Annotated in this window: 41 protein-coding genes, 1 other RNA gene, 3 pseudogenes and 2 other annotated features; of the genes and pseudogenes, 13 read left to right on the forward strand and 32 right to left on the reverse strand. The window is 39.4% G+C overall.

Translation table 11 applies throughout. The annotated features are described in order from the left end of the window. From F9U64_RS17870 to F9U64_RS17910, 9 genes are all read right to left on the reverse strand, one after another. Positions 1-804, reverse strand: an 804-nt coding sequence (locus F9U64_RS17870) for a helix-turn-helix transcriptional regulator (RefSeq protein WP_194287432.1), incomplete at its 3' end; no start/stop codon positions are given. 573 nt (positions 805-1,377) lie between these two features. After that, positions 1,378-2,133, reverse strand: a complete 756-nt coding sequence (locus tag F9U64_RS17875; protein ID WP_153406272.1) for a class I SAM-dependent DNA methyltransferase — start codon at positions 2,131-2,133, stop codon at positions 1,378-1,380. Further along, positions 2,134-2,478 carry a ribosome silencing factor gene (rsfS, locus tag F9U64_RS17880; RefSeq protein ID WP_153406273.1) on the reverse strand — a complete coding sequence of 115 codons (345 nt, stop codon included), beginning with the start codon at positions 2,476-2,478 and terminating at the stop codon, positions 2,134-2,136. A 12-nt stretch (positions 2,479-2,490) separates the two neighbouring features. Beyond that, positions 2,491-3,054 carry a bis(5'-nucleosyl)-tetraphosphatase (symmetrical) YqeK gene (yqeK, locus tag F9U64_RS17885; protein ID WP_153406274.1) on the reverse strand — a complete coding sequence of 188 codons (564 nt, stop codon included), beginning with the start codon at positions 3,052-3,054 and terminating at the stop codon, positions 2,491-2,493. A 52-nt stretch (positions 3,055-3,106) separates the two neighbouring features. After that, entirely contained in the window at positions 3,107-3,679 is a 573-nt protein-coding gene (locus F9U64_RS17890; RefSeq protein WP_153406275.1) for a nicotinate-nucleotide adenylyltransferase, read from the reverse strand. Between the two features lie 15 nt (positions 3,680-3,694). Beyond that, the gene (gene yhbY / locus F9U64_RS17895; protein WP_153406276.1) at positions 3,695-3,988 is read right to left on the reverse strand and encodes a ribosome assembly RNA-binding protein YhbY; all 294 of its coding nucleotides are present in this window, start codon (positions 3,986-3,988) and stop codon (positions 3,695-3,697) included. Positions 3,989-3,990: 2 nt separating this feature from the next. Next, on the reverse strand, positions 3,991-4,830 hold the full coding sequence (gene aroE / locus F9U64_RS17900) for a shikimate dehydrogenase (protein ID WP_153406277.1): 840 nt from the start codon (positions 4,828-4,830) through the stop codon (positions 3,991-3,993). Positions 4,831-4,857: 27 nt separating this feature from the next. Next, positions 4,858-5,958 carry a ribosome biogenesis GTPase YqeH gene (gene yqeH / locus F9U64_RS17905; RefSeq protein ID WP_153406278.1) on the reverse strand — a complete coding sequence of 367 codons (1,101 nt, stop codon included), beginning with the start codon at positions 5,956-5,958 and terminating at the stop codon, positions 4,858-4,860. 2 nt (positions 5,959-5,960) lie between these two features. After that, positions 5,961-6,476 carry a YqeG family HAD IIIA-type phosphatase gene (locus tag F9U64_RS17910; protein WP_153406279.1) on the reverse strand — a complete coding sequence of 172 codons (516 nt, stop codon included), beginning with the start codon at positions 6,474-6,476 and terminating at the stop codon, positions 5,961-5,963. Between the two features lie 605 nt (positions 6,477-7,081). On the opposite strand from F9U64_RS17910, the gene sda reads away from it, so the two are divergent. From sda to sigK, 8 genes are all read left to right on the forward strand, one after another. Next, a complete protein-coding gene (gene sda / locus F9U64_RS17915) occupies positions 7,082-7,222 on the forward strand; it encodes a sporulation histidine kinase inhibitor Sda (protein ID WP_153406280.1) in 141 nt (46 codons plus the stop codon). Between the two features lie 371 nt (positions 7,223-7,593). Beyond that, complete coding sequence (locus tag F9U64_RS17920) at positions 7,594-9,927, forward strand: Na+/H+ antiporter subunit A (protein ID WP_153406281.1); 2,334 nt, start codon at positions 7,594-7,596, stop codon at positions 9,925-9,927. Continuing rightward, entirely contained in the window at positions 9,928-10,266 is a 339-nt protein-coding gene (locus tag F9U64_RS17925; RefSeq protein WP_153406282.1) for a Na(+)/H(+) antiporter subunit C, read from the forward strand. Next, on the forward strand, positions 10,262-11,740 hold the full coding sequence (locus F9U64_RS17930) for a Na+/H+ antiporter subunit D (RefSeq protein ID WP_153406311.1): 1,479 nt from the start codon (positions 10,262-10,264) through the stop codon (positions 11,738-11,740). The genes F9U64_RS17925 and F9U64_RS17930 overlap by 5 nt, the downstream gene beginning before the upstream one ends. A 6-nt stretch (positions 11,741-11,746) precedes the next feature. Continuing rightward, complete coding sequence (locus tag F9U64_RS17935; protein ID WP_153406283.1) at positions 11,747-12,223, forward strand: Na+/H+ antiporter subunit E; 477 nt, start codon at positions 11,747-11,749, stop codon at positions 12,221-12,223. Then, on the forward strand, positions 12,220-12,531 hold the full coding sequence (locus F9U64_RS17940) for a Na(+)/H(+) antiporter subunit F1 (RefSeq protein WP_153406284.1): 312 nt from the start codon (positions 12,220-12,222) through the stop codon (positions 12,529-12,531). The genes F9U64_RS17935 and F9U64_RS17940 overlap by 4 nt, the downstream gene beginning before the upstream one ends. Beyond that, on the forward strand, positions 12,512-12,883 hold the full coding sequence (gene mnhG / locus F9U64_RS17945) for a monovalent cation/H(+) antiporter subunit G (RefSeq protein ID WP_153406285.1): 372 nt from the start codon (positions 12,512-12,514) through the stop codon (positions 12,881-12,883). The genes F9U64_RS17940 and mnhG overlap by 20 nt, the downstream gene beginning before the upstream one ends. A gap of 236 nt (positions 12,884-13,119) precedes the next feature. Continuing rightward, on the forward strand, positions 13,120-13,821 hold the full coding sequence (gene sigK, locus F9U64_RS17950) for an RNA polymerase sporulation sigma factor SigK (RefSeq protein WP_153406286.1): 702 nt from the start codon (positions 13,120-13,122) through the stop codon (positions 13,819-13,821). A gap of 433 nt (positions 13,822-14,254) precedes the next feature. Here the strand turns inward: sigK and mtnN are convergent, their stop codons facing one another. Both mtnN and F9U64_RS17960 read right to left on the reverse strand, forming a co-directional pair. Further along, complete coding sequence (mtnN, locus tag F9U64_RS17955; protein WP_153406287.1) at positions 14,255-14,944, reverse strand: 5'-methylthioadenosine/S-adenosylhomocysteine nucleosidase; 690 nt, start codon at positions 14,942-14,944, stop codon at positions 14,255-14,257. Positions 14,945-14,955: 11 nt separating this feature from the next. Continuing rightward, positions 14,956-15,708 (reverse strand): YrrS family protein, encoded by a 753-nt coding sequence (locus tag F9U64_RS17960; RefSeq protein ID WP_153406288.1) that lies wholly within the window; start codon positions 15,706-15,708, stop codon positions 14,956-14,958. Between the two features lie 338 nt (positions 15,709-16,046). On the opposite strand from F9U64_RS17960, the gene F9U64_RS17965 reads away from it, so the two are divergent. After that, positions 16,047-16,280: a KTSC domain-containing protein gene (locus F9U64_RS17965; RefSeq protein ID WP_153406289.1), complete on the forward strand. Its 234-nt coding sequence runs from the start codon at positions 16,047-16,049 to the stop codon at positions 16,278-16,280. Between the two features lie 67 nt (positions 16,281-16,347). Here F9U64_RS17965 and greA read toward each other — a convergent pair whose 3' ends face one another. The 15 genes and pseudogenes from greA to cymR all read right to left on the reverse strand — a co-directional run bounded on the left by greA (position 16,348) and on the right by cymR (position 31,686). Beyond that, entirely contained in the window at positions 16,348-16,824 is a 477-nt protein-coding gene (greA, locus tag F9U64_RS17970) for a transcription elongation factor GreA (RefSeq protein WP_153406290.1), read from the reverse strand. 222 nt (positions 16,825-17,046) lie between these two features. Beyond that, positions 17,047-17,691, reverse strand: a complete 645-nt coding sequence (udk, locus tag F9U64_RS17975; RefSeq protein ID WP_153406291.1) for a uridine kinase — start codon at positions 17,689-17,691, stop codon at positions 17,047-17,049. Between the two features lies 1 nt (position 17,692). Beyond that, positions 17,693-18,352 (reverse strand): O-methyltransferase, encoded by a 660-nt coding sequence (locus F9U64_RS17980; RefSeq protein ID WP_228275786.1) that lies wholly within the window; start codon positions 18,350-18,352, stop codon positions 17,693-17,695. An 86-nt stretch (positions 18,353-18,438) separates the two neighbouring features. After that, positions 18,439-19,593 (reverse strand): endolytic transglycosylase MltG, encoded by a 1,155-nt coding sequence (mltG, locus tag F9U64_RS17985; RefSeq protein WP_153406293.1) that lies wholly within the window; start codon positions 19,591-19,593, stop codon positions 18,439-18,441. A gap of 522 nt (positions 19,594-20,115) precedes the next feature. Beyond that, the gene (locus tag F9U64_RS17990; protein WP_153406294.1) at positions 20,116-20,403 is read right to left on the reverse strand and encodes a DUF1292 domain-containing protein; all 288 of its coding nucleotides are present in this window, start codon (positions 20,401-20,403) and stop codon (positions 20,116-20,118) included. 173 nt (positions 20,404-20,576) lie between these two features. Next, positions 20,577-20,993, reverse strand: a complete 417-nt coding sequence (gene ruvX, locus F9U64_RS17995; protein ID WP_153406295.1) for a Holliday junction resolvase RuvX — start codon at positions 20,991-20,993, stop codon at positions 20,577-20,579. Continuing rightward, positions 20,986-21,255 (reverse strand): IreB family regulatory phosphoprotein, encoded by a 270-nt coding sequence (locus F9U64_RS18000; RefSeq protein ID WP_153406312.1) that lies wholly within the window; start codon positions 21,253-21,255, stop codon positions 20,986-20,988. Before F9U64_RS18000 ends, ruvX begins: the two co-directional genes overlap by 8 nt. Before the next feature lie 133 nt (positions 21,256-21,388). Then, positions 21,389-24,022: pseudogene (gene alaS, locus F9U64_RS18005) on the reverse strand (alanine--tRNA ligase). A 126-nt stretch (positions 24,023-24,148) separates the two neighbouring features. Then, positions 24,149-24,357, reverse strand: a binding site (T-box leader). A 67-nt stretch (positions 24,358-24,424) separates the two neighbouring features. Beyond that, positions 24,425-25,498: an AI-2E family transporter gene (locus F9U64_RS18010; protein ID WP_153406296.1), complete on the reverse strand. Its 1,074-nt coding sequence runs from the start codon at positions 25,496-25,498 to the stop codon at positions 24,425-24,427. Positions 25,499-25,500: 2 nt separating this feature from the next. Then, on the reverse strand, positions 25,501-25,698 hold the full coding sequence (locus tag F9U64_RS18015; protein WP_153406313.1) for a hypothetical protein: 198 nt from the start codon (positions 25,696-25,698) through the stop codon (positions 25,501-25,503). A 111-nt stretch (positions 25,699-25,809) separates the two neighbouring features. After that, positions 25,810-28,185 (reverse strand): SF1B family DNA helicase RecD2, encoded by a 2,376-nt coding sequence (recD2, locus tag F9U64_RS18020; protein ID WP_153406297.1) that lies wholly within the window; start codon positions 28,183-28,185, stop codon positions 25,810-25,812. A gap of 19 nt (positions 28,186-28,204) precedes the next feature. Further along, on the reverse strand, positions 28,205-28,870 hold the full coding sequence (locus F9U64_RS18025; protein WP_153406298.1) for a tetratricopeptide repeat protein: 666 nt from the start codon (positions 28,868-28,870) through the stop codon (positions 28,205-28,207). Positions 28,871-28,981: 111 nt separating this feature from the next. Then, positions 28,982-30,091 (reverse strand): tRNA 2-thiouridine(34) synthase MnmA, encoded by a 1,110-nt coding sequence (mnmA, locus tag F9U64_RS18030; protein ID WP_153406299.1) that lies wholly within the window; start codon positions 30,089-30,091, stop codon positions 28,982-28,984. A gap of 14 nt (positions 30,092-30,105) precedes the next feature. Continuing rightward, complete coding sequence (locus F9U64_RS18035) at positions 30,106-31,248, reverse strand: cysteine desulfurase family protein (protein ID WP_153406300.1); 1,143 nt, start codon at positions 31,246-31,248, stop codon at positions 30,106-30,108. Between the two features lie 18 nt (positions 31,249-31,266). Then, on the reverse strand, positions 31,267-31,686 hold the full coding sequence (gene cymR, locus F9U64_RS18040; RefSeq protein ID WP_153406301.1) for a cysteine metabolism transcriptional regulator CymR: 420 nt from the start codon (positions 31,684-31,686) through the stop codon (positions 31,267-31,269). A gap of 279 nt (positions 31,687-31,965) precedes the next feature. Here cymR and F9U64_RS18045 point away from each other — a divergent pair, with 279 nt between their 5' ends. Further along, positions 31,966-33,231 carry a replication-associated recombination protein A gene (locus F9U64_RS18045; RefSeq protein WP_153406302.1) on the forward strand — a complete coding sequence of 422 codons (1,266 nt, stop codon included), beginning with the start codon at positions 31,966-31,968 and terminating at the stop codon, positions 33,229-33,231. Positions 33,232-33,341: 110 nt separating this feature from the next. Continuing rightward, positions 33,342-34,043 carry an RsfA family transcriptional regulator gene (locus tag F9U64_RS18050; protein WP_153406303.1) on the forward strand — a complete coding sequence of 234 codons (702 nt, stop codon included), beginning with the start codon at positions 33,342-33,344 and terminating at the stop codon, positions 34,041-34,043. Positions 34,044-34,317: 274 nt separating this feature from the next. On the opposite strand, the gene ssrS is transcribed toward F9U64_RS18050, so the two are convergent. From ssrS to F9U64_RS18070, 4 genes are all read right to left on the reverse strand, one after another. After that, a non-coding RNA gene (gene ssrS / locus F9U64_RS18055) (6S RNA) lies at positions 34,318-34,514 on the reverse strand. 82 nt (positions 34,515-34,596) lie between these two features. After that, positions 34,597-36,354 carry an aspartate--tRNA ligase gene (aspS, locus tag F9U64_RS18060; RefSeq protein ID WP_153406304.1) on the reverse strand — a complete coding sequence of 586 codons (1,758 nt, stop codon included), beginning with the start codon at positions 36,352-36,354 and terminating at the stop codon, positions 34,597-34,599. Between the two features lie 12 nt (positions 36,355-36,366). Further along, positions 36,367-37,629, reverse strand: coding sequence for a histidine--tRNA ligase (hisS, locus tag F9U64_RS18065; protein WP_153406305.1), 1,263 nt, complete (start codon positions 37,627-37,629; stop codon positions 36,367-36,369). Between the two features lie 88 nt (positions 37,630-37,717). Continuing rightward, positions 37,718-37,936 (reverse strand) — a binding site (T-box leader). Between the two features lie 49 nt (positions 37,937-37,985). Beyond that, positions 37,986-38,159: a hypothetical protein gene (locus tag F9U64_RS18070; protein ID WP_153406306.1), complete on the reverse strand. Its 174-nt coding sequence runs from the start codon at positions 38,157-38,159 to the stop codon at positions 37,986-37,988. A 124-nt stretch (positions 38,160-38,283) separates the two neighbouring features. Here F9U64_RS18070 and F9U64_RS18075 point away from each other — a divergent pair, with 124 nt between their 5' ends. Continuing rightward, entirely contained in the window at positions 38,284-39,159 is an 876-nt protein-coding gene (locus F9U64_RS18075; protein ID WP_153406307.1) for an N-acetylmuramoyl-L-alanine amidase family protein, read from the forward strand. 938 nt (positions 39,160-40,097) lie between these two features. Beyond that, positions 40,098-40,441 (forward strand): annotated as a pseudogene (locus F9U64_RS23165) (transposase); the annotation flags it as partial. 445 nt (positions 40,442-40,886) lie between these two features. Here the strand turns inward: F9U64_RS23165 and dtd are convergent. Together dtd and F9U64_RS18090 are read right to left on the reverse strand one after the other, a co-directional pair. Next, positions 40,887-41,333, reverse strand: coding sequence for a D-aminoacyl-tRNA deacylase (dtd, locus tag F9U64_RS18085; protein ID WP_153406309.1), 447 nt, complete (start codon positions 41,331-41,333; stop codon positions 40,887-40,889). A gap of 15 nt (positions 41,334-41,348) precedes the next feature. Continuing rightward, positions 41,349-43,553 (reverse strand): annotated as a pseudogene (locus F9U64_RS18090) (RelA/SpoT family protein). Positions 43,554-43,913: the final 360 nt, after the last annotated feature.

Genomic DNA, 43,913 nt, shown 5'->3' on the forward strand with positions numbered 1-43,913 from the left:
AAATCGTATGGCATTGTTTGGCAATTCTTCAATCACCTGATCATTGCTGTAGATTGATTCCTTCACTTGGTTGGAATATGGTGTTTCAATGATCAGGTCTACCTTGATCGGATCCTTAATAAAACCAAGTTGGGGAAATTGTTTGCGAATATCAAAAGCATCTGGCATCTCATAGTGATCAAATGTTTCTTTCACTTCATGTATGCGGATCAGTTTAAATGTACGCAAAGCTTTTTTCTTTTCACAATAAGCAACAGAATAAAGATTCTCATCATATACAACAAAGGCGTAAGGCTGAATCGTCCTTGTCGATACTTCATTTGTAGAAGCAGCGCCATATGTAAGTACAACTTTTTTCCTTTGATTAAATGCTTTATACAGCTTCTGGTAATGCTCCGACTGGTCACCAACTTCATTATTAATTAAGTAATCATTGGCGAAATAAAAATGCTTGCTGCTTAATTGTTCATCTCTTTGCGCTGCCTTGATTTTCTCCAGGGCATTTCTTAATGTCACATCATGTTCCGGCTGTTTCGACAAATAGGCCTGGATCGCAATTTGCAGTTGACGGATTTCTTCAGAATGGAAATTTCGAATCGGAAAGATCGATTTTTTATCCAAATAATATCCGCCATTTGCTCCACGTTCGCTTTCAATATAGATCCCCGCTAACTCCAGCTCTTGTTTATACTGGCGGATCATACGCGGTTTCACTTCCAATTCTTCCGCTAATTCATCAATTTTCATTTTGTTGCGGGCCATTAATAATTGTACCATTGCAAAACAATTGCTAAGTTTACTCATCAGAATCGTCCTTTGATTGTTATTGGTAGTCCTTTAATCACTGTGTAAATATACCTATTATTATAACAAAAGAAGACGCTTGAGACATCCATTTTTTGCATTTTTTAGTTTTGCTTTTTTTTTTAACAGGAAATCGTAGTGTGATTTCCTACGTTTTCCGGTTTATCTTCCTTTTAACAGGAAAACCCTGCTGGCTCGCTCTTTGTTTTCCCGTTTATCTTCCTTTTAACAGGAAAACCCTGCTATCTCGTACTTTGTTTTCCGCTTTATCTTCCTTTTAACGGGAAAACCATGCTGGCTCTTACTTTGTTTTCCTGTTTATCTTCTTTTTAACAGGAAAACCCTGCTGGCTCTTACTTTGTTTTCCGGTTTTTCTTCCCTTTAACAGGAAAACCATGCTGGCTCGCTCTTTGTTTTCCTGTTTATCTTCCTTTTAACGGGAAAACCATGCTGGGACTCTCTTTGTTTTCCGCTTTGTCCGCAAATAAACAAAGATTTCCGCTCGCTCTATCCATAAACAACCACTAAATCTATACAAAACCATAAAAAAAACGCCCCTCCCAAGAGGTGCGTCTATTTTTGACAAACAAAAAATATGCGGTTGCCTGCTTCTGCTTCCGGATCTTTGCTTGGAATGATGGAAAAATCGGCATAAATATCTAATACATTCAAACCTGATTGTTCGAGGAACTGGCGGTATGCAGCGACAGAAAATGTTCGCTGATGATGGGTTTCATCAAACCGCTCATAAAGCGCCCCTTCCTCATTCTGGATGAAGAAAGTTAAATCATGAAACAGTTCCCCGTCACGATCCCCTTCTTCACAGAACCAGACATAGGAAATATCGTCATAAATCTCTGCAAATGTCTGGTTGACCATATTTTTCTCAAAATGATTCAAACTGTGAACATCAAAGATAAAAATACCGCCAGGGTTCAGTGCATTGGAAACATTTTGAAAAACTTTCTGTAAATCAACCGTATCTGTCACATAATTGATTACATCACATAAACTGATGATTAGGTCGAAACCAGCCAGCCCGTCTAGTTTCCGGATGTCCTGCTTGATATAATCAATCTGGACACCTGCTTCTTTCATTGCAGACTGGGCATAGGAAAGCATATCTTCAGAAAAGTCAACACCTGTTACGTCCATACCATTTTTCGCCAGTCTTATGCTCATTTCGCCTGTTCCGCAACCAAGATCAAGTAGGCGAACAGCATGAGGACAGTGCTTCCTCATGATTTCATAGACAAATGCCTGCCAGTCATCATATGGGGCATCTTCCATTAGTACATCATATACATAGGCCAGCTTGGAATAGGCCATTTATAATCTCACTTCAAGCTGAGGAGCATCTCCCCATAGTTTTTCCAGATTATAGTAGATCCGTTCATCACGGTGGAAGACATGGCAGACGACATCACCTAAGTCGACAAGCACCCATCTTGCCTGCTCAAATCCTTCCAGTCGCTTTACATTTACTTCCTGTTCTTCCGCGACCTCTTTTACTTCACGGGCAATTGCCTGTACTTGACGTTCATTTGATGCATCGCAAATAAGGAAATAATCTGCCATTAAAGAGACTTCCTTCATATCCAGAATTGCGATATTCTCCGCTCGCTTGTCATCACAAGCTTTTGCTACAAGATCCACTAATTGTTTACTATCCATTAAGTTTCCTCCCTATTTTTTTAACATTAATCTTTCGTTATATAACTGAAATGTGTCAGGATATACTGGTTGTTCATGTTCCATTAAGAATAGTACCGTATGTTGTGCAGCCATCCAGCAGGCTTGGTCGATGTCATCATAGACGATTGCCCGAATATCTTCCACTCCGGGAGTTTTTCGCCCTGGCTCAATATAGTCGGCAATATAGATGATTTTATCCAGTAAAGACATATGCCGTTTCCCTGTTGTGTGATAATAAACAGCACTCTGAATTTCTGCGTCTTTTATTCCTACTTCCCGCTCGATCATGAAGGAGCCTACCGGGCCATGTAACAGTTCATCACCATATTCCAATAAATCCTGCGGCAGATTTTCACTTATCACCCAGCGGCGCATTTCCTCAACATCCCGGTATTTGGCATAATCGTGAAAAATGGCTGCCTGTTCTGCTTTTTTGACATCTGCTCCGTAGTGCTCTGCTAACTTTATAGCAGTCTCCATGACTCTGACAGTATGCTCATAACGTTTTTTCTTTAATTGTTTTTCTACAATTGCTAGTGCTTTTTCTCGTTCCAATTCGTTTCTTCCCTCACTTTATCTGTTCAAGACATGTTACTTTATCCTATGATCAAGCTTGCGTCTGATATAACTTCGATTTCTCGATGATTTCTCTTACAGCGTCTGTCGTGAAGTATCGAATGGACTGGCCTTTTGCTGCACGTTCTCTGATCATTGTTGAAGAGATATCGATTAAAGGCATTGCTACTTCTTCTACATTATATTCCGTTTTAATCGAATAGCCTGGCCGATTCACACCTGCAAACTGCACCATTTTATTTAATTGGTCAATCTTATGCCAATGGGGTAAATATTCGACCATATCCCCGCCAATGATAAAGTAAAACTGAACAGCTGGGTATTGTTTTTGCAAATCGTGTATTGTATCGATCGTATAGGACTTTCCTCTCCGGGTTAGCTCCATGTCATTTACCCGAAAGGCTGGATGGTCCTTGATCGCTGCTTTTGTCATCTCTAATCTTATCTTCCCGTCAGACTTTGCCTCATCCTTGTGTGGCGGCTGATAGGTTGGAATAAACCAGACCTCATCAAGCTGGAGCGTCTGATAAGCTGCTTCTGCCATGATTAAGTGTCCGAGATGTGGTGGATCGAATGTACCGCCAAATAAGCCGATTTTCTGCATGATTCCCACCTTCTTCTATGGCAAAGTTATCTCCTTGTTTTCGGTTGATTCTTTATATAAAACAATGGTGTTACCGATAATTTGCACTACATATGCATCTGTTCCTTCTGCTAATGCTTCTGCCACGTCCTCTTTTTCTTCCAGGCAGTTCTGCAAAATCGATACTTTGATTAATTCACGTTTTTCCAATGCCTCTGCTACTTGTTTTACCATATTCTCATTGACCCCGTCTTTTCCTACTTGGAATATGGGATTCAAATGATGTGCTTTTGAACGTAAAAAACGTTTCTGTTTACCTGTTAATTGCAAATTTATTCACCTCTTAGTTTCTGTTCCAGCTCGTCAACCAGATGGCTGACTTCCAAATTCTTCCCAGTCCATTTCTCGAATGCTAATTGACCTTGATATAAAAGCATGCTGTGCCCATGATGAATCTTGGCACCACGGTCTTTCGCATCCTTAAGTAGTCTGGTTGTAATCGGCTGGTAGACAATGTCACTTACAACCGTGCTTTCAAGGAGATTATCCAATCTGATAATTTGTTCCTCTATATTAGGCTTCATCCCAACTGATGTAGTTTGAATGATAAGATCATACTCATGTAGATGCTGTTCCGCTTCTAGAAAAGACATCACTCTTGAGGACGAGGAACCATCATTTAATGGCAAAAGTGCTTCCGCTTTATCTAATGAGCGGTTGGCAATATCGACAGTTTTTACCCCTTTTTGAACGATCGCACGATAGATCCCTCTTGCTGCTCCGCCAGCACCTAATAATAACACAGATGTGCCTGGATGCAAAAGATCCGGATATGGCTCGACTAAGGAACGGACATAACCTTCTCCGTCTGTTGAATAGCCTTTCCATTTCCCGTTTTCATTTACGACCGTGTTTACTGCACCAAGAATTTCAGCATCTTTGTCCAGTTCATCTAAATAGTCTACAATTACTTGCTTGTAAGGGACCGTAATATTAAATCCGTCAATACTCGCATTTTTTAAATGCTGAATAACGGAAGGCAGTTTTTCATGGTCTCCTTCATATAACTTATATTCCCCATTTAGGCCAGCTAAATCAATAAATTTTGCATGAATCCATGGTGATAATGAATGGCCGATCGGATGACCGATTAAGCCAAGCTTTAACGACATTTCCCTTCCCCCTGACAATATCTGTTTTTAAATCAGCGCATTGCGAATTGAAATCTGGATGCCTTTCGGTACATGAATCGTGACCGTAATGCCGCCTTCAGGAACAGTAATCCAGCCAAGTCCCGGAATAACAATATCGGTTTTTTCATGTGCTATTTTGAATGTCTGTCTCGTTAATGGTGGTAATTTTTCTAATGTCTCCTTACTTGGCGGCTGCAGCAGTTCTCCGACATGTTTTTCATAAAACTGGTCTGCCTGTTCAAGCTTTGTACGGTGAATCATCAATGAATTGGCAAAATAACAGACAAAAGACTGCTTCATCCCTTTTTCAAAATCGAACCGGGCAAAGCCTCCGAAAAATAATGTCTGCTGATCCTGGAGCTGATACACTTTTGGCTTGATCTCTTTTTTCGGTGTAATCAGCTTCAGATCCTGATCTGTTACATAGTGCACCATCTGGGAACGATTGACAACACCTGGTGTGTCAAACAATGATGACTGCTCATCTAATGGGATCTGGATAAAACCTAATGTAGTCCCAGGAAAATATGATGTCGTGATCGCGTCATTCACTCCGCTGGAACGGTTGATCAGCTGGTTAATAAATGTTGACTTCCCAACATTCGTACAGCCGACAACATACACATCCTTATCCTCTCTCATTTCTTCGATTGCCTGTTCCACCTCTTCAAAACCGTAGCCTTTCGCAGCGGAAATCAAGAAAACATCCTGAACTTTCAGACCATAATCACTGGCTGTTTTCTTCATCCAGTGTATTAATTTATTCCGGTTCGTCGATTTTGGCAACAAATCAACTTTATTTCCAACTAATATAATAGGATTATTGCCTGTCAGTCTTTGCAAACCTGTAATAAAACTGCCATTAAAATCAAAAATGTCAACAATTTTCACAACAAGACTGCTTGTATCACTGATCTGATGAATCATGCGCAAATAATCATCATCCGTATATTCCACATCCTGCACTTCATTATAATGCTTTAATCGGAAACAGCGCTGGCAAATGACATGTTCATTATCCCATGCACTTTTCGGCAAAAATCCTGCCTTTGTTTTATCTTCTGACTGCAGTTCTACCCCGCAGCCTTCACAGTGTACTACTTCCATGTCTAGTCCTCCCATTTGATCATCCCTTTTTTCCGCATCCAATGCAGAATCCGCCGTTCCATCATGCGATTGATTTTAGTTATTTTCCCGTCCGTTTTGACAATTGGGACAACAAGGATCGTATGAAACCCGGCAAAATTGCCACCAAGGACATCTGTCATTAATTGATCACCAATTACGACAACTTCTTCCTTTTTCAGGTTCATTTTCTTTGCTGCACGTTTAAATGCATGGATCAACGGTTTTCTTGCACTGAATACATATGGTGTTTCCAAGGGTTCAGAAAAAATACTGACACGCTCTTGATCATTATTTGAAATAATCATTACATTTATCTCATATCTTTTCATTTCTTCAAACCACTCGATAATTTCCGGTGTGGCATCCCTGACGTTCCATGCCACTAATGTATTATCAAGATCTGTAATTACACCTTTTATCCCCATGTTTTTCAACTTGGCTGGAGTAATGTCTAATACAGACTTCACGTGTTCATTTGGTAAAAAATTTTTTAACAATGATTAGCCACCTCTATTAGTAATTTTCCGTAAGTACTTGACCTTTTCCTATGATAAACAATTTTCAGCAATTCTTCCACTAATAATAAGTGAAAGATGTCAATTTCACACTATTACCAGATAACGGAAGGAATAAACAGGTTTTAACGTGCATTTCAATCGAACGTATGTTAGTATATAACAGGAAAGTTATGTTAGTCACTGATATAGTACGATAAGGAACAATGTAGGGAGACAGAAAAAATACCAGGACAAGCAAGAAGAGAAAAATGGATAAACATACTAAAATATGTACGATTCCTCTCATTATTGCATGTCCAAAGTAAGAATCGTTCGACAAATTACAACAAACTGTTTCCTGTGGATAACTTTATGCACATTTTCCACACTAAATAGAGCATAGTTGGCGATGTTTATCACCAGCTTATCCACAAATTACGAACAACTCTTTGTAGATAACTTATCACTTGTTCGTTCAACTGTTTCATGCTAAAGTTACGTTAATGAAAGAATTGGTCAGAACATTTTAAGGAAATTTTTATTAACTGCTGGTTAGAGAGAGACTATTTTGAATACAAAATACCCTGTAATCGGAGGGACATGCATTGGAAAATTTATCGGATGAGCTTTTAATTGAATCATACAAAAAAGCGAATGAATTACAACTTAGTTATGAATTTATTCGGTTAATGGAAGAAGAAATGAAAAGAAGATCCTTACTAGATGAACTTTATCATACGAATTAATCTCCCAGAAGCAGATGGAAAGAATGCCTTTCTATCTGCTTTTTCTTCTTTCTATATGAATACAGACCGGTCCGTTCGCCTATGAGCGTCAGGCATACCTGTCTGGTTTTCTCCTCCGATGAATAACCCCCCACTATATTGGCAAAGCTATTTCCTGACATCAGTTGGACATTTTATCCACTTCACTAAACTAACTTTTCATGAAAAAAATTTTTCCCGGTTATTTTAAATAGGATATTTCTCGTCACAAAATGTCAGACAAGTGTTTGATAGTGTGCTCTCCTCTTGTATTTATGCATATTTATAGATTAGAATATAAGAAAGCACAAGTATACAATTAATTAAAGATACATAAGGGGGATCATCACTAGATGTTATTTGCTGTGTTTTTGCCAGCTTTATTGGCAATTTTCATTCCATATTTAAGCAAATGGAAAGAAAAGATACATACAGGCTATTTTGTGCTGCTCGCGCCATTGGCTGTATTTATTTATTTCGTTTCCTTTGTTGGAGGGGACTTCGAACCAGTTACACAGAACTATAACTGGATACCGTCGTTAAATATCGGCTTTGACTTTTACCTTGACGGGTTAAGTCTGTTGTTTGCCTTATTAATCAGCGGGATCGGCTCATTAGTCGCATTTTATTCGATTTTCTATCTACATAAGACAGAACGACTGGATCAGTTTTACGTCTATTTACTTCTTTTTATGACTGCCATGTTCGGTGTCGTCCTGTCAGACAACGTTTTTGTACTCTATTCTTTCTGGGAGTTAACCTCCATTTCCTCATTCCTGTTAATCGGTTATTGGAATTATAAGGAACGATCACGATATGGTGCACTAAAGTCCATGCTAATCACCGTTTTTGGCGGTTTGAGTATGCTTGGCGGGTTTATTCTGCTGACAATGATTACTGAAACAACCAGCATTCAGGAAATGATTGCACAGGCAGATGTTATTTTATCACATGAGTATTTCGGACTAATTATGGCCTTAATTCTGTTAGGTGCCTTCACGAAGTCGGCCCAGTTTCCATTTCATATCTGGCTGCCTGATGCGATGGAAGCTCCGACACCTGTCAGTGCCTACTTACACTCTGCTACAATGGTAAAAGCGGGTATTTTTCTTGTTGCACGTTTTACACCTATTTTGTCACAAAGTGAATGGTTCTTTGTGTTCGTCAGCGGAATCGGAATATTGACCCTTGTCTGGGGTTCCTATATGGCTGTTCGTCAGACAGATTTAAAAGGGATTCTCGCCTTTTCTACCATCAGTCAGCTTGGTATGATTATGGCAATGCTTGGATTTGGTACAAGTGCAGCAATATTTGGTGCTGTTTTTCATATTTTGAATCATGCGACTTTCAAGGGAAGTCTGTTTATGGTTGCAGGGATTGTTGATCATGAATCTGGAACAAGAGATATAAGGAAGCTGGGCGGACTTGCCACATTAATGCCGATATCGGCGACACTGGCATTTTTCGGAACCTTCTCTATGGCAGGGGTCCCTCTTCCATTCTTAAACGGTTTTTACAGTAAAGAAATGTTCTTTGATGCAAGTATTGAACTGGAATCATCTTCTTTGATGATTGCAGAACTATTGCGCACAGCTATTCCATATCTGGCGGTTTTTGGCAGTATTTTTACATTTGTTTATTCGATGTATTTAGTGTTCGGCACATTTATGGGGAAAAAGAAACTCGAACAATTGCCGAAAAAACCACATGAAGCACCAATTGGCATGCTTGTGCCGCCGATTATTTTAGTGTTAGGTGTTATTATTATCGGGATTCTTCCTGAAACGTTTAATGGCAATCTGCTTGCACATGCTGCAGAAGCGATTTACGGAGCACCGGTTGATAAGCATATCCAGTTCTGGCATGGCTGGATCACACCATTGTACATGTCACTAGCGGTTGTTGTAATCGGGGCTATTCTCGCATTTGTACGCAAATCCTGGAGCGGGATATACAGTTTCTTCCCTGGTAAATTAAGTTTTAATAAAGCTTATGACTTTATTGTTGATCAATTAGAAAAAACTTCTGCAAGAATTACCAACAGTTATATGAATGGTTCATTAAGAAGATATATGGTGCTTATTCTTTCAGCGATTCTTATTGTCACTTTCACCTTTATCGGTCTGACTGGCGGATTTGCCTGGGACACAAGCAACTTAGCGGAAATAACTGTTCACGAAGTGGTAATCGCACTTGCAATGGCTATAGCTGCTATTGCCACCATATTTACTAATAACAAAATCGGCGCCATTTTAATTTTAGGTGTCGTAGGTTACGGGTTAGCCCTGTTATTTGTTGTCTACCGTGCGCCAGATTTAGCTTTAACACAATTAGTGGTAGAAACAATTACTGTGGCATTATTCCTGCTGTGTTTTTATCATTTACCGAACTTGCGCGTTCGTACAGATTCTGTTTTTGAAAAAACGACAAATATTATTATTTCAATTGGTTTCGGAGCGTTAATGACCGTTGTGGCTATTTCTGCTCACAGTACGAAATTATTTGATACCATCTCCAGCTATTTTGTGGAAAATTCCTATAAGCTAGGCGGTGGGGATAATGTCGTGAACGTTACCCTTGTTGATATTCGTGGAATAGATACGTTGTTTGAGATTGTGGTGCTCGGCATTGCCGCACTTGCAATCTACGGAATGATTAAACTGCGCCACAAGAAGGGGGCAAAATAAATGGAAATCATTATGTCTATTCTTGCAGGCGTCCTTTTTACAACAGGTGTCTATAACTTATTACAGAAACAGCTGTTACGGATTGTCATTGGTACGGCCCTTATTTCCCACGGTGCTCACCTGTTTATCTTAACAATGGGTGAGTTAAAACGAGGGGCACCTCCAATATTAGATGATGCAATCTCAGATTACACAGACCCACTGCCGCAAGCTCTGATTCTGACATCAATTGTTATTAGTTTTGGTGTCACGAGTCTTTTACTAGTATTAGCCTATCGGGCATCAAAAGAGAATGGGACAGATAATATGGATAAATTGAGGGGAAGCGAAAATGATTAGTAATTTAGCAGTATTGCCAATTGTTATTCCACTTCTTGCAGGTATTCTTACAATCTTCTTTCACAAAAAACTGCCGATTGTAAGAATATTTACTCAAGCAGTGTTAGCAATTAATCTTGTCGTCGTGTCGTACATACTTTGGTATGTGAATCAAAATGGTACCATCGTATTGGAATCTGGTGACTGGGCAGCTCCTTTTGGGATTGTCTTAGTTGCCGATATGTTATCACTATCACTTGTGTTAACAACAAATATCGTAGCATTTGCCTGTGCGCTTTATGCACCAAAATCGTTAAGTATACAAAAGGAAGAATTTTATTTTTACACCTTTTTCCTTCTACTAATTACAGGAGTGTCCGGTGCATTTATTACTGGTGACTTGTTTAACTTGTTCGTATTCTTTGAGGTGCTGCTAATGGCCTCTTATGGACTGATTGTACTTGGTGGCGAAAAAGTGCAACTCCGTGAATCGATCAAATATGTTTTAATCAACTTATTTTCATCCATGCTATTTGTTACGACAGTTGCGTTCCTCTATTCTGTTGTGGGTACAGTCAATATGGCCCAAATTTCACAGAGGGTGGCAGAAGAAGGACAAACAGGTATTCTTACAGGGATCGGAATTCTCTTATTCTTTGTCTTCGGTACGAAAGCAGCTTTATTTCCATTGTATTATTGGTTACCAAAGCCTTATATTGTGCCAAACCCTGTCGTATCGGCTCTGTTTGGTGCACTATTAACAAAAGTCGGTATCTATTCTATCCTGCGAGTATTTTCCTTAATATTTTTCCATGAGCAGATGGTATTTGACTTCTTTATCTGGATTGCTGGATTTACCCTTATCTTCGGGGCAATCGGCGCTCTGTCAACAAACAATATAAAAATGATTATTGCTTATAACATTATTCCTGCAATCGGGTTTATGCTGATGGGAATTGCTGTATTTAATGAGAATGGTCTAAGTGGCTCTATTTACTACTTAATTCAGGACATGATTATTAAAGCTGCATTATTTTTAATGGTTGGAGCGGTTGCCTATCTGGCTGGTACAAGTGATCTGCGCAAAATCAGAGGGCTTATTCACCACTACCCTTTCTTAGGCTGGCTGTTCTTCCTTGCTTCCTTCGTGTTAGCAGGTATCCCGCCATTTAGTGGTTTTATCGGGAAATTACTGCTCGTGCAAGGTGCATTTGAAGAAGGGGAAATTGCGATTGCTCTTATTGGTTTAGGTGTAAGTCTGCTTATCTTATATTCTGTTATGCGAATCTTTATCAGAGGCTTCTGGGGAGAGAAAGATGATGCGATTATACCCGATCATAAAAAAGCAAGAGGATTTATCGTCCCAATTGTTTTCCTGCTCTTCTTCAATGTACTGCTTGGTGTAGGAGCGGAATGGTTCTATCCAGGTATTGAATCAATCGGAAGCTACCTGTTAGATCCGGAAATTTATATTCAATCTGTTTTAAAGGAGTAAATCAGTATGCCTCTTCAGATTATTTTAAACTTAATTATCGCCATAATGTGGATGTTTCTAAGTGAGAGTTACCAGTTCACCAGTTTCTTAACAGGATTTATTATTGGTGCTTTGCTGTTATATCTTTTACAGCGTTTTATACCAGATGCCTTTTATCTCTCGTATGTCTGGAAAATAATAAAGCTGTTATTCCTTTTTGCTAAGGAACTGGTCTTATCCAATGTTGAGATTGTAAAGTGGGTATACAAACGTGGCCGTGATTACAATCCTGGAATCTTTGCGATGCCAACTGATTTAAGAACAAATTGGGAGATTACCATGTTAACCTCTCTTATCTCATTAACACCTGGAACGCTTTCTGTTGCCATCTCTGATGATAATAATATGATCTACATCCATGCAATGGATATTGACGATAAAGAGGAAGCAATCCTTGCAATTAAAGATACATTTGAGAAGGCAATTATGGAGGTGACACGATGAGTGAGTTTGCCTCATTTTTACCAGACCTTATTTCTGTGATTACCGTTATTTGTATGGTTGTTGTTACGATTTCGATAACTATCCTGCTTTATCGGGTTGTCAAAGGTCCTACAAATCCTGACCGTGCCGTCGCTTTAGATGCGATAGGCATTAACCTGATGGCAATGGCAGGGCTTGTCGCAATCTTACTTACATCAACCCAGTTAAATGATGTAATCCTGCTTATCGGTATCTTACTTTTTATCGGTACAATTGCTTTAGCAAAATATCTAGAAAAGGGTGTTATCATTGACAGAAACCGTGATTGATGTAATATTTGATATTCTTGTCATCTTGTTACTTATCTCTGGAGCGTTTTTCATCATATCTGCTACAATCGGAGTGATCCGGTTTCCTGATGTCTATACAAGATTACATGCCTCTACAAAAGCCGCTACCCTTGGGATATCCGGTATCTTAATTGGCGCATTTATCTTTTTGTATGCAAATCATGGAATCATCAGCGGAAAGCTCATTCTTGGGATTATTTTCGTCTTACTGACTGCACCTGTTTCGGCACATATGATTGGCCGAGCAGCCCACAGCTCAGGTGTTGAACCATGGTCCAAAACTGGCGAAACACGGGACGAATATGCAGAAATAAAAAACAAAGGTTCCTAAACAAAACTCTCACCAAATCGGTGGGAGTTTTTTTGTATCCCCCACTTCCTTTCTTCGTGTTGCTTGAAGGTATTAATGAGACGGTTGATGCTCTGATCATAACTCCTCCCTATTATTCCACTTCAAAACTTCTTTTCAGAGGACAATCTCTTTTTCGATATTTCTGACACAATGGACAAATTGTCTACATATGATGAAATATGGGCAAATACCTACTCTAGTCAGGAGGTGTGAGATTGTCAATTCTGCTTAGTATCATTGCATTGTTTAAAGAAGCGTTATTTTTTGTTGCCTATGTAAAAAATAATACCTTCCCGCAACCGCTTCCGCCAGACCAGGAAGCCAAGATGATTGAAAAGATGAAAGACGGCGATGAATATGCCAGGAACAAGCTGATCGAACATAACCTGCGTCTCGTCGCACATATCGTAAAAAAATTCGAAAGCACTGGGGAAGATGTGGAAGACCTTATTTCCATTGGAACGATCGGTTTAATAAAGGGCATTGAGAGCTATTCCAGTGATAAAGGAACGAAGCTGGCAACATATGCTGCAAGATGTATAGAAAACGAGATTCTGATGCATTTACGTGCAATTAAGAAAACGAAGAAAGATGTCTCACTGCAAGACCCGATTGGCCAGGATAAAGAAGGCAACGAAATCAGTCTGATGGACATATTAGAAGCAGAAAATGAAGACATTACAGAAGCAATCCAACTTCATATGGAATTAGAAAAGATTCAAAAATACTTACGCGTGTTGGATAACCGTGAAAAAGAAGTCATCATTGCAAGGTTCGGGCTTGGCAACAAAGATGAACTGACACAAAGAGAAATAGCCAAAAAATTAAAAATCTCCCGCAGTTATGTTTCTCGAATCGAAAAACGCGCATTAATGAAAGTCTTTCACGAATATTACCGCAATGAATTAAAAAAGTGATGGAACAAAGGCGCAAGCGCCCGTTTAGAGACGTAGCGAGTGGAGCGAATCAACTGAGATAAAGGAATCACGGTGAGGTAACGAACCGATGATGACTTTCACCCATGGGCATAAGGGCGACTAAGCCTCTGGTAAACCAATCGGCAAGTCTTCTTTATCGTAGGGCGATTTCGCGAAGTCGCCTAGTCTCTGGGCGCTGGAGCCGGACGTGGCCGTTTCTGTCAGCGAATATTATATAGTCAAAATTTTATACTTTCTTTACTGATTAGAAAAACTCGCATTCGCTCGTCTTTTAGCGAATGTGCTAGTTTTTCTTATACTTTGTACTTCAAAATTTCTACTGCGTCGATCGATACTTCCTTGCAGAAATTTTATACTTTCCTAACGTGTAACAAAAAGCAGCTGATCTCTATTTGACCAGCTGCTTTTCCAATTAAGAGTTTTTCACAACGTCCATTATCAAATTAGCGGCGTTTTCTGCTGCTTTCGAAAGAAAGGCATCAAATGATACAGAAGATTCCTTGCCTGCAATATCGGAAAGTGCGCGAATCACTACAAATGGTGTTTCAAATTGATAACATACCTGTGCAATTGCTGCTGCTTCCATTTCTGCTGCAATTAGATTCGGAAATTTACTGCGGACAAACGCTATTTTGTCCTCATCCTGCATAAATGTATCACTTGTCGAAATTAAACCTTTCATTGCCTGAACATCAGTTAAATGCTTAGCGGCACTCATCGCTTTTTCAATAAGCACAGGATCTGCCTCAAATGATGCTGGCAGTCCAGGCACCTGGCCATATTCATAATCAAATGCCGTTACATCCACATCATGGTGAACGACAGATGAAGAGATAACAATATCCCCTACTTCCAAATCATGGTGAAAACCGCCTGCTGAGCCTGTATTAATCACAAACTCCGGCTGGAACTTTTCAAATAAAATAGTCGTCGCAATGGCTGCATTCACTTTACCGATACCAGATTTTAACAGAACTACTTCTTTTCCTTCCATTTCACCAATATAAAAGTCGCCTCTGGCAATTACCTTATGTTCTTTCAGGTCCATTTTGTTCTTTAATAATTCTACTTCTTCATCCATTGCTCCGATAATACCGATCAACGTTATTCCCCCTAGTTTCTTTTATTCTCAATCAGTTCTTCTACTAATGTAGGCTGCCATCCTTGCTCTTCCACCCACACCAGATGAACTCGGTAGACTTGTGATTCATCTGAGTCCGGGGATACCGTAACTTCGACTGCATCTTCACCAGCTCTTCCAGCCCACCAGGTAATCTGCTGTCCTGCCGGAATACCTGTTGCCACTTCCACTGCCCTGCTCATTTCTTTTCTGTCAACAGATCCATCATCATACTCTGTTACATGCGGTCCTTCCTGTTCTGTCCCAACAGGCTGCCAGTTGCCTTCATATGCTTTCTTTACATTTTCTCCAGCTGGTTCCACATCATACGTCTCTGCATTATTATTATTATTTGCTTGTTCATTTTGTTCATTCTGCTCACCATTCTGATTACTTTCTTCATCATGGTCTGATGATTGGTTTTCATCTTCCTCATCAGGAACTTCCACGACTAAAGGTTCTTCTGTGGTTGAGTCACTGTTTGCATCCGATTCATCATTCTCGTCATCTTCTAAAATCACTTGATTCTCCGGACTGTTTGGATTATTTCCTTCAGATCCTTCATTTTCTGTCTGCTGATCATTTGTTCCAGCGGCCTCTTCATCATTGCCGCCAAGCAGTAACACTGCAATCAACACAACCAGCAGAATGAAACCTGAGATATAGAGTATTGTCAGAGTTTTGGTGCTTTTTCTTTTTTTACTGAAACGATTGGATCTTGTGATATTTCCATACTGATCTGCCATATTCTCACCCTCCCGAGACTCTATTATACTAAATATCAATATCTTATAGCAAAAATCTGTTAAGAAAAAAATATTAAATTTCTATTACGATTTTCTTCTTTTTTTGTCATTTTTGCAGGATTTTGAACATATATATGGAATATAACCATATAGAGGTTTTAAAAGATCTATTTTTAAAAGGAGGGTTAACAAGTCTCAAGGAGTTCTATTCAAGACAGAATCCCATGATGTGCTTAAACTCCGGAAATTAGTACAAGTACCTCGAATGCAAAATAGTGAATTATTGTAATCTTGAGGGAAGATAAGGAAACCTCTATGAAAAGTGAGGAGAGTGAATATTGTTGAGAACGACTACTTTTAATCGTGATTTGTGGCAATTGAACTCATTTGATTCCATTGGCTATGACAAAGAGAAACTTTTACTTGATATTTATTTTTTTGATGGGAACACATTACAATTTCACTCCATTACAGAAGATATTCTCTTTGCACTTATTTTAGACAAACAAAAAGAGAAATTTATTGAAGAAAAATTAAAACCAACTCATTTAATTGAACCAATTAATGCTTAAGAATGACTACATAACTTATATAGAAAAAGATGCCTATGTGATATAGACATCTTTTTTTTGCATCTATCTATTCTACTTTTAAAATCTTTACTTCCATATCACCAGCTGGTGTTGGAACCGTTAACTCTTCTCCAACAGAATGTCCCAGGAGGCTTTTGGCGATTGGAGAATCATTCGAAATTTTTCCTTCGAACGGATCAGCTTCTGCACTGCCGACAATGGTATAGCTTTCTTCTTCCCCATCAGGCAGTTCCTGGAATGTGATCGTTTTCCCTAATGCTACCGTGTCCGGATTCTCGTTGTCATTCTCAATGATAACAGCATTACGGATCATATTCTCAACCTGAGCAATTCTTGATTCAACAAATGCCTGCTCATCTTTAGCCGCATCATATTCTGAGTTCTCCGATAAATCACCAAATCCTCTGGCGATTTTAATTCTTTCTACTACTTCTTGTCTTCTTTCCGTTTTTAAATATTCTAATTCTTGTTCTAATTTTTCTTTACCTTCTTGGGTCATATAATAACTTTTATCTTCTGGCACTGTCCTACACTCCTTCTATATACATTGTACCGATTGATTAACATGATTGTTGTTTCATTTTATGAATCAATCTTATATTTATCCCTAATATTTATAGCTTGGTTTGTCGAATGAGGAAACCATCGGACTCTGCTTGCTAAAAATATTTTACTAACCATTACTATGGCAGATTTTATCGATTTTTTCAATAGTTTTCTATCCGTTTCTGTAATCAAAAATAGATCACATATTCTGACCGTTCCCATCATGGAGGACTTTCTCTATTTTTGTTGCCAGTATATCGATAGCAACAGTGTTCTGGCCGCCTTCAGGAATGATAATGTCTGCATACCGCTTCGATGGCTCAATGAATTGCAAATGAGCAGGTCTTACTGTCTGTATATACTGATTGATAACAGAGTCAATCGAGCGTCCTCTTTCTTTAATATCCCGAAGTAATCTGCGGATAATGCGCAGGTCTGCATCTGTATCAACAAACACTTTAATGTCCATTAACTCTGTTAACCTTGGATCATCAAGGATTAAGATCCCTTCAATAATGATAACATCCTTTGGTTCAATTGGAATTACTTCTTCTGAACGTGTATGCAAGGTATAATCATAGACTGGTTTGTTGACAGGCTGATGATTTAATAATGCTTTAATATGTTCGACCAAAAGGTCATTATCAAATGCGAGCGGATGATCATAATCTGTTTTTAATCTCTCTTCCATCGGCAAGTCTGATTGATCTTTATAATAATAATCCTGCTCAATAACAAGAACAGACTGATCTGTAAAACGGTTCTCTATTTGTCTTGTTACAGAAGTTTTCCCGGAGCCGGATCCTCCTGCAACTCCAATGATGACTGGCTTGTGCTTTTCCATGTTATTCGGACACCTCTTCTTTTGCTTTTGGTACACTTATTGCTATCCCGTCTCCAACGGGAAGAATGGTTGTATGATAACTGCCGTGATCAGTTAACCACTTATTGTAACTGTTAATTTTTTCTGCTAATTTCTGCATTCTTTTGCTTGCATCACGATGATCTGCTACAAGACCGCGAAACAGTACATTGTCTGTCACAATCATACCATCCGGGCTCAGCATTTTCTCATACATTGTAAAGAATTTCTGATATTGACCTTTGGCTGCATCAATAAAAATCAGATCATATGGTGCTTTTTGTTCCACTGTTTCTGCTACATCCAGTGCATCGCCGAAAATAACATCAATCTGATCTTCTTTCTTGCGTTCTGCAATATGATGAGTTGCCCGTTCATACATTGCCTGATCTCGTTCTATTGTTACAATCTTTGTGTGTTTATATGCATATGCCATTCTTAAGGAAGAATAACCAATTGCTGCACCTATTTCAAGAATGTTCTCAGGCTGTTTGATTCGGATAATTTGTTCCAAGAAAGCAATCCCGATCTTGTCCATTATCGGAACATGGTTTTCTATGGCCTCATCTTCTAATTCTCTTATCCATTGTTCATTCTTTTGATTTAAGTTTACTAAGTATGATAGTACATTAGGATCTAACAATGCTTGCCCCTCTTTTCCTTGCAAAGATATCATTTTCTTTATGAAACGGGAAAAGCAGGGCGTATGGAACCCTGCTTCCCCATTAATTAATCCTGTGAATGGATATATTGTTGTTCATAAGCCTGGTGTTGTTCATATGTTTCTGAATAATGAACATTTCCTTCTGCATCTGCCAGGAAATATAAATAATTAGAGTCTTCTGGTTCTAAAACTGCCTGCAGGGAGCTCTCACCATAGTTCGCGATTGGACCAACAGGAAGACCCATTACTGTATACGTATTGTAAGGTGACTGAATTTCATAATCCTCATAAGTTAAGCGCGAGATATGTTCGCCATGGGCATAGATTACCGTCGGGTCTGTCTGCAGCATCATATCCTGTGCCATACGATTATAGAACACGCCAGCAATACGTTTCCTGTCTTCCATTGATGGTGCTTCCTCTTCTACCAATGAGGCAAATGTTACAATATCATGGATCGTAAATTGCTCCAGACTGTCGATTTGATCCATATAGATAAAAAGAATGTCCCTTGATTTGTTAAGCATATTCGTGACGATGGTATCAATGGTAGGCTCTTCTTCATAGAATTCATACGTCGCCGGGAACAAGTACCCTTCTAATGGATAGCGGATGTCTTCTTGTAAGATTTCTTCCGTTAAAATGTTCGGATATGTTTCCATTAATTCTTGTATATATGCTTGATCATTCATTTTTTCTAAAAATTCTTCCCGGTTAATTCCGGCATTTTCCTCATAGATTGTGGCGATTTCTTCGATATTACGTCCTTCTGGTACGGTAACGCGCAAAACGGCCTCTTTGTGAACAGTACCTGTCTCCAACTGGGATGTTATCTCTGCCAATGTCATGGAAGGAGAAAGTGTATAATCACCTGCCTGAAAGTCTGCAGCATTATTGAATTTGACATAAAACCGGTAGATCAGGCTGTTATTTATTAAACCCGCATCTTCAAGAATTGTGGCAATATCTGTTGTGCTCGATCCCATTGGAATGGTCACTTGCACTTGTTCTTCAGTGTCTGGCTCTACTGGCGCTAAACCGTTTGCAACATATTTGTATGCGGAATATCCACCAATCACAATGAAAGCAATTAATATGATAAAAATAAAAAAGAAGATTTTTCTCGCAATACTGGCCTCTCTGCCTCGTTCCTGTGCGATCTCTTTATATGTCGGTTTCTTTCTCTCTTTTTTGTTCGAATCGTCGGTACTCTTACTCATCAGAGTATCCCCCTTTCACCCGATATATTATACTACAATTTTCGGCAAAGGGAAACAGAGGAAGAAAGATTAGCCATTAAATGTCTTTTAATTGTAATATTTGATATTTTTAAAGACTCTCTTTACTGCCAAAACGCGATAACTTTCTAATTTTAATCTTGAGTGATACGTCGTTCCGTAAATAAACTGCGCTTTCCGCGGGTGTCTGACAAGCCTCCTCGTTCGCAAAGACCGCTTTCTGCGGGGTCTCGTCTAGGCCTCTGATCCCGCAGGAGTCTCCGTTTATTTACTACACTTGAAATGAGCTTTGTATTTTCCGGTGCAAATATTACATCGGGATAATACACGTGCTACACATATTGATTTATTAAGCTGAGTTCGACATATAATATTTCATCCTCTCATCGGTATCTATGCTTTATTAGGGTCTCTTCTATTTATATAAGTCATCTATTGTTAGTCTATGAAATAATTATCCAATAGAACAACCCGCTTCGGCTTGGAAGCGGGTTGTTGTGATGTTTATTCTGACAAGTCTTCGTTGTCGGCGATGGTGTTTAGTACTTCTTCGACCATTTCCCATTCTTCTTCTGACTCAATCTGGTAGAGAGAGAGGTCGTCGTCATTGTCTTTTTCTTCGTAACGAAAAGCAAAAACTTCTACTTCCTCGTCATCTTTCTGATCTGCAGGTACTACTGCTACATAAGATTGTTCTGTTTCATCTACATCAAATGTAAACAATACTTCAAACAGATGCTCTTCCCCGTTCTCGTCAGGGATAATAATTCGTTCTTTTTCTTCTAATGCCACAGTAAAAACCTCCTTAAATTCTCACTTTAACACAGCGTTAACCGTCTGTAATATCCCATCTTTCGTTCAGGGCTACATTTAGTAAGTAATTTGGGGATAACAGACGCTAAACATCCTGATAAGTTTCGCTAATGATCTGTGGGGAAAATCGCCCCACAGATCAAAGTCTCACTTTATATACTGTCCAAATAGCCTTGTAATATCATTACGGCAGCCATTTTGTCGATTACTTTCTTGCGTTTTTTCCGGCTCATATCTGCTTCGAGCAAAACTTTCTCTGCAGCCATTGTTGTTAATCTTTCGTCCCAAAAGATCACTTCAACAGAAAAAGTTTCTTCCATAAAAGCTGCAAAATCCTGTGAAGCTTCACCTCTTGGACCAATCGTACCATTCATATTCTTTGGTAAGCCGACCACGATCTTGTTTATATCATTTTCCTCAATCAATTGACGGAAATCTTCCTCAACTGACGAATAGTCAGGCTCTTCCCAATAGAGTGTGGTAAGACCCTGGGCTGTCCAGCCAAGAGCATCACTCACCGCAACTCCGATTGTTTTTGAACCGACATCTAGTCCTAATACTTTATTCATTATGTTTATTTGAGCTGATGTAATATTGAACCAGTTCTTCAATTATCTCATCACGCTCAATTCTCCTTATTAAATTTCGTGCATCCTTATGACGGGGAATATAGGCTGGATCACCTGATAATAAATAGCCGACAATTTGATTGATCGGATGATAACCTTTTTCTTCAAGGGCTTCGTGTACGAGTAATAAGACCTCACTTACATCCTTTTCAACGGGCTCATCAGCAAAATTAAATTTCATTGTTTTATCCATTCCATCCATGGAAGCACCCCCATTAATTGCTAGAACATGATCTTGAAAAAAACTGTCATCTAATAATACAGCAATATTGCATTGATGTAACATGATCACTATATCTAATCATTATACAGCTTATCCTGTAAAATTACCAAACTTAACCTTCTTTTTGTGCATATTTTTCTACATATGCTAATGCTTCCGGTAATTTGTTTGGATCTTTTCCGCCTGCCTGTGCCATGTCTGGTCGGCCGCCACCGCCGCCGCCGCAGATTTTGGCAGTTTCTTTAATCAGATTACCAGCATGATATTCCTTCACTAAGTCTTTGGTCACACCTGCCGCTAACTGTACTTTCCCGTTTTGTACCGCTGCTAGCAGGATGATTGCTGTATCAAGCTTTTGCTTCATATCATCCACCATCTGACGTAATTGGTTCATATCAGACACATCCACTTGTTTTGCCAAAACTTTTACACCATTAATTTCTTTGACATCATCCAAAATAGAGGATGCTTCAAGTTGAGATATCTTCCCTCGCAGTGATTCAATCTCACGCTGCTGTTCTTTCATATCTTTAAATAGAGACTCAATTCGGTCATTTACTTGGTCTTCTTTCGTTTTTAACAAGCCTGCAGCTGTTTTTAACTGGTGGTGCTTTTCATTGACATACTCATATGCTGCTTTGGCTGTTACAGCTTCGATCCGTCTCGTACCAGCTCAAATGCCTGATTCTGACACAATTTTAAATAAGCCGATTTCTGCCGAGTTACGGACATGACAGCCACCGCAAAGTTCCAGGCTGTAATCCCCAATTTGCACTACTCTTACAACATCGCCGTATTTCTCTCCAAACACTGCCATTGCTCCCATTTCTTTAGCTTCAGCAAGTTTTTTGTTGCTGATATTAACCGCAATGGATGCCCAGATTTTTTCATTGACAATCTGTTCAATCTTCACCATTTCTTCTGCTGTTACGGAACCAAAATGAGAAAAGTCAAAACGCAGTCTTTCCGCAGCAACCATGGAACCTGCCTGATTGACATGTGTACCTAACACATCTTTTAATGCCTGATGCAATAAGTGTGTTGCCGTATGATTTTTGACAATAAACTGGCGGGAAGTCTGGTCAACTGCTGCTGTAACCTGCTCCGCTTCTGCCAACGTACCTTCCTTCACCACAATTTTATGCAAATTCTGGCCATTTGGCGCTTTTTGGACATCTACTACTTCAGCTTGTCCATTTTGCCCGATAATCAAACCTTTGTCCGCGATTTGTCCACCACTTTCCGCATAGAAAGGTGTTTCTTTTAAAATCACATATGCTTCTTTGCCGGCAGAAACAGAATCCACAGTTTCTTTCTCCACTACAATCGCGCTGATGCTTGATGTTACAGACAATTGATCATATCCGACAAATTGGCTTTCTTCTGTAATACTTGCTAAAACACCGTCCTGAATCTGCATGCTATCAACTTTTTGTCTCGCATTACGGGCTCTGTCCCGCTGTTTTTCCATCTCTGTTTCGAATCCTGCTTCATCAATCGTAAAGCCAGCTTCTGCCACATATTCTTCGGTTAATTCTTTCGGGAAACCATAGGTGTCATATAAACGGAAGACTTCTTCCCCAGGGAAAACGGTACTTCCCGTTTCTTTTTCCTTTTCCACTACAGCATTCAGGATCTGCAAGCCTTCCTGCAATGTTTCATGAAATCTTTCTTCTTCTGTTTTGATCACATTCTGAATAAAATCCTGTTTTTCCTTCACTGCTGGATAGAATGCTTCCATAATTCCGGCAACAGTTGGAACAAGCTCATGCATAAATGGTTTTTCAATGCCGATTTGTTTGGCATATCTTACTGCCCGGCGTAATAATCGTCTTAATACATAGCCGCGGCCTTCATTTGATGGCAATGCTCCATCACTTACCGCAAATGTAACCGTACGAATATGGTCTGCAATAACTTTAAAAGAAACATCCGCTTCTTCTGACGCATTATATTTTGTATTAGCGATCTTTTCCGTTTCCTGAATAATTGGCAGAAATAAATCTGTTTCAAAATTTGTTCTGGTACCTTGAATCACACTGACAAGACGTTCGAGTCCCATCCCTGTATCAATATTTTTCTTCGGCAGCGGTGTATATGTGTCATCCGGATTATGGTTAAATTCAGAGAATACTAAATTCCAGATTTCCAGATAACGTTCGTTTTCCCCGCCTGGATATAATTCCGGATCTTCGAAATCATTGCCATAGCTCTCACCGCGATCATAGAAAATCTCGGTATTTGGCCCACTTGGCCCTTCCCCGATATCCCAGAAGTTTTCTTCAATGCGGATGATCCGCTCTTCTGGCAAACCGATTTTGTCCCGCCATAATACATACGCTTCTTCATCCTCCGGGTGTACCGTGACAGATAATTTTTCCGGATCAAAGCCAATCCATTTTTCTCCTGTAAGGAACTCCCATGCAAAATCAATCGCTTCTTCTTTAAAATAATCTCCAATGGAGAAATTCCCAAGCATCTCAAAGAATGTATGGTGACGTGCTGTGTAACCAACATTCGTGATGTCATTTGTTCTGATTGATTTTTGTGCATTGGTAATACGTGGATTCTCCGGCACTACTCGTCCATCGAAGTATTTTTTCAATGTTGCCACACCACTGTTGATCCATAATAATGTTGGATCTTCATGTGGTACTAAAGAAGCACTGGGCTCCACACTATGACCTTTTTCCTGAAAGAAATCGAGAAACATTTGGCGCACTTGCGCTGAAGTAAGCTTTTTCATATTCTAACCCTCCATTTTATTAGAAGAACGCGCATTTGCTCGTCCTTTTAGTGAATAATTTCATAATATAAAGTGAGACTTGGATTAACTTTTCTAAACATATTAAAAACTCCCATCACTGCTTGATGCAGGGACGAGAGTATAATTTCCGCGGTACCACCCTAATTATAGCAAGGAATTGCTATCAGCTTAATGTCCGTAACGTGGACAAACGGCAGGGATTAACTGCACTTCGAACCAGCTTCAATGACCATTGCATTTAGAATTTCTTCCAGCCTAAGGAAATTCCTCTCTATAAACGGTAGCCATCTACTCTTGTTCTTCAACGTTTTATTCAATATGTATGCTGATGATACATGTTTGTAAATATGACTTCGCTAGCATATTATAGATAATTTTTGCCTATCTGTCAATTTCTTTTACCTGTTTCATAATCAGCGGAACCGCAACACGGCCAACTGCAAGCATTGGAATTGCCAGAATCATGCCAATCACTCCTGCAATCTTTGCTGCAATAAATAAAGTTAAGATAATATAGACAGGATGAATGTGCATACTCTTTCCTACAATAAATGGTGACAATAAATTGCCTTCAGCTAATTGCACTGCCATAATAACCAAAAGAACATACCAGACCATGTTAGGTGATACGGTAAAGGCAATCAGTAATGCCGGAATTGCTCCGATCACCGGACCGAAATAGGGAATAAAGTTGGTAAAACCGATGATTACTGCAAGCAATAAGGCATATGTCATCCCAATCCATTTAAGGAGCAGAAAACTTAATAACCCGACAAGAAAGCAGACAAGAATCTGGCCGCGGATATACTGGCCAAGACTGTTTTCCATTTTATCCGCCAAATTTTTGGTAAAAGCATGATACTTAGCAGGAATGATGTGCAGAACACTATGCTGGAGCTTTTGGTAATCTTTAAGAAAATAAAAAGTCAAAATTGGAATAACCGCAATCATGACAAACATATCAAACAATACATTGATATTTTTCAAAAGGGAGGTGATCCGGTCAGCCAGGCTTGTTTCCATCTCACTAAAAAAAGCGTCCATACGATCATGAAATCCTTCTGGCAGAAACGATGTCTGATCATACAGGTCATAAATGAATAAGCGATAGGAATTAACCAGATTTGGTATATTTGTCTGAAACTCCTGAATTTGCCGGAGCATTGTCGGCAAGGAATAGTAGATACCAAATCCCACAAGTAAGAAAAATAATAAATAGATTGCTAATATGGCGACAGGTCTTGGTATCTTTCTTTCATAAATCCATTCAATTACCGGATGCAGCAAATAGGCAATTAATCCAGAAATTAAAAATGGGAGTGAAATTTGAAAAACAATCAGTAATATATTTTTATAGAAAGGAAACAATGTGATCATTAAATAAAGAAATAAAACCGTCAAACAAAGGATGACAAGCTTTAATACTGTTCGTATTCTTTTCGTTTGATCAGCCATACTTAAGACCTTTCTACCTTTCGTTCATCTTCAGAGAACAAATCATTTAACGAGCTTAATGAACCATCTAATTCTACTTCATGCAAATGCAGAATCCCATTCTGTATCGACAGTTCAATATAACAATTCCAACAGTAATATTGGTTCGACCCAATAATCCCGATATCTTTACTTCTGCAGTTTGGACAAATCACAAGCACTTCCCTCACTTTATTTTGCGTTTTGTTTGACAGTATTGCCAAAAGTGGGGAATTTATACATAATTCAGGCCGGATCGGTTATAAAAAAAACACACCTATCGATAGATGTGTTTATTCCATAAAATCATATGGGGAGAATTCCTCCTGACCTACTTCCACTGCCAGAAGTTTCTCATCTGCTGTCAACTCCTGGTCCTGTTCTTGAGCTTTCTGCTTTCCCTTTTCCTTTACATCAAAAAGCTCCTGCAAATAACTTACCAATGAAGTATAACGTTTATTAGTGTCTTCTGTTCTCACTCCACGCAAGAATGCATCCTTGTCACCGCAAATAATCAAGGATTGCTTTGCCCGTGTGATTCCGGTATAAATCAAATTCTTTCGCAACATCCGGTTATAGCCTTGTATAATCGGCATAATCACAATCTGGAATTCACTGCCCTGTGATTTATGAATGGATGTACAATAGGCATGCATTAAATTAATCAAATCCGCTTTTCCATACGCTACTTCTTTCTCATCAAAGGCAACTACAAGCTGTTCTTCCTGCTCTTTGTTCTCATCTTTTTCAAAAATGGCCACAACTTCGCCAATATCTCCGTTAAAGACCCCATCCTCCGCCTGATTGATAAGCTGGATCACCTTGTCCCCTTTGCGGTAGACGGTATCACCAAAACGCATTTCCCTGACACCACTCGCCTTGGGATTCAGGACTGCCTGCAGCTCTTCGTTCAATTTATGAATACCTGCTTTGGAGCGGTACATTGGTGCCAGTACCTGCACCTGCTTTGGATCCACACCTTTATCATATGCCTTCTTGACAATCTGTCTGACAATATCCACAACCTGATATTCCGGACAGGGGAAAAAATTAAAGTCATTTGCTTTTACAAGTGTCTCCTCTTTGACTTGTCTGTTTTTAATTTCATGTGCCAACTGAATGATTTTCGAGCCTTCTTTCTGCCGGTACACTTCTTTCAGCTGGATCGATGCCACAGAACCGCTTGCCAGCAGGTCTGACAGTACTTGCCCTGGCCCTACTGATGGCAATTGATCCTCATCGCCGACAATCAGAACTTGCATATGGCTGGGAATTGCGCGGAACAGCTGGTAGGCAAGCCATGTATCGACCATGGAAAACTCATCAATCACAATAATTTTTCCTTCTAATTGATTGTCTTCATCTTTATCGAATGTCTCATGGCCATCCCAGCCTAATAATCGGTGAATGGTCATACTCTCAATTCCAGTTGATTCCTGCATCCTTTTGGCTGCTCTGCCTGTTGGAGCTGTTAAAACAAATGGATAGACTTTATCATCATCATAATCTGTCTTATTTATCGATAAGTCATGGATTTGGGCATATGCATTAATTATCCCTTTAATAACCGTCGTCTTCCCTGTTCCCGGCCCGCCTGTCAGAATCATAATTTTCTCAGAAAGAGCTGTCTCGATCGCTTCATACTGTTCCTTGCCATAACTGATGATCTCTTCTTCTTCAATTTTGCCGACAATCTTTAACAGTTCCGCATCAGTAAACGGTTTTTCCAGTTTCTTATCCGCAATCCGCTTCACTTGCGCACAAAAGCCCGTTTCCGAATAATAAAGGGATGGCAAATAAGCTTTATTATCTGTCACAATGATTTCTTTCTCTTTATTCAGTTCAACAATCTGTTCCGTCATTTTATCTGGGGAAATATCATTAGTTACCCCATCAAGCATCTGGTCCATTTCACTTAACAAATAATCCAGCGGCAGATAAGTGTGGCCATCCTGGATACTGTTTTGCAGCACAAAAATACAGGCAGCCTGCAATCTTGTCGGATGATCGACAGTAATCCCATTCTGTCTCGCAATCTGATCTGCGCGCAGAAAACCAAATCCATCCACTTTAAAGACAAATAAATAAGGATTTTGTGACAAGTGTTCGAGGGTATCTTCCCTGTATGCACTGTACATTTTCTGGGCCATCTTGAGCCCAAATCCATATTTGGACAATTCAATCACAATATGCTCAAAACCCTGGTTCTCCTGCAAAATTTGATAGATTTTCTCCTGCTTGTCATCAGGAAGTCCTTTTACCTGCCCAAGCACAGTTTTATCAGTTAATATTTGCGATAAAGCTGTTTCGCCAAGGGTTGTGACAATGCGTTCGGCTGTTTTTTTGCCGATCCCTGGAAACAAATCACTGGATAAGTAGGCTATAACTCCTTCTTTTGATTCTGGCAAAAACCGCTGATAGCTGTCTACTTGAAACTGCCGTCCAAACCGTTTATGCTCGACAAGTCTGCCATAAAACTCATACGTTTCTCCGGGATCCAGTCTGCGGAAATAGCCTTTTACGACAATCTCCTGCTCATCCAGCTGTTGATTTGTCTCAATCACTTTGATTTTAGCAATGGAGAAATGTTCATTTTTATTTTCAAAAATCGTATGGATCATTTCCCCTTTTATAAAATTTTTCTGATCAACGATTTGTTCTGTTTCCATTGCTAAAATACCCCTTTACTTACTCATTTTCGGCTAACATTTTCTCAATTTGTGTTTTTCCGTTCCCTGCCAGCAAATGATCTGGCTGGATCGCTAATGCCTGGTCAAAATGGGCCAATGCCTGATTGATATCATCATGAAATAAACTGATCACCCCTAAATTATAATGGGCATCACTATGTTCTTCCTCTAATTGTAACACTTGTTCAAAAACTTTTTTCGCCTCAACCAGCTGCTCTGTCTGGGCAAGTGCTAAGCCATATTGAAACAGAACATCTGCATCGTCTGGATTTAATTCCGTTGCCCGCTGCAGATATGGTAAAGCAAATTTGAACTTCTCATCATACAAACAAGCAAGACCTAGCATAAAGTAAACGTCCGCTTCCTCTAAACCAAGCTGCAGGGCTTTTTGAAAATTCTCTCTTGCCTTACTAAAGTCCTCTTGTTCAAAATACACATTCCCTAAACCGTAAAAGGCTGTCGCCGCTTGTCCGTCCAGCTCTGTTGCTTTTCCATAAAACCTGACGGCACGGTCATAGTCTTTCATATGTAATAACAAATTGCCAAAATTAATATAATGAACCGGTTCTTCCGAATTTGCCTCAATTGCTTCTGTAAAATACTTCGCTGCTTCTTCCAATTTTCCTTCTTGCATTAATTGAATTCCCTGATCCATTTCTGTCATGTCATAAAACCTCCATACCCCTATTTTACTTGAACACTGTGAAAAAATTAAGCAAAACTTGATTTTGATATAAAGAGAGGACAGACTTTTTAAAAGTGCTGTCCTGTCCTCTTATCCTACATAATCAAGTGCTTGATCATTTTTAATTACTTCATCAATCGTTCCGCCACCAAGGCATACTTCATCTTGATAAAAGACAACCGCTTGTCCTGGCGTGATCGCCCGTTCACTGTTATCAAAGACAACTTTTGCTGTACCATCCGGATTTGGATAAACAGTTACTCCATCATCTGTTTGGCGATAACGGAATTTCGCTGTACAATGAAAAGGCTCTGTTGGCGCTTCATTTATCCAATTAATATCAACAGCTGTCAGCCCATCAGAATAGAGCGCATCATTTTCATATTCTTCACCAACATACAGCACATTACGCTCCAAATCTTTTCCGACAACAAACCATGGCCCGCCGGAACCGCCGATGCCAAGGCCTTGTCTTTGACCGATCGTGTAGTACATTAAGCCATCATGCTCGCCTTTTACTTCACCGGCAAGTGTCGTCATTTTGCCTGGCTGTGCTGGCAAGTACTCACTTAAGAATTCTTTGAAATTGCGTTCCCCAATAAAACAAATGCCTGTACTGTCTTTTTTCGTAGCTGTTGCCAAATCATGCTCTTTGGCAATTTTGCGGACCTCAGATTTTGGCAGATGACCTAATGGGAACATCACTTTTTCCAATACCTCTTCTGATAATTGGTTTAAGAAATAGGTTTGATCTTTGTTATCATCAACCCCGCGCAGCATTTCAACTCGATCTCCATTACGGCGAATTTGTGCATAATGACCTGTTGCCACATAATCGGCACCAAGGGACAGGGCATGTTCAAGAAATGCTTTAAACTTAATTTCTTTGTTACACATTACATCAGGGTTCGGTGTCCGACCTGCTTTATATTCATCTAGGAAGTAGGTAAATACTTTATCCCAATACTGTTTCTCAAAATTCACCGCATAGTAGGGAATATCCAGTTGATTACATACTCGTACCACATCTTCAAAATCTTCTGTTGCTGTACAAAAGCCTGTCTCATCTGTGTCATCCCAGTTTTTCATAAAAATACCGACAACATCATAACCTTGTTCTTTTAGTAATAGAGCTGTTACAGAGGAATCCACCCCACCGCTCATTCCGACAACTACTCTTGTTTCTTCTGGTTTTTTCATGATTTTCACCACCTTTATTTTGTTAATCGCTGAACAATTTGTCCAACTTTCTCTGCTGCTGTTACGACATTCTCTTCATTATTGGCAAGTCCGAAGCTGAAACGGATCGAATTGGTTGTACATGGATTGTTTTCTGAAAACATTGCTGTTAATACATGTGACGGCTCCACCGAACCTGCTGTGCAGGCACTGCCGCTTGATGCTGCGATACCGCTCAAATCAAAATTGGTTAATAACTGCTCCACGTTGGCACCAGGAAAACTGATATTCACAATATTCGCCACACGTTCACTTTCTGTTCCATTGATCGAGAAGTCAATTGCTGACTTTTCTAATTGCTCTAAAAATAATGTGCGATAGTGCTTATATTGCTGCATGCGTTCTTGCTGTTTTTCTGCTGCAATCTCGATTGCTTTCGCAAACCCGGCAATTCCTGCGACATTTTCCGTCCCAGGTCTGCGCTTGCGCTCCTGTTCCCCGCCATATTGCTGTGCGGTCATTTTTACATCAGGATGGACATAAAGAAAACCGACACCTTTGGGACCATTGATTTTATGGGAGGAAACGGTAAGCAGATCAACCTTAAGCTCTTTCACATTAATAGGCAAAAGACCATATGCCTGAACTGCATCTGTATGAAAATAAGCCTGATGCTGTTCGAGTAATTGTCCAATCGCTTCAATCGGCTGAATCACACCTGTTTCATTATTCACCATCATGACAGATACCAATATCGTATCGTCTGTTAATGATGCCTTTAATTGCTCGATATCAATTGTTCCATTTTCCTGCACATCCAAATAAGTGACATGATAGCCCTCTTTTTCTAACTTTTCGGCCGCATGGAGTGTGGCATGGTGTTCTATTTTGGTTGTAATAATATGATTGCCTTTATTTTTGTTTGCCTCGGCAACACCAATTAATGCTAAGTTATCTGCCTCTGTTCCGCCGCTGGTAAAAATAATGTCCTTATCAGAGGCTCCAATCGACTTGGCTGCAGTCATTCGTGCTTTATCCAAAATCTGTCTCGCTTTTCTGCCATAAGAATGAACACTGGATGGATTGCCAAAATGTTCTTCCATTGTCTCGACAACTACTTTTAAAACATCTGGATGGATTGGTGTTGTTGCGGCATGATCTAAATAGATTGCTTGCATGCTAGTCAGTCCTTTTTCTTAAATATAGAACATATATGGATCTTGAACGCCTTTTTCCCCATATGTCGATAAATCTTCTAATGTCGTTGTATCAAGCACATCTTTCACTGCATCTCTGATTCGAATCCAAAGCTCCTGCTTGGCCGGCTCTTCGTCTTCAATACCTTCTACTGGTGTAATCGGCCCTTCTAAGATACGAATAATATCACCTGCTGTTATTTCATGCGGCTGTTTTGCTAAAATATATCCACCATAGGCACCACGAATACTTTTTACCAGGCTTGCATTTCTGAGTGGTGCTACAAGTTGCTCTAAATAATGTTCGGATAAGTCATTTTCTTTGGCTATTGTTTTGAGAGACATTGGTCCATTGCCATTATTTTTTGCCAATTCGATCATAATGGTTAGGCCATATCGCCCTTTTGTTGAGATTTTCATATTGACACCTCATCTTTATTGTCTATAATAATATAATTTAAATTCCTATCGTTAGTTGCTATTATAGCATGAATGATATAATAAGTGCGGAACTGTGCTTTTCACACAGGCTAATGATCCGTGTGGTATCCAAAACCCTCCCACTGATCAAAGTCTCACTTAATTCAATTCAGCTGTAAGATAAATCCCTACAAATAAACTAGTCTAAGAAATAGAGATCAAATTGTCAAGTTTACTGTTTAACATTGGAATATATTGTTAGAAGAAAGGAAGAGTACAATGCCGACACAACCTTTAGCATTCCGTATGCGGCCCAAAAATATTGATGAAGTGATCGGACAATCCCATCTTGTTGGGGAAGGGAAAATGATCAGAAGAATGGTCGATGCCGGCCGCCTGCATTCTATGGTACTTTACGGACCGCCGGGAACAGGAAAAACATCGATGGCGATCGGAATTGCTAACAGTTTAAATACGAGATATAAGCTGCTTAATGCCACTATTCATAAGAAAAAAGATATGGAAATTGCTGTAGAAGAAGCGAAAATGAGCGGACAGCTTGTTGTCATTCTTGATGAAGTTCACCGTTTGGATAAGGCCAAACAGGATTTTCTTCTGCCACATGTGGAGTCCAATTTAATTACATTAATTGGCTGTACGACAAGCAACCCTTATCATTCGATCAATCCGGCAATCCGGAGCAGAACCCATATCTTTGAATTACACCGTTTGGAAAAAGACGATATCAAAATTGCAATTCAACGTGCACTGGATGATTCAGTTAATGGACTGGGAGAGCTTGACATTGAGCTGGAACAAGAAGCAATCGAACATTTTGCCATTGCAGCCAATGGGGATCTGAGAGCTGCACTCAATGGTCTTGAGCTTGCAGCATATTCCAATCCAAGAGATGCGGATGGCAAAATTGTGATTGACCTGGAAACAGCTGAAGCTTCCATGCAGAAAAAAAGCTTTTCACATGATAAAGGCGGTGACGCGCATTATGACGTCCTAAGCGCTTTTCAGAAATCGATCAGAGGCAGTGATGTCGATGCAGCCTTGCATTATTTAGGTCGTTTAATTGAAGCAGGCGATTTAGAAAGTATCGGCAGACGCATGCTTGTTTGTGCCTATGAAGATATTGGTCTAGCAAATCCGCAGGCAGGACCGCATACCTTGGCTGCAATAGAATCAGCAGAACGACTGGGCTTCCCTGAGGCGAGAATCCCGCTATCTGTTGCGATTATTGAACTTTGCCTTTCACCTAAATCGAATACGGCATACAAAGCACTGGATGCTGCCCTTGCTGATATCCGCAAAGGAGATACTGGCGAGATTCCGTCTCATTTAAAGGACAGCCATTATAAAGGCGCCGCATCACTAGGCCGCGGTGTTGACTATAAATATCCGCATGCCTATGATGCCGGCTGGGTCCAGCAGCAGTATTTACCAGATAAAATGAAACAGAAGCAATATTACCATCCAAAAGAGACAGGTAAGTTTGAAAGAAACTTAAAACAAATTTACCAAAATTTAAAAAAATAATGTTTAAAACACTCCTTTCTGGTCAGAATAATAGATAAGCTCATGTGAGGAACGATTATGAATCTATTGAGAAATCTTTTAATATATGAGACAAGTTAGGAGTGGAATACATGGCCAAAGTACGCCAGGATGCCTGGTCACATGAAGATGATCTATTATTAGCAGAAACGGTGCTGCGACATATTCGTGAAGGAAGCACCCAATTAAAAGCATTTGATGAAGTTGGCGATAAACTGAATCGCACATCTGCAGCCTGTGGTTTCAGATGGAATGCAGAAGTAAGACAAAGCTATGAACAAGCTGTACAAATAGCGAAAAAACAACGCAAAGATAGAAAAAGAGCTTTAGTAAATCAAGAGAATGCTGCCACGAATATGAATTTACACTTACCAGAAGAGGAAGAAGTGGAAGCATCAATAAATAATGACAGCAATATGTTATGGAACTGGGAGCCGCCGAAGGAAACAATCCCAGCACCTGTTCAGGAAACTGTCCAAGAAACAATAGATATGGGGCAAGTGATTCGCTTTTTGCAAAACTTGAAAAAAGAGCAGCAGCAATTCAAATACTCACAATCTAACATGGAACGCTTAATTCATGAAAAAGAGCAGCTTCAACATCAATTAGAATCAAAAGAAAAAAGAGTAAAAGAATTGGAAAGAGAATTAATGACAATGAACGAAGACTATCAAGCTTTTATGCAAATAGTCGAGCGCGCAAGAAAAATGGTTGTTTTTGAAGAGGAACAGCCAAGACCTGTACCGAAATTCCGTATGGATAAAAACGGGAATCTGGAGCAAGTGGCGAAATAGGTTTAATGAGAAGTATGTAAAACTGATCGAGCTTGAGATTGAGATAAATGACTGTTTTTGAAACTGCTAATATGCCGTTCCGTATATTGAACCTGCTGATATTACAGGAGGTTCATTGACGTGCTTGTAGGAAATATTGCTGATTTGCAGTAAAATACTCCATTTTCATTGCTTTATCCTTAGAACATTACTTTACTTAGCAAAACTACTATACAACTCATCAATACAAAAAAGCACATCTACTATTAATAGATGTGCTTTATTATTTGCATTCGACAATCCCAATCGTGCCGTCGTTTTTGGGATGAAGTTTTGAACCCGCTCCCTGCAGGTGGGTGCCCTGTCTTGCAGTTCGTGCTTCCGCCAGGTAACATAAGTACAGCGGCATGCACTAGATACAAGAACGCTAAGCTCCCGTAGATAAAATGTTAGGTCAAAACGTCATTGATGCGACGAACACATCAGGATTGTTAACTTGTAAATAAATAATAGCATATAGTTAGCTCGATTTCAACCATACTATCTTTACAGTTTCTTTACAAAGCAGCTGATATTATTTTAATTTTAAATGCAATTCATTTAACTGTTTTGGATCAACTGCACTTGGCGCTTCTGTCATTGGATCAGAAGCTGAAGCTGTTTTCGGGAACAGAATTGTATCACGTAAATTTGTACGGCCTGCTAGTAACATAATCATACGGTCAAAGCCTAATGCTATCCCGCCATGTGGTGGTGCACCAAATTCCAATGCATCAAGCAGGAAGCCAAATTGATCCTCTGCTTCTTCTTTTGTAAAGCCAAGTTTTTCAAACATCTGGTTCTGCATTTCTCGTTGGTAAATACGAAGCGATCCCCCGCCTAATTCATAACCATTTAATACTAAGTCATAAGCTTGAGCACGCACTTCACCAGGGTTTGTTTCCAGTTTATCAATATCTGACTCAAACGGCAGTGTAAATGGATGGTGTGCTGCATGATAGCGGCCAGCTTCTTCATCGTACTCTAATAATGGCCAGTCAGTAATCCATAGGAATTCAAATTTACTTTCATCAATTAAATCATGATCTTTGGCAAGTTTTAAACGAAGTGCACCTAATGTATCATAAACGACTTGGTTTTTATCTGCTACAAAGAACAATAAATCGCCAGCATTAGCATCTAGTAAGGAACGGAATTGTGCTTGTTCCTCATCTGAGAAGAACTTGGCAATTGGTCCAACTAAAGCATCTTCTTCCACTTTCAGCCATGCTAATCCTTTGGCACCATAAATTTTGGCAAAGTCTGTCATGTTGTCTAAATCTTTACGGGAATATTGGTCTGCTTTTCCTTTCAAGTTTAAACCACTTACTTTTCCGCCATCTTCCACTGCCTGACGGAATACTTTAAAGCCAGAATCCTTCACAGCTTCTGATAAATTGACTAACTCCATTTCAAAACGAACATCAGGCTTATCGGAACCGAATCGCTCCATTGCCTCATCATATGGCATACGAGTGAAGTTTGCCGGTACATCCAGTCCTTTGACTTCTTTCATCACTTTGACCATCATGCGCTCTGTCATTTCGATAATTTCATCCATTGATAAGAAAGATGTTTCAATATCAATCTGGGTGAATTCCGGCTGACGGTCTGCACGTAAGTCCTCATCACGGAAACAGCGAGCAAATTGATAATATTTTTCAAAACCTGCTACCATTAATAACTGTTTAAACAATTGAGGTGATTGCGGCAATGCATAGAAATAACCTTCATGCACACGGCTTGGCACTAAATAATCTCGGGCACCTTCTGGCGTGCTTTTTGTTAACATTGGTGTTTCCATTTCAAGAAAAGCTTCGTCATTTAAAAACTGGCGAATTGTTTGTGTTACCTGATGACGTAATTTAAATGTTTCCTGCATGACATCACGTCGCAAATCTAAATAACGGTATTTCAAGCGGATATCTTCTGAAACATCAATATCATCTGTTAAAGAAAATGGCGGTGTTTTTGATGCATTCAATACCGTAATACTGTCTGCAAACACTTCAATTTCACCTGTGTCAATTTTCGGATTAACTGTCTCAGCGTCACGCTCTACCACTTTTCCTGTAACCTCAAGTACATACTCACTTCTGACACTGTCGGCAATTTCCAATGCTTCTTTGGAAATTTCAGCATTAAACACAACCTGAACAACACCAGAACGGTCACGGAAATCCATGAAGATTATTTCCCCAAGGTCACGGCGTTTCTGTACCCACCCTTTTAATACTACTTCTTCGTTAATATGCTCTTTTCTTAGTGAACCTGCTAATGTACGGTTTGACATAATCTTTCCCCCTTAAATAATTCCTTCGATATATGAAGTGATTTGATCTATAGCGACATTTTCCTGTTCGCCAGATTCCATATTTTTCACTGCTATCACATTATTCTCAAGCTCTTCTTCTCCTAATACAAGAACGAAACGAGCTTTTAATCTGTCAGCAGCTTTAAATTGTGCTTTCATTTTTCGATCGAGATAATCTTTATCTGTTTGCATACCAGCTTGTCTTAGCTGCTCTGTAATCGCTGCTGCTTTCACTTTCGCCTCATCACCTAATGCAATGACAAAACAATCAAGACTCTGATCAATTGGCAGTTCCACGTTCTCTGCTTCCAATGCCATACGCAGTCTTTCAATACTTAAAGCAAAACCAATCCCAGGTGTTTCCGGACCGCCAAGATCCTGAACGAGTCCATTGTATCTTCCGCCGCCAGATAGTGTAGTTATCGCGCCAAAGCCTTCTGCATCACTCATAATCTCAAATGCTGTGTGGTTATAATAATCCAGCCCGCGGACAAGATTTTTATCAACAACATAAGCAATTCCCATCGCATCCAAATATGCCTGCACTTGTTCAAAATAGTTTCTGGAATAATCATTTAAAAACTCTAAAATGGACGGAGCAGTTCCCATTGCCGGATGATCACGGTCTTTCTTACAGTCCAGAATTCGAAGCGGATTTTTTTCCAGACGTGATTGACAGTCTGAACAAAGCTCTTCTTTTACCGGAGAAAAGTGATCAATCAATGCCTGGCGGTGATTGTTGCGGCTTTCTGTATCACCTAAGCTGTTGATTACTAATTTTAATGATTGTAAACCAAGTTCTCTGTAAGCATTCATCGCAAGTGCAATGACTTCTGCATCCATTGCTGGATCTTCACTGCCTAATGCTTCTACACCAAACTGCACAAACTGGCGCATTCTTCCTTGCTGTGGTCTTTCGTAACGGAACATTGGTCCAATATAAAATAACTTCGTCGGCTGGTTCGCTAAGCCAAATAACTTATGCTGAACAAATGAACGAACAACAGATGCTGTCCCTTCCGGTCGTAATGTGATGCTGCGGTCACCCTTATCCGTAAATGTGTACATCTCTTTTTGCACGATATCTGTTGTATCACCAACACCTCGCTGGAAAAGTTCTGTATGTTCAAAGATCGGTGTGCGAATTTCATGATAATTGTAGCGTGCACTCAAATCTTTCAATTTCGCTTCAACGTATTGCCACTTTTCTGTAACACCAGGTAATAAATCCTGTGTTCCTCTAGGTCCTTTCATAAAAAACTCCTCCTTATCGGTCAATCGATTAAATGCCTGATCGCTATGACGGAAATAAAAATATACACAAAAAAACTCCCATCCCTAAAAAAGGGACGAGAGCTTACCCGTGTTGCCACCCTAGTTGAAGTATGATTATACTTCCACTCAAACAGTTAACGCCTGTATACGTTCATACTTACTCAATTTTTCAGTATGAAGCTTCCGGAATGTCTTTCATAAAGGCAGTCAGCAAGAATTCTTTCAGCCAGGGGAATTCTCTCTCTTCGCTCTTATCCTTTATTACTCTTTCCTTCAATAGCTTTTGAATCGATCCATTTAATTGTATATATCATAATCGTTTTAAAATGCTTTTGTCAAGTTGGTTTCTGCATTTTTTTCATTTTTTGTGTCGAATGTATGGTTATCCCGATCTGATCCGCAATTTCTGTCTGATAATCCCGAACACGAAACTCTGAGAATTGATGCAGTTGATGAGGACCATGATGACTGGAAAAAAGGCTTTTCTGCTGCTTCTGACTAAACTTCATGATGATAAACTCCCTTTCCTTTCTATTGACAAATGAGAAATCTCCGCATTCTTTATAGTTACGTGCAAAAATGGCCAAACTTAGGTAATATAGAATTAAATCCCAACGGAGGGGGCGACTATGATTGCGTAAGAAAGTATTGGTCATTTCTCTTTTCAGTATGCTGCTTATTCTTTCCATGTCTTTAATAATTTATGCAAAAGATGCGTATATTGATGGAGATAATTTGAATGTCCGCTCAGGCCCTGGAACAGAATATGAAGTTATCGGTCAGGTTCATCCACCAGATGTTTATCCAATATTGGAGGAAAACGAAGAATGGCTGAAAATTGACTATCAAAACCAGCAAGGATGGATTGCAAGAGAATTTGTAACAATAAAAGAAAGTACCGAAGCACAGAAAGCGACAGAGAAAAACAGGGAAAAACGTGTATTTCCTGCAATCATTCCAAATGGACTGGCAGGCAAAGTGGTTGTCATTGACCCCGGGCACGGCGGTCGTGATGTTGGTGCGATAAGTGTGAGTGAAGAATTTGAAAGCACCTACACCTTACATACAGCAAAAGTTTTAGCGGAAATGCTAACAGCGCACGGTGCTATTGTTCATATGACAAGAGAAGATGACCGCTATATTACTTTATTTAGTCGCAGTACATACGCCAATACAGTTCATGCAGATGTCTTTTTAAGCTTGCACTATAACAGCATTCCAGAATACCCAAATGTCTCTGGTGCGAGTACATTTTATTATAATGACCGTGATCAAAAGCTTGCTGAACTTGTTCAGGATGGCATTATTACCGAGACGGGCATGAATGACAGAGGAATAAAGCAGGAGGACTTGCAGGTATTACGAACAAACCATCGCCCTGGACTGTTATTGGAGATAGGATTTATCTCCAATCAGGAGGAAGAAGAACATAATCATGCAAGGGTTTTTATTGAAGCAACAAGCAGAGGGATCGTAACAGGACTCGAACAGTATTTTCATAATCAATAACGAGAAAGAAGTGGGACATAACAAAAATAGTTAATTTTAATTTAAAACCGAAAAATATAGAAACATTTGTGGTACTCACTAATGTACTAATATAGATAGTTCTAGAACACCGCTGGGGAAAATACTCGCTTTCACCACTGGCATAAGGGCGACATCTACTCAAGCAAAATGCACTTGAGAAGTGTCTTCTTTACCGTAGGCACGGCGGTCTGCTAACTTGTTAAAGAAGACCACTTTAACAAGTGGATCTTCAGCTCGCGCTGTTCCTACTGGAGTCTCGCATTTTCCCCAGCTTTTTATGGTTTCCTGGACTAATATGCAGAACGAATATCATCCTTTAAAAACAGCTTCACTTACAGTCAGTTTAGGCACGGTCACCCATTTAATTGAAAAGTCTTTCTTCCAAATTAAGAAGTTTATCTTAGGCAGAGGATGATCAATCCTGTTCTCATAAAACAAATAAACCGGACGATTCTGATATGCTCCCCATAAGGTAGACAGATTAAAAATATAAAATCTGTTCACCTTATGGGGAGTTTTTATTCCTAATCAATCTCATTCTATTGAATTTAAATTAGATCCACGCTTATTCAGTAAGAGAATTATGTTCCAAAGTGGATTATTATTTCGATGACTAAGAACATAGCTGACAATGGCTCCATCATATATCACACTTAATTAAGCTTTTGGGGACATCCTATACTCAAATTCACTGACATCTGTTACCCATTTTTCATTTGGCTTCTCTGCTTTAAATTCGCGATTCAGGATGTTTTCGACCACTTGTTGGGGAATGAAACGTTTATAGTGATTCTTCTTTTCAGTATAACTGATTGTATTCTTGCAACTTTCATCAATCGATAAATTCTTTTATGGTTAAATCTCTTTTTAAACTTTTATACCCATTCGTATAATGACATGTTATGAAATTGATATTTGTTTTCGAAACATTAGATTTAGCGATCGCTACGTTAAAAGAAGGAGAACATTCCCTTCTTCATAATGACAGAGGATTTCAATATACTTTTTATAAGTTCAAGAGGAAATAGATAAAGCAAAAATGACGCATAGTATGTCTCGTGTTGGAAAATGTATTGATAATGCCTCAATGGAATCATTTTGGGGAACGCTTAAGTGTGAGAAATACTACTTACATAATTACAAGACATTTGAAGAGCTTTCTAAAGCAATAAATAATTACATTTATTTTTACAATCATAATCGATACCAAGAACGATTAAACGGCCTCAGTCCAATGGAATACAGGACAAAGACCACCTAGATCATTTTTATTATTTCCACTGTCTTCTTGACAGGGGGCAGTTCAAATTCGTCCGGTTTTTTTGCTTTTTATAAGAGTTTCTCTAATCCTCTACTTAATTTCACGTTCTTGCTTTTAAAAGTGAGACTTTCAAGTGGAGTTGATGATCGTGCCTCAACTTACCTTAAATTATGCTGTCTTAACAGGATGATATTCGTTCCGCTTATTAGTCTAGGAAGCAATAAAAAGCTGGGGAAAATGCGAGACTCCTATGGGAACAGCACGAGCTGAAAATCCACTTGGTAAAGTGACTTTCTTTACCAAGTTAGTTGAAGCCGAGCCCACGGAAAGCGAGTATTTTTCCCCAGCGGTAACCTAGCACTATCTATATTAGTACATTAGTGAGTGACATACTTTTGTATATCATTTTTAGATTAACTATTTTTCGTTATGTCTCAACCTTTTATTATCTGTCAGCAGATTCCAAAATAATCGTAACTGGGCCATAATTTGTGAAAGAGACATCCATCATTTCACCGAATATTCCTGTTTCAACAACAATTCCGCTGTCTTTTATTTGCTTATTAAAGCTCTCATAAAGCGAGCGTGCCATATCTGGCTTTGCTGCCTGCATGAAGTTTGGCCGCCTTCCTTTACGGCAATCCCCATATAAGGTGAATTGAGAAATGGATAATATTTTCCCGCCAACATCTTTTAATGATAAATTCATTTTCTCATTTTCATCCTCAAACACACGGAGATGGATTATTTTATTCACTAAATAGTCGACATCTGCCTCTGTATCTGAATGGGTGACACCAACGAGTGCAACAAACCCGTCGTCAATTGCACCAACTGTTTCCCCATTTACCGTAACAGAGGCATCTTTCGCTCGTTGTAATACTACTTTCATCAGGCACATACTCCCTTATTGAATCGTTCGTTCTACAGTATAAACATCTTTAATTTGCTTTAATTTTTCGACAATTCGTCTTAAATGATTAATATTATGGATTAATATTGTAACATGAATAATCGCTATTTTATTGCGATCAGAGCGCCCATTCACCCCAATAATATTCGTTTTCATTTCATTAATAACCTGAAGCACATCATTTAACAAACCGCGTCGGTCATAACCGGAAATTTCCAAGTCCACATGATATTGCTTTGATTCCGCCTCTTCATTCTCCCAGTTAACTTCCATTAAACGATCTTTTACTTCATCTGTCTGAACATTCGGACAGTCTAGTCTATGAACAGAAACACCACGCCCTTTGGTGATATAACCCACAATCTGGTCACCAGGAACCGGATTACAGCATTTTGATAACCTTATCAGCATGTTATCAACACCTTCAACCCTTACACCTGAATCCCGTTTCGGTTTTTTCTTCAGATTCTGCCCACTTGCATTAACCTCTTCAATTGTTTCCTCGATTTTTTTATTCTTTTCTTTCTCTTCCCGAATCTTCTCTGTTAAGCGAGTAACAATTTGAGCTGCCGTAATACCGTGATAGCCGACTGCTGCGAACATGTCCTCTTCTGAGGTAAAGCTGAATTTATCCATTGCCAACTGGACATTTTCTTCTGTCAAAGTTTCTTTCGGCTCATATCCTGCCAGCCTAAGTTCCTCTTCCACCAGTTCCCGGCCTTTTATCACATTTTCTTCACGAAGCTGTTTTTTGAAAAATTGCTTAATCTTATTTTTCGCTTGTGATGTCTGGGTCATTTTCAGCCAGTCTTGTGAAGGACCATAAGAATGCTTGGACGTCATCACTTCGACAATGTCACCATTTTTTAATTGATAATCCAATGGTTCCATCTTGCCATTCACCTTAGCACCGATCGTATGATTCCCAACTTCTGTATGAATTTTATAGGAAAAGTCAATTGGCACTGAACCCCTTGGCAGTTCAATTACATCCCCTTTGGGTGTAAAAACATAAACCATATCTGAGAACAGGTCAACCTTTAATGATTCCATAAATTCTTCCGCATCATGGGTATCATTTTGCCATTCAATGATTTCCCGGAACCAAGCTCATTTATCTTCATTGGATTGTTTTGCTGGATTAATATTTTTGCCTTCTTTATATGCCCAGTGTGCCGCAATCCCGAATTCGGCAATTTCGTGCATTTCTTTTGTCCTGATCTGCACTTCTAACGGCGCGCCTTTTGGCCCAATTACCGTTGTGTGCAAGGATTGGTAAAGGTTCGGTTTAGGCATGGCAATATAGTCTTTAAATCTGCCAGGCATCGGCTTCCAGCATGTGTGAATAATACCCAGCACAGCATAACAATCCTTAATGCTCGAAACAATGATCCTGACTGCAAGCAAGTCATAGATTTCATTAAACTGTTTCTTCTGCAGCATCATTTTGCGATAGATGCTGTACAAGTGTTTCGGCCTTCCGGAAAATTCTGCCTGAATATTGACTTCATTTAATTGTTTTCTGACTTCCTGCATCACTTCTTCAATATAATGCTCACGTTCTTCTCTTTTTTGTTTCATTAAATGTACAATACGATAATATTGCTGTGGATTTAAATAACGGAGTGCAGTATCTTCCAATTCCCACTTAATCGCAGAGATTCCGAGCCTGTGTGCAAGTGGTGCAAATATTTCTAATGTTTCGTTGGAAATACGACGCTGCTTTTCCATTGGTAAATGTTTTAATGTCCGCATGTTATGCAATCGATCTGCCAGTTTAATTAAGATGACACGAATGTCTTTGGCCATCGCGATAAACATTTTGCGATGATTTTCCGCCTGCTGCGCCTCTTTGGACATATATTTAATTTTCCCTAATTTGGTAACCCCATCAACAAGCATGGCTACTTCTTCATTAAATGCGGAGTGCAGATCCTCTACTGTTACAGAAGTATCTTCCACCACATCATGAAGAAAGCCGCCTGCAATTGTTTCAGGGTCCAGTCTTAGATTTACTAATATTCCAGCAACCTGAATGGGATGAATAATATATGGTTCACCAGATTTACGGAATTGCCCCTCATGAGCTTTTTCTGCATACTGATAGGCGTGTTTAATGAACTTAATATCTTCATCATTTAAATAGCTTTCCGCTTGTTCAAAAATCTCTTCAGGCACTAAAATTTTATCTTTTGCCATGTAATCACCTTTTATTTTAGACTTCCCACATCACCATAATCTGTGTTTGTACTATCATACCAAAAAATAGCGCGCATTTCCTTATATTCTTTTTCATTTCTCGACATTTTATTAATGTAAGCGTAAACAGTAAAACCGAATGCTCTATATGGGATGAGATATTGTGTAACAATGATCCCTAGCTGCTGAATAGAAGGTGTTAACTAACGCCATTTCCTCTATTATTCCTTATGAAAACATACTAAGACAAAATATTTTATTGCGATAAAACCCGAACTTTAACTGAACTGCCCCCTGTCAAGTAGACAGTGGAAATAATAAAAATGATCTAGGCGGCCTTTGTCCTGTATTCCATCGGAC

The sequence above is a fragment of the Gracilibacillus oryzae genome, assembly GCF_009498735.1.
In the GTDB taxonomy this organism is placed as follows: Bacteria; Bacillota; Bacilli; order Bacillales; family Amphibacillaceae; genus Gracilibacillus; species Gracilibacillus oryzae.

Excerpts from the sequence above, each read along its gene's own strand:
- F9U64_RS17875 (WP_153406272.1), bottom strand. The coding sequence starts at position 2,133 with ATGGCCTATTCCAAGCTGGCCTATGTATATGATGTACTAATGGAAGAT.
- rsfS (WP_153406273.1), bottom strand. The coding sequence starts at position 2,478 with ATGGATAGTAAACAATTAGTGGATCTTGTAGCAAAAGCTTGTGATGAC.
- F9U64_RS17890 (WP_153406275.1), bottom strand. The coding sequence starts at position 3,679 with ATGCAGAAAATCGGCTTATTTGGCGGTACATTCGATCCACCACATCTC.
- aroE (WP_153406277.1), bottom strand. The coding sequence starts at position 4,830 with ATGTCGTTAAAGCTTGGCTTAATCGGTCATCCGATCGGCCATTCATTA.
- yqeH (WP_153406278.1), bottom strand. The coding sequence starts at position 5,958 with ATGGAAGTAGTACACTGTGAAGGCTGCGGGGTAGAACTGCAGTCAGAA.
- F9U64_RS17920 (WP_153406281.1), top strand. The coding sequence starts at position 7,594 with ATGTTATTTGCTGTGTTTTTGCCAGCTTTATTGGCAATTTTCATTCCA.
- F9U64_RS17925 (WP_153406282.1), top strand. The coding sequence starts at position 9,928 with ATGGAAATCATTATGTCTATTCTTGCAGGCGTCCTTTTTACAACAGGT.
- F9U64_RS17935 (WP_153406283.1), top strand. The coding sequence starts at position 11,747 with ATGCCTCTTCAGATTATTTTAAACTTAATTATCGCCATAATGTGGATG.
- F9U64_RS17940 (WP_153406284.1), top strand. The coding sequence starts at position 12,220 with ATGAGTGAGTTTGCCTCATTTTTACCAGACCTTATTTCTGTGATTACC.
- F9U64_RS17960 (WP_153406288.1), bottom strand. The coding sequence starts at position 15,708 with ATGGCAGATCAGTATGGAAATATCACAAGATCCAATCGTTTCAGTAAA.
- udk (WP_153406291.1), bottom strand. The coding sequence starts at position 17,691 with ATGGAAAAGCACAAGCCAGTCATCATTGGAGTTGCAGGAGGATCCGGC.
- mltG (WP_153406293.1), bottom strand. The coding sequence starts at position 19,593 with ATGAGTAAGAGTACCGACGATTCGAACAAAAAAGAGAGAAAGAAACCG.
- ruvX (WP_153406295.1), bottom strand. The coding sequence starts at position 20,993 with ATGAATAAAGTATTAGGACTAGATGTCGGTTCAAAAACAATCGGAGTT.
- F9U64_RS18000 (WP_153406312.1), bottom strand. The coding sequence starts at position 21,255 with ATGGATGGAATGGATAAAACAATGAAATTTAATTTTGCTGATGAGCCC.
- F9U64_RS18010 (WP_153406296.1), bottom strand. The coding sequence starts at position 25,498 with ATGGCTGATCAAACGAAAAGAATACGAACAGTATTAAAGCTTGTCATC.
- recD2 (WP_153406297.1), bottom strand. The coding sequence starts at position 28,185 with ATGGAAACAGAACAAATCGTTGATCAGAAAAATTTTATAAAAGGGGAA.
- F9U64_RS18025 (WP_153406298.1), bottom strand. The coding sequence starts at position 28,870 with ATGACAGAAATGGATCAGGGAATTCAATTAATGCAAGAAGGAAAATTG.
- mnmA (WP_153406299.1), bottom strand. The coding sequence starts at position 30,091 with ATGAAAAAACCAGAAGAAACAAGAGTAGTTGTCGGAATGAGCGGTGGG.
- F9U64_RS18035 (WP_153406300.1), bottom strand. The coding sequence starts at position 31,248 with ATGCAAGCAATCTATTTAGATCATGCCGCAACAACACCAATCCATCCA.
- cymR (WP_153406301.1), bottom strand. The coding sequence starts at position 31,686 with ATGAAAATCTCAACAAAAGGGCGATATGGCCTAACCATTATGATCGAA.
- F9U64_RS18045 (WP_153406302.1), top strand. The coding sequence starts at position 31,966 with ATGCCGACACAACCTTTAGCATTCCGTATGCGGCCCAAAAATATTGAT.
- F9U64_RS18050 (WP_153406303.1), top strand. The coding sequence starts at position 33,342 with ATGGCCAAAGTACGCCAGGATGCCTGGTCACATGAAGATGATCTATTA.
- aspS (WP_153406304.1), bottom strand. The coding sequence starts at position 36,354 with ATGTCAAACCGTACATTAGCAGGTTCACTAAGAAAAGAGCATATTAAC.
- hisS (WP_153406305.1), bottom strand. The coding sequence starts at position 37,629 with ATGAAAGGACCTAGAGGAACACAGGATTTATTACCTGGTGTTACAGAA.
- F9U64_RS18070 (WP_153406306.1), bottom strand. The coding sequence starts at position 38,159 with ATGAAGTTTAGTCAGAAGCAGCAGAAAAGCCTTTTTTCCAGTCATCAT.
- dtd (WP_153406309.1), bottom strand. The coding sequence starts at position 41,333 with ATGAAAGTAGTATTACAACGAGCGAAAGATGCCTCTGTTACGGTAAAT.